Here is a 47,219-nt window from a genome sequence, read left to right as displayed (position 1 = left end):
GTTTACTAAAATTAATCCTAGTTTTAAAGTAGGTAATCCTTTTAATAATAAATAATAAATAATAATTATGGCAAAACATAAAACTACAAGATCCTGCAGGATCTTCACAGGTTGGGAATACCAAATAGCAAACTCGTTAGTAAATTTAAAATCTGATAAAACCCCATAATCACCGGTAAAAAGAAAGGAATAAACTAAAAATATAAGGGCAATACTTAAAGAAATAAATAATAACCAATTTCGTACTACAGCTTTTATAACTATTAAATAAATAATTATTAATACTGATATAGTACTAATGTAGTATTTTAAACTAACCGTTAGAATTTCCTTAGGTAAGATAGCAACATTCATGACTTCTGAGCTTAGAAAAGCTAATGGGTTATACAATAATACTAAATTTAAAATTAAAATTATTACTAAAAGATACAAGCCTATGTTTTCTTTTTTAGAGATGGGGAGGGTAGTTAAGTTTCTAAAAGCTTGTTTAAGGTTGCTTAGAGTAATACTTTTTATAATATTAATGAACCCTATTAATATCGGAGTAAAAGTTACTACTTGCTTATTCCTTTTGGCATAAATTATATTTTTAATTAGGGCGAATATATTATTAAATGTCCAATACAATAATAAACCTGCACCTAAATTATATAACAATATTAAGAATACTATTGCTATGATAAACTGCTGTCTTCTTTCTTTTAAGGTTAGCTCTATGGTGTACACATACCCTGCTAAGAGATTAAGTGCTGTCATTAGAATAGGCAATAAATTTATCTGCCAGATTAAATTATCAGGTTTAACTAAGTCCTGTAAAATCCAGAAACTCTTCCCTGCTAACTCCGCATAATAAGTTTGCGATAATAACACATAGGCTGCTATGAAAAACGGTATCTGTACTAAAAACCCTAATATACTACTTACCGCATAAATCGGATGATACTTATTCTGCCGATACAGCGTTTGTAGCATCGCATACTTTTCCTGTTCTTTAAATGACTTATTAATAATTTTTTCTAAATTTGCAAACTTGGCTTTCTGATTTCTTTCCCAATTTAGCAATTTATTTGCATAATGATAAATGGGAATAAGTAGTATATTTACAAAGAGACTTAACAGAATAATTGCTAAACCGTAACTTCCTGTTACTACATAACTGTATTTTAGCACAATTCCCATTACCATCTCTAATGGATAAATAATTATATTATATAAACTACTCATAATTTACCTTATTTCGTTAGATTTTATGGTTATTAAAGTTATTGATATTCATTTATTAAATATAACTATAGTGGTACCGATTACCATAATAATGCTTGCTACAAAACGTAATCTCATTTGTTTTTCCTTCAATAAATATGTAGCAAAAATTACTCCTAAAGGGAGACTCCACATTCTAATGGCACTCATTAAAGAAATACTCTCCCCTTGACTAACCGCCCATAAAATTAAGAAATATGAACCAAAATCCGTAAGAGCTGCTAGAATAAATTTATACCAATATTTAGTTGTATTCTCTTTAAAAGAGCTAATACTCTGCTTTATAGTGTTTTTAGTAATTACTAAATGCCCTATTAAGTAAAACACTAAGATAAAAATATAATTCCATAACATATACACTAATACAGGTACATCTTTAATTACCGCACCCCCATCAGCAATATGGTAGGTAACTGAACCAATTACTGCTAATAATACATAAACTAAATTCTCTTTATTTTTTAAAATTTCTACTTTATTAAAAATTTTAAAGCCGTTATGTAACACTAAAGCCCCGTAAACTATTATTATAATTCCTAAGAAAAAAAAGATGCTGTGACTTTCTCCTAAAAAAATCACACTAAAAATTGCTACTAAAAAGGGTGAACTTTTAATAATAGGAAAATATATGGAAAAATCCCCTTTTTTCAAAGCCATCGCAATACCATTGTAATAAATAGCATTACCGATACCGCTTAGCATACATAATAGATATACTTGCAACGGCATAATTAAATTAGCTCCGCCACTTAAGATAATAGCTATTAAAGTCAAAGGAATAAAACAGGCTATGGTAAGAATATAGGCTATTGGTCTATCGGTAATATTCTTTAAAATAATATCCCTAAAGGGGTGTAGGAAAGCTGACATTAAGGCAAAAATCATTATTTTCTCCTATTTATATTGTTAATTTGTTGTTTAACTAGAGTTTTTATTTTCTCGTAATCTGCTATGGTATCAATTTCACCCCATAATTTGCCTGCAATATCAAAGATTTTAGTAGGGAAGATTGTAAGATTTTGTAAAATGACATCTTCCCAGTAGGAATTAACTTCTTGATTTGCTATCATTCTTTCTAAAACTTCTAAATATTTTAGAGAATAGTCCTTAGAGATTTTTATTAAGTCAACGGATTCAGCCATAATAGGTACGGCTATGGTTTTAGCATAATGAGTAATGAAACCCTCTTTGCTATAGGCTACTTTCATATCAGCCTGTTTTTTTCTGGAAGTATCAACTAATAATTGTAATGCTTCCGTACTTTGTATAAGTTCTTCATAAATGCTGTGCTCTGCATAGGTATCAGCATTTAACACTAATATATCTTCATTAGTATTAAATTCTTCTCTGGCAAACCAAATACTAGCAATACTATTGGTTTGAAAATAAAAAGGATTATAATAATATTTTACAGTATCTTTTAGAATAGCTCTAACCTGCTGTTGATGTTTTCCGATTATCACGCTTATATCTTTGACTCCACAAGCATTCAAAGTATTTATAGTATACAATAATAAGGGATATTCATCTTCTGTGATACTTAGTAAAGATTTATGAGTATCTTTTGATAATTCAGCTATTCTACTACCTATTCCGGCAGATAATATTATTGTTTTCATTATATATTCCTTTTGCTTTTATTATACCTTTTTTATACAAAACTAACTAAATTTACTATGACTTATTAGGCTTGTTGTTCTAATATTTGTAAAATTTGCTTTGTGGCAACTGGTGCTGCATTAGCAAAATTATAAACATATTTTTCTCTCAATTTTTGAATATTTTCTTTTGCAGTATTATTTTCTAAAAAAGTAGAAATCTTCTGACCTAAGAGATTAAGCTCAGATTCTTGTACTACTAAACCTACCTTGTCTAACATTTCTAGATCCCACGTAGTATAAGCAAAGCTACTCATCTCAGTAATTGAGAGATCAAAATCAAATTTGATAGTAATAATGGGTTTTTCAAACACAAAAGCAAAATCATAAATAATTCCTGAAAAATCGGAAATCATAAGATCAGATTGATTCATTGCAAAAAAATTATCAGGATTGTTATCCCACTCTATGTTAGTATAAACTTGTAATTCTATTTTTAAATTATCAAGTAGAGTTTTTTCTGAGATATAACTTTGAGGGTGTGCTCTTATAATAACTTTAAAATTATTGTCTAACAATGGTTTAATTAAGCGTGAGCCATATCTTTTAATCAGAGAATTATCACCCCAGCTCGGAGCAATTAATACAACCGGCTGTGTATTAGTAAAGTTTTTAGGCAGTAAAGCAGGTGGCGACTGTTCCTTATAACTTTCATATTTACGCGTTAAGATATCATAATAAGAACAACCACTTTCTAAAAGAATTTTTTTCGGTGTTTGTCTTAAATCTTCCAAATATTTTAAAGCCTTGATTTGATGAGGTCCGCTAGTAAGAACTGAATCATAATAATCAAAGGAAAAAAGTTTATAGAGCATGATATCTCCAGGTGAATGAATCACATGACAATAATGCTTAACACCTTTAGATCTCTTAATTTGCAATACATCTAACCCTGTAGTTGTTAATAAGCAAATTTTAGCTTCTAAGAAATTAAGATGAGCATAAGCCTTGTTACCCTTACCGATATATATTACCTCTAAGTTTTTATGATGGTTTTTGAGAATTAACTCTCTCTCATCTGAAGTAAGATATAGTATCTGTTTTCCTTGTTTTTCTAATTCTGCAATAATAGGTAAAAAGGTGCTTTGATATTGCATTCCTTCTGAATAAATAGCAATTTGGGTACTTTGTTGCTTAACTTTTCTACCGATTAATCTGTAAAAAATACTAACTACTTTATAAAAAAAGCCCTTAAATAGAAAAAATACTGTGGAAATGATTCCTAAAATTGCCGAGAATAGCATACTGCCAGCACCGGGATCTAAATAAGCAAATGCCGGTAAAACACTTATAAAAAAATAAGCAAATGCCGGTAAAACACTTATAAAAAAGTGGCTATTGCTTAATTGCATTATGATTCCTTATAATAATAATCTTAAGTTCTATAAACAATTATAAATTATATAAGTTAACAATGATATATTGCAACTATAAAATATAATAACTGACTTTTAGGCAGAGAATGTGTGATTACTCCATTCCCCCTGTTTAAAGTACGGAGTACAGTTGCAACTAAGTTCCCACTAAAATCACATAGGTGTCTGAAGGGTATTGGTTTTAATAAAAATGTATTCTCTGTATTAGGCAGAAAAATTATTAAACACACATTCTCTGCCTAAAAGTCAGTTATTGTAAATGATTAACATAATCTACATAAGCTTTGTCTGCATTTTCAGAGTCAAAAATTGCATTGAGCAACATAGCTAACCGCATACCCCCCAAATATACCTGCTGAGTACTGGTAGTTTGAGCAAATTTGATATATGCATCATCTATAGTATTAGTATAAATACTGCTATCATGTTTTTTAAAAGTTAACTTAACAATGGCCTCCTTAGCAATCTCATAATTCTGCTCTACCCAATTTATTATGTTAGGATCTGTTAACAACTTATTTAATGCTTGAGTAGCTTGATATTGTTTTATAATTTGTTTTCCGTATTTTGTAGCAGTAGCTTCCTCTTTAGCTAGTGCCTCTGCTTTTAGGAAAACTGGATTTGCTAAAGGTGGAAAAGCTCCACCCATACCATCCCAAAAAGCATGAAGGTTTCTATTAGCTTTGTTGCTAAAAGGATTTTTTACAATCTTGTTTTGGTTTGTAAAAATTTTTATAGAATTACCTCCTCTGGTATTAGTATCAAATATAATCGGCTCTGCAACATGCAAGGGTTGATGTAGATCCCCCACAAAATGAATTAAAAAACGTAAAGCAATTGCCTGTTCTTCAGTTTTTTTATTACTTTTTAGCGTTTTTACGGCGGAGTAAATTCCTCCTAAAATATGATTCTCCTTCTTTAGAAAAGGCTTCACATTGCTTTGAAAGTCATTATCCTTCCCAGCAACTAGCGGAATATCAATATAATGTTGCTCTTTATAAAATGCTTTATTGGGATAATTCGCACTTTTAATAGAATCCGCCCAAACAGCAGAAGTTATTATAGAATTAGTTTTAAAACTCATCAGAGTAGTTCCTATACTGCTAACGGGTAATTTTAATAAAGCTTCTACATCAGCTTTAGTTTTACTACTAATTTTATCCTTAGCAATTGCAGCGGTAATCTCATGCCCATTATTCGACCATGCACCAGCATACTGTAGAGTATTGATACTAAGTAACAGTGTAATTAGTAAATATTTTATTTGTTTCATCTTTTTGCTAACCTTTTGTATATTAAATTAATTACTGCATAAAAGGGTGGATTTTATATGCCTTCCCAATTATTCTGCTTAATGTATTATTATAACTTATCCGCATAAGTCACATAAGCTTTGTTTACATTCTCAGGGTTAAAAATTGCATGGCACAACATAACCAAACGTCTGCACGCAAGATAACCCTGTTGTTTGGAAGTTTGTTGAACATATCTCAGATACTTATCATCAATTGTTGTATAAAGTTAGAAATTTTGAGCATTTGGATGTAAATTAATTGATTAATTACTTTTTGAGCAATTATATAAGAATCTCTTATTCAATTTAAAACTTCAGGAGAAGCTATTAAACTATTTAAACTCTGCTTATTTCGATATTTTTCTTGTAACTTAGTAGCATATTTTGTTATATCCTACTCTATCTTGAGAATAGTTTGCTGATTTGCAAAGAGAGGATTTTCAATAGCAGGATAATTTCTTCCCATGACATCCCAAAGAGTTTGCAAGCTTTTATAATCCTGTTTGATACAGAGATTCTTTATAGAAGTGTTGTCCAGAGTTAAGGATTTTACGGTAGTGATTCCTGCGGTATCAATCTTATAAATGATAAGATTAGTAACATGTAACGGTTGATGAATAACCTCTACAAAATGTATAAGGAATCTTAAAGCAATGGCTTTTTCTTCCTCGGTTACTTTAATATTTTTAAAACTTTAATATTATATAGAATAGCATTATAGATATTATCTTTTTTCCTTAACAAGTCTTTTACCTGAGTATCAAAATTATTATCTACAATATAGTGTTGTTTTTTATGCAAGTTTTACCTTTCATAGTTTTTGGTATTTTAATCAGATCAACCCAAACTGAGCAAGTTATTAAGGTAGAAGTTTTTCCATATACTCCTTCTGTCTCCATACTGCTAATGGAATATTCTAATAATTTTTTAATCAAAGCTTTACTATTAGAGCTAAGTTTCTTTTCGTTAATTGCAGTAATAAGCTCACGGATATTCATATATCAGGCAGAAGCAAATTCTTCAACCGCTAAAACTTACTAATATTATTAGAATAAGCATTGTATTATTATTTTTATAGATATATCTTCTTAATTAATACATCTTATTTAGTTATTTACCATACTCGGTTATTATTATATATTTTTAGCAAATGTTCTTTGCCTCTTACATTATTCTGCTCAGGGTAATGAGTACTGTTGCAATCCAATATAATAGTAGAGTTACTTGGAAGCTGAGTGGTTGTAATTGATAGTGTTTAGGTGTGCAACATAGATGTGCGGAACACAGAGTGTTTAAAGGTAAAACACTCCGTGTACCAGGTAGATAAGCTGTTTAAAACACAGAATCTGACTAAAAGTCAGTTGTTATTGTTGTAAAACTATTATTTTGTAACAAAGGTAATATCACTACAGTTATAAAAACCTTCTCCTGCAGGATCTGCTCTTTGCCATCTGGTATATAAAATAGCATCACCGCTTCTGTTTTTAGGCATATTTACTACAAAAGAATAATAACCTCCTACGGCTACTATATTTCCCTGAGTAGCAATTAATTCTAAGTCTTCCCAGGCAAGAGCCTGTTTTTTGGGATCCACTCCTGCTTTAGTAATATAAATTTGCCAGAAACTCGGATTATGCTCAGCAGTTGCCAAAAACTTATAAGTAATTGGTTTCCCCGACTCAATAGGTGTTTTTTGCCAATCCGTAGAAACAATATCCATCCCACGTTTTTTCGGGTCTGCAGCCGCACAGAGTTTAGAATTTGGTATAGATTTTTTAACTTCTGCTAAATCGTTATATTTCATAGTAAGAGCTGAAAACTCATTTAATTGTGTAAAAGGATAAGAGGAGTTATCAGAGTCCACAAAGGCATCTCTACAAGCTTTGTTTCTAATACCGCTACCATCAACCGGCCACCAAAAACCGCCACCCTCATTACAAAGTAATTGACGAGCTTTCGGATAAACAGCATACCCATGGCTAAAGGCTAATTCAGGTAAAGCTAATATGGCTAGAACTCCTAGAATAACTAGTTTTTTAAAATACGGTATTTGTTTGCTATTGTGATTAATATTCATAATTTTTTCCTTTTTAATAAAAATAACTGCCTTTGTGGCAAATGTTGTGTTCTTCGTGCATTATTCTGTTTAGAATACGGAATAACACACAGTATCTACCGAATAAGGCAGAGTTTATTTTTTGCTACTTTGGTAGCCCGTTATTTTTAGGTACGGAACTACGTACCTAAGGCAGAGTACTGTGTCTCTACACAGTTTCTGTCTTTGAGAGTTGTTATAGTTGTTATATTTAGTTAGTGTATTAAAAAAAAAGCTGTGCCTGCTTCATTAGCACAGCGTAGAATCATAATATTAAATTATAATTTTTTAATAATATATGCATTGTTGGATGCCTTAATAAATTTTTTATTAAAAACTTAGGCACACAGTTATAAAAACCTCTTCTGCTTGGGACAATCCTTTACTCTTTCGTATGCCAAAAAAGCGTCTTCGTTTGATTTTTGGCGGGAAAATATAGTGCGGAAGTCTTATTTTCTGCTCTTTTTATATTGATTACCTTATGATTTGGGGAAACACTTATAGTAACAGAGAGGCATGTTTCGTCTACTACTATATTTCCCTGCGTGGTATCTAAACTTACAACTACTTTTAGATTAAAACTTATGGCTAAACTCTTATTATAACTATATGTTACTCCTGTATCGGTAATTTTTTCACCCTTAGGATTGTTTTGAGTATAAAGTAAAGCATTAGAACTTTTCTTTTTACTCTACACAGATAATGTACGATGCTTGTTCCGATCTATACCAGCACCGGACTTCTGGGTGAGTTGAGTTTTTATAACTGCTATCTCATTAAAATTAACATTCATACTAAGATCTTGCTTATTATGAGCTTTTTCCTTAGTTTGCTTCCTGAAGCCAGAATCAACAGGTATTCGCCAACTAACCCTACCTTGTGTCATTCTAGTTTTAGTATAATGGTTAGGGATTTACTGTCTGCTGTAATTTTTTGTTCAACACAGTTTTTTCCGAAAATCCTAAAACTATTTCTACGTTACTCTTAGTTAAGCTTTTAAGAGTTGGTAAGGTTTCCATTTATAATCTTTCTATTTAAATTTTTATTCAATATTCTCTTTCATAAGTTATCGTGCACATGATTCTTATTCAATACTAAATGTATCATATTATATATAATTTGTCAAGATAATTTGTATATAATATAAATAGTAGTACTGCTTTTATAGTAAATTTTATCTATTGCTCACTTATTCTGCTAAGGTACGGAGTACGTATCCTGTTATAATCTGATACAATGTTAGAGCTAAAAAGATATCCAACTTTTGGCATATTACGGAAGTGGTTGCAAAGTGCAGAGCAGTGTAGTGTGCCCGAGGGTGTGGTTTGCATATAGTGGGAAGGTGCTATAGTGTCCGGAATTGCCAGAGTTTGGGCTAGTACGAAAGTGAGAAACGAAGTAAGCTGAGATGTGTCGGAATGAGGCAGAACTGAAGGTACAGTACTCCGTGTATCGAGCAGAAGAGTTGTCTATTCTGATTGAAAGTTAAATTTATTTAAGTAAACAGTAAACCTCCTACTTTTTGCGTAACCTATTAAAATAAGCCATGCGTTTTTGTAAATCTTTCTCAAAACCTAATTCAGAGGGGCTGTAGAACTCTTGTCTCTGCATTTTTTCTGGAAAAAAATGCTGCCCGGAAAAACGATGCAAACTGTCGTGATCATACTCATAACCTTTCCCGTAACCCAATTCACTCATCAAAGGAGTTGTAGCATTCATAAGATGTTTAGGAGGAAGAACATTAGAAGTTTTATCTGCCAAAGCTCTTGCTACTTTTTCTGCTAAATAAAGAGCGTTAGATTTAGGAGATAATGCTAAATATACAACTACCTCTGCTAAAGCAAGTGTTCCCTCTCTATCACCCAGTCTCTCATAAGCCTGCCAAGCAACAATACTTAGTTGTAATGCGTTAGGATCTGCCAACCCAATATCTTCAATTGCCATACGTACTAAACGCCTTGCCAGATAGTTTAAGTCTTCACCACCTTGTACCATACGATAAAACCAATAAAGAGCCGCCTGTTCATCACTGCCACGTACTGACTTATGTAAGGCACTAATTAGACTATAATGCCCTTCTTGTTTTTTGTCATACTGTGGCATTTTAGCACTCAAATAATCTAAAATTTTCTTCAAACTTAAACTTTCATAATTCTCCAGCAACAAAAGGCTCTCCATAAGGTTTATAAAATATCTTCCGTCTCCCCTGCTAAGTGCCATAATAGCCTCTTTTATCTCAGAACTAAGTAAGATTTTTCTACCTAAATGCTTTTCTATCCTTAGCAATAAAAGCTCTAAATCTACTTCATCTAATGCCTGTAATTCTAAAACCCTACATCTGGATAACAAAGCATTATTTAAATGAAAAGAAGGATTCTCAGTAGTTGCCCCAATTAGGATAATTTGTCCTAATTCTAATACTGGTAGAAATATATCCTGTTGTCTGGTATTAAATCTATGGATTTCATCCACGAAGAGTACGGTTTTATCAAAATATTTCTGTCGCTCTTTGGCTAAATCTATAGCCTGTTTTACATCCTGAGTACTACTGAAAATAGCTGAAATATTAATGAAGTTATAGTCGCATTCTAAAGTTAACAGCTTGGCAATAGTAGTTTTACCTACCCCAGGAGGTCCCCATAGAATAATTGAGAATAATTCTTTTTTCTCAATCATTTTGGCAATAATGCCCAAACCCCTGATAAGATGTTGCTGTCCGACTACATCTTCAAGACTCTGTGGACGAATTTGCTCGTATAAAGGAGCATTTTTATTATAATTTCTCTCTTTAGGTGAGATTTCTGTGTTTTTACTCATGTTTCTCTGTCCTGTATACGAAATACTCTACTCTCCGGAATCGGCGTTTCCTCATAAATCAGCTCAGTAATTTATAGCATCTTCCCAAGAGCAATCCTTTTCCTAATACCTTGCTTGCTACAATAGTGTGTACTCCTTACTGCAGGCAGGATAGTATGCTTAAACACACAAAGTCTGCCTTGAAGGTATGATAGTTATTATGTAATTATTTATTAATATTAAGCTCTATTAGATCGCCGTCTCTTTCAATAGTAATATTATATTTAGCAATACTCTTAGCTTTATTAAGTTCACGTAACATAGCAACTACGTTACCAACAGGTTCTTTGTTCACAGCTCTGATAAAATCCCCCTTCTTAATACCTATTTTAGAGGCAAAACTATTATTATTCACTTTATAAATAATCACCCCTTTAGTATTATTATTACTACTGATTTCATAAGCAACAGCCTGAGAGTTATTAGCAACACTTATCCCATCAAGCGGGGTATGAATATTAATTTCTATCATATCCCTAGGGATGTCTTCAGGAGGAGCTTCCGGAATAACTTCCAAAGTAAGATATTCTTCTGCTCTAAAAATATACACTTTTCTAACCTCATGCTCTTCACTGGAAGCAATAACTAAAGCAAGATCAGACATCGTATTTACTTCTTGATTATCTACCTTTAGGATAACATCACCTTTTTGTAGCCCGGCTTTATAAGCTGGTCCGGCTTTATAAGTACTAGCAACCAGCACCCCTTTGGGAATATCTAAGTTTAGTGCCTTTGCAATATTCACATTAACATTCGTTCCAGAAATACCAATCCAATATTTTCTTACCCTCTGCCCCTTTAAAGACCTATCCACAAATAATTTAATCACATCTGCAGGAATTGCAAAACCTATCCCATTATATGCTCCTTCTTTGGAGTAAATGGCTGCATTTATTCCTATGAGTTTAGCATCCGTATTAATTAGGGCTCCCCCTGAATTACCGGGATTTACCGCAGCATCGGTTTGAATTAAATTACCAAAACTTGAAATTAGATTATTCTTACTAGGCAGTGCTGAAACAATCCCAGCCGTAACTGTGTTCCCTATTCCGAATGGATTCCCCAAAGCTAAGACTAAATCTCCTATCTCTAAGGTTTTAGAATCCCCTACTTCAATAAAAGGGAATTTATCTTGAGAATCAATCTTGAGTAGTGATAAATCAATATCTTCATCACTAGCAATAATTCTAGCCTCATATTCACGCCCATCAAACATGATAATCTTAATAATATCCATATCTTTAATGACATGATTACTAGTAATAATTAAACCGTTAGAATTTAAAATAACCCCTGAACCAATGGAAATAGATGCCTTATTCCCGGTATTTAAAAATTGATTAAATGCCTCATAATTCGGAGTAGTATTGTTAGATTTAATGCTATAAATACTTACAACTGTATTGGCTACCATTTTTACTATCGGGGCAAAAGAAGTTTTTTTTATATCCTCTGCTCTTATCTGTTGACCCCAGAATATCGCACAAAAAAGTAATAGAAATATTCCTTTAGGATGCCCTCTAATCATACCCCTATTAATTACTTTGTTTATCATCTTGCTAATCCCTTTTCCTAAGTTTTGAAAGACACCTTGTGACGTTTACACAAACTTTCGTATACATACTTGTATTATACCACAAAACTAAAAAGAATAGGTGCTGAATTTGTTCTGCCTACATTCAGAGAAGACATAATTCTACTGTATTGAACTCTGCTATGCTACTCGTATTCTAAACTCAGGAACTGCTTTAGCACAAAGAATCTGACAAAAAGACTGCTTGTTATTATTATATTCATACTCTTAGAGAATGAATATAATAATAGGGATAATTACTTTAATTAAAGTTAACAATAATAAAATTATTATAAAATTTATTAAGCTAGTTTTTTTAGTATATTTATGTAAAGGCTTAATGAGTTTTTGATTAATAATATAAGCAACAACGGTATTAATAGCGGTTTCTAACGCTATAATCAAGATAGTTTGGTAAATTGTACTAACTTTGGTAGTCTCTGTTTGAAAAATCTCTGTTCCAAGAACTCCTACATTAAAAACCCCAGCATTAAGTAGATAAAAAATCAAGATAAAAACTAATTCAGATAAAATTATCCAAAAATTACTACTTAAATAACTGATTTCTTGTTTCTTTAGATTTAATGCATACTTCCCTATTAATAAAAATAAGGGAGTATAAATAAAAGATACTACTATTAGTAGAATAAAAATAATAAAAAATAAGTCTGCTAGCATTTATAAGCTATACTACTTTATAAGAAAATTACTGCTTAGCTGTGGGCAATTTTTTCCCTTGCTTGTTGTTCTGCAAATAAAGCTTTCTCTTTAGCTCCTTTGGCAGCAATATTTCTATCTACTAATTCAATTATTGCCATTGGAGCAGAATCTCCATATCTAAAGCCGGCTTTTAATACTCTAGAATATCCCCCAGATCTATCTTTATATCTAGTTGCCAATTCTGTAAATAATTTACCAACAATTGTATTATCTCTTAGGAGTGCATGAGCTTTCCTTCTAGTATGCAAAGTACTTTTTTTACCTAAAGTGATTAGCTTTTCTGCATAAGACCTTAATTCTTTTGCCTTAGGAAGGGTAGTTTTAATTTGTTCATTTACAAATAATGCTTTAGCTAAATTAGCCAATAAGGCTTTTCTAGCACTACTATCCCTAGATAACTTTCTGCCTTTAATTTTGTGTTTCATTTTTTAAACTCCTTTATTTCTAAAAAATTAGAAATTGTCTTCTAATTTTTTAGCTAATTCTTCAAGATTTTTCGGGGGCCAATCGGTTATCTGCATCCCTAAATGCAAACCCATTTTATTAAGTAAATCTTTAATCTCATTTAAAGATTTACGCCCAAAATTAGGCTTTCTAAGCATTTCAATTTCACTTCTTTGTACTAAATCTCCTATGAAATTAATATTGTCGGTTTTTAAACAGTTAGCAGAACGTACTGAGAACTCTAAATCATCTATTCTCTTTAACATGAACGGATGAAAAGGTAACTCCTCTTCTTTCTTTACTTGCTCTTTTGAGATAGGATCTACAAAATTCACAAATATGGAAAATTGATCCTGCAGAATTCTGGCAGCTAAACCTACAGCATTCTCAGGACTGATTGAACCATTAGTTACTACATCTAAAATTAATTTATCGTAATTGGTAACCTGCCCTACTCTGGCACTTTCAATTTTATAGGTAACTCTTAATACCGGCGAAAAAATAGAATCAATGAGAATTACATCTACGGGTTTTTCATTATTATCACCGGCTTCGGCAGCAACATAGCCCTTACCCACTGCTACATGTAAATCCATTTCAAATTCATAACCCTTGAGTACTTCACAAATTACTAAATCCTTATTAATAACGCTAATATTATGATCGCTACTTATATCAGCAGCAGTAATTACTTTAGGACCTTTTACCTTAATAGATAAGGTAGAACTGCTACCTGTTAAGGATTTAAGGTATAAATTTTTGATATTTAAAACAATATGTGTTACATCTTCTACTACTCCGGGAATTGAGGAAAACTCATGTAAAATATTTTTTATCCTAATTGAGTTTACCGCAACCCCTTGCAGAGAAGATAGTAAAACTCTTCGTAGAGAATTGCCTAAAGTAAGCCCAAAGCCTCTTTCTAAGGGGGCAACACTAAAACGAGCTTTATTTCCCTTTTCTAAGGATTGAATATCTAACTTTTCTGGTTTGATTAGGGTTAGCCAATTTTTATCTATCACGGATTCCTCACAATTTAATAACTATTACTATTTTTATTCTTTAATAAACTTTTAAATATAAAGCCTTATATTTATTAAGTTAACATTATACTCTTCTTTTCTTACTAGGTCTACAGCCATTATGAGGAATAGTAGTTACATCATGAATTGATGTAACTACCAATCCGATACTATGCAAAGCTCTCACCGCAGATTCTCTGCCAGAACCAGGACCGTTAATTAAGATTCCCACATACTTTAAACCATGTTCCATTGCTCTCTTTCCGGCATCTTCAGCAGCCATTTGTGCCGCAAAAGGTGTGGATTTTCTAGAGCCCTTAAAACCTTGTTTCCCAGCAGAAGACCAAGCAATAACATTACCCTGCATATCAGCTAAAGAAACCATTGTATTATTAAAAGTTGAACTAATATGTGCAACTCCTACCATGATATTTTTCTTCTCACTTCTTTTAATTCTCTGCTTTTTTTCAATCTTAGCCATTTTTATACCTTAATATATCTTAATTTATTTTTATTAACCCTTTGGTTGCTTTTTAGCGGTTATTATTTTGAGCAATGCAATTTTTTACCTTTTATTTCCGGTTTTTACTTTTAGCTATACAAACATTATTTTTTCTTACCCGCAATCGGACGCGACTTACCCTTTCTTGTACGAGCATTAGTATGAGTTCTCTGCCCTCTAACCGGCAAACTTTTCCTATGTCTTAACCCTCTGTAACAACCTAAATCTATTAATCTTTTAATATTACTGTGTACTACCCTACGTAGATCTCCTTCTACCATATGATCTTTATCTATAACTTCTCTAAGACGCAGGGTTTCTTCATCAGTAAGTTGTGCTACTCTAACACTTATAGGAATTTTTGCTTTCTCACAAATCTCAATAGCTGTTTTTTTACCTATACCGTAAATATAGGTTAATGCTATCTCTATTCTTTTTGCATTGGGAAGGTTAACTCCTGATATACGAGCCAAATTGCTACTCCTTGTTACTTTATAAATTATAAAACTTGTATATTATATAATAATACACTACTATATGTCAACCATACATTTCAATTTTTTAGTATTAAATTAATGGCTTTAGTGATATTTTCTATTCCTATAGTACCGTCAATCTTATAGCTAACATTTTTCTTTTCATAATATTCTATCATCGGCTTGGTTTGCTCAGAATATACTGCTAAACGATGCTTGATCGTAGCTTCATTATCATCTTCTCTCCTGATAAATTCTCCTGCCCCGCATACATCACATACCCCCTCAATCTTAGTAAGGTGAAAGTATTTATTATACACAGTATTACATTTTTTACAAGTATATCTACCTAAAATTCTTTTTATTATTATATCTGTAGCAACTTCAATCTCAATTAGTTGATATTTTTGAATATTTTTTTCCTCAAATAATCTTTCCAAACTCATTGCCTGTTGCATTGTTCTTGGGTAACCATCTAAAATAAAACCATTTTTACAATCTTCAACCGTTATTCTTTGGGAAAGTAGTTTAGTTATCAATTCATCAGGTACTAAACTACCAGTTGCTAACAAATCTTTAATATTACTCCCTAGTGTGGTACCTTGTTGTACTTCTGCTCTTAATAAATCTCCGGTGGAGAGATGCGGAATCTGATATGCTACTTTTAAAGAGACAGCCTGTGTTCCCTTGCCACTACCCGGAGCTCCGACTAAAATAATAACTATCATCTTTTACCCAACTTTGCTTTTTTCAGAATACTTTCATATTGATGTGAGATTAAATGTGATTGAATTTGAGTCATAGTATCAATGGTTACAGATACTACTATTAACAAACTAGTTCCTCCAAAATAAAAAGGTAATTCTAGTTTAGAAATTAAAACCTCAGGTAATAAACACACTACCACTAAATACACAGCCCCTATAAAAGTTAGGCGGTTTAAGATAAAATCTAAATAACTTTTGGTATCGACTCCCGGTCTGATGCCCAGTACAATTCCGCCGTGTTTTTTTAAATTCTCTGAAGTCTCCTGAGAGTTAAACACCACAGTTACATAAAAAAAAGCAAAAAAGATAATGAGCACCGCATATAGTACTAAATATAAAAGATTACCCCTACCCATATAAGTACTGATTAAATTCATAATAGGATTATCTGATTGATTTAAAAAAGTAATTAGAGTAACCGGCATTAAGAGAATTGAGCTAGCAAAAATAGGAGGGATAACTCCAGCATTATTAATTTTGAGCGGTAAGTAAGAAGTATCTCCCCCACTCATCATTTTATTACCCACTTGTCTCTTGGGATACTTAATCGCAATTTTGCGCTGGGAGGTTTCAAAGAAAACTACCCCATAAATTACTAGAACAATCATAATAAAAATACCTACAATCACAAAACCTGAAAGAGTCCCTTTTTCTCCTAATTGTAAAGTAGTAGTTAATGCTATGGGTAAATTAGAAACAATTCCTGCAAAAATTATTAAGGAAACCCCGTTTCCTATACCTTTTTCCGTAATTTTTTCCCCCATCCATAACACAAAAAAAGTCCCCGCAGTGAGGGTAATCATAGTAATTACTCTAAAAATCCAACCACCACTTACTACAGCCTTGCTTCCGTCAGCCCCAGAAATATTTTCCAAAGCAATAACTATGCCGAAGGCTTGAATCATACAGACCATAAAAGTTAAATAGCGAGTATATTGATTAATTTGTCTTCTGCCGGCTTCTCCGTCTTTTCTTAAATCAGCTAGAGTCGGTATAATAATTGTAAATAATTGCATCATAATTGAAGCGGCAATATATGGTACTATATTGAGGGCAAAGATAGTCATTCTACCTAAAGAACCTCCTGAGAACATATCAAATACTCCTAATATTCCCTGAGAATTTTGTTGTAAAAATTCGCTTAATACTAAAGGATTAATGCCGGGAATTGGAATATACGTACCTAAGCGGTAAACTATTAGCATACCTAAAGTAAAGAGTATTTTCTTTTTTAGCACTTGAGATTTTGAAAAAACATTAAAATTAAAATTAGAATTTGCTAAACTTTTAGCCATTAAACCCTCTTACCATTAAACTTTCTTATTTTACTACTGCTTTAAAAGCAACATTAGGATCAGAGATATTAACCTTTCCCCCTTGATTTTCTATGGCTTGTACTGCATTTTTTGATGCCTTACTCACCTCAATAATAACCTTAGCAGAAATGCTACCCTTAGCTAATAAGGCAATACCATCGTATCTGCCCTTGATAATTTTTTGAGTTCTTAATACCTCATAAGTAATAGTTTGTGCAATATCAATTTTACCTTTGGTAATCACCTGTTCTAAAATACTAAGATTCAAAACAAAATAATTCTTGGTAAAAGGATTAATAAACCCTCTTTTGGGAATTCTTCTATAAATAGGATTCTGCCCACCCTCAAATCCGATGCGAACTTTACCTCTGGCACGCTGCCCCTTATGCCCTCTAGTAGAAGTTTTCCCCATTCCCGATCCAATTCCTCTACCTACTCTTTTTCTAGCGTGAGTAGCACCTAGGTTATCTCTAATTTCATTTAATTTCATTTACTAATCCTTATAAATAACTATCTTACTAATTTATAACTTTTACTAGGTGAGCAATTTTATTGATCATTCCTCTAATAGCAGGAGTATCCTCTATTAGAGATATTTTATGCATTTTATTAAGCCCTAATCCTATTAGAGTTTGTTCCTGCTTTTTTGGTCTTCTAAGGATACTCTTTACTTGTTGTACTCTTAAAGTTTTATTATGTGTTTTTTCCATTTTTTCTATCTTTTTCATATCTAAATACCTTTTTTAAGTAGCTTTTATTAAATAGTTTATGTTTTAAAATACCTTTTATAACCGTTTTTTAAATATCTTTAAATTACTAAGCTTTAGAATTATTCTTTTCCTAGGTTATTTTCTCTAAGTTTATCTAGTTCTATTGCATCATTATCCATACTGCTAACGATAGCTTCCTCAACATTAAGAGTGGCATTATCATGTGCGTTTTTATGATGTTTACCTGCTATGATCTCACTAATTTTTTTACCGCGTTTATTAGCAACCACCCTAGGAGAGAAAGAGCTAGTTAAAGCTACAAGAGTTGCTCTAATCATATTATGCGGATTACTACTACCTAAGGATTTTGCCACCACATCTTGGATTCCCATAACCTCAAAAATAGCCCTCATGGCACCTCCTGCAATAACTCCGGTTCCAGCAGGAGCTGAACGTAATATTACTTTTCCCTTACTAAATTTTCCTATTATATCATGATGCAATGTTCTGCCTTCTCTCATAGGAATATGGATCATGGAAGATTTAGCAGTCTCAGTAGCCTTCCTTACGGCTTCGGGTACTTCCTTAGCTTTACCGGTACTAAAACCTATTTTACCTTTACCGTCTCCTACTACTACAATGGCTGCAAAGGAAAAACGTCTACCACCTTTTACAACTTTTGCTACCCTATTAACATAGACTAACTTTTCAATAAAGTCTATCTCTTTACTTTCTCTCTGTTTCTTTCTGGCTTTTGATGCCACAGATGCTATTGCCATACAATTTAACTCCTTAGAACTTTAATCCTTTTTCCCTAGCTTTTTCTGCTAAAGATTTAATCCGACCATGAAAAATATAACCGCTTCTATCAAACACTACTCTGTCAACTCCTGCTTTTAAGGCTTTTTCCGCAATGCTCTGCCCCACTATTGCCGCCGCCTCTTGATTGGAAGTATTTTTAACCTTAGCAACTTTTAGAATATCTTTCATAGTTTTATCTACAGTAGAAGTGGCAACAATGGTAATACCCTTAGTATCATCAATGATTTGGGCATAGATATGAAGCTTGGACCTAAATACAGCTAATCTTGGAATAGTGTTATTAACTTGTTTTAATTTATACCTACCGCGTTCTCTTCGACGCAAAAATAACTTTTTTATGGTATTTTTTATTTGCTTTTTCATCTTTATTTTTTCTTACCTTCTTTACGTAAAATAGTTTCATTTTCATATTTAATACCCTTACCTTTATAAGGTTCAGGCTTTTTATGACTTCTAATTTGTGCGGCTACCTGCCCTACTTTCTGTTTATCAATACCTTCTACATTAATATGAGTGGAATCTGTACAAGTAACTTTAATTCCCTTAGGAATTTGATATATTACTTCATGACTGAAGCCTAGATTTAGCACTAAATTATTACCCTGCACGACTGAACGATATCCGACTCCGATAATATGTAATTTATTAACAAAACCAACCGATACTCCGATTACCATATTATTAATAATTGCTCTAAGAGTTCCCCATAATTTTCTACTTTTTAAAGTTTTACTCACAGGACTCACTATTACTTGATTATTTTCTAAGACTATTTTAACATCATTACTACTATATTTAACTTGTAGTTCACCCTTTCCTCCTTTAACCTTAATCTCATCATTAGAGATTTCCACAGAGACACCGACTGCTAAGACAATGGGATTCTTACCTATTCTAGACATAACTCTTGTTTCCTTATTTTTCTACTTAATTCTTCTACTTAAAATACCGTACAAACAACCTCTCCACCAACATTTTGCTCTCTTGCCTCCGTATCAGAGAATACCCCTTTTGAGGTTGAAACAATTGAAATACCTAGACCGTTATAAACTAAAGGTAAATCATTAACTGCAAAATATACTCTTCTGCTGGGTTTGGAAATACGTTTAATTTCTTTAATTACAGGTAATTTATTCTGATATTTTAATTCAACCTTGATTAATTTAATTTTAGGACGTACTTCTACTACGCTATAGGAATTAAGATAACCTTCTTTTACTAAAACATCTAAAACTTTTAAAGCAAAATTACTATGTAATACTTCAGTATGTTCTTTTTCCGCTAGCAAAGCATTTCTAATTCTTGCTAACATATCACTAATTATATCATTCATTATTTTAATAACTCCATATTTTACCAACTACCTTTAATAAGACCGGGAATCTCACCTTTGTTACCAAGTTCTCTAAGTTTATGACGACACATTTGGAACATTTTGTAATTACCCCTTGGTCTACCTGTTAACTCACATCTTAATCTATATCTAGTAGGAGAAGAATTTCGTGGTAATTCTGCTAATTTTAATCTAGCAACAAATCTTTCTTCAGAAGATAATGACAAATCTAATACCAAAGCTTTTAATCTGTTGCGACGAGGCAGATATTGTTTAATCATTCTTTGTCTTTTTTTATTTTTTTGAATTGAGCTTACTTTGGCCACACTTATTTCTCCGTATTATTTATTTTCTTGTTGCATATCTTGTTTTATAGCACTTGGCTTTAGATTTTCTTTTAGACCTTCTTTTACAACTTCCTTAACAAAAGGCATATTAAAAGCAATTAATAAAGATCTTGCCTCCGCATTAGTTTTAGCAGTGGTACAAATTGTAATATCCATACCACGAATCTTATCTATTTTATCATAATTAATCTCGGGAAAAACAATTTGTTCTTTTAAACCCATAGAATAATTTCCATAATTATCAAAACCTTTATTAATCGGGAGAGCTCTGAAATCTCTAACTCTGGGTAGAGCTATGGTAATTAATCTATCTAAAAATTCATACATTTTATCTGCTCTCAGGGTTACTTTACAACCAATGGGAATGTTTTCTCTTAATTTAAAAGCAGCAATAGCTTTTTTAGCTAAACAAATTACCGGTTTCTGACCGGTAATTAAGGCAAGTTCTTGAATTGCCGTATCTATTTTCTTTTTATCTAAGGTTGCTTCTCCTACACCCATATTAAGTACAATTTTTTCTAATTTAGGAACTTCCATAGAATTAGTATAATTAAATTGCTTGGTTAAAGCTTGAACTATTTTTTCATTATAATATTTTTTTAATCGTGCCATTATATCTCTCGCATTACTTAACTAATTAGGATTCCTGATTTTTTTGCTATTCTTACTTTTTTATCTCTTTCTATACTAAAGCCTACTCTGGTAGGTTTTTTAGATTTAGGATCTTCTAAAGCTACATTGGAAATATGTATAGGCATTTCTTTCTGAACAATCCCTCCAGTTTTGGTTTGAGTAGGTTTTTGATGCTTTTTAACTAGATTTATACCTGTAACAATTACTCTTCTCTCTTTGGGATATACTTTAGCTATTTTACCAGTTTTACCTTTATCTTTGCCACTGACAATTACCACTGTATCATCTTTTTTTAATTTTAATTTCATCATTTATAAAACCTCCGGAGCTAAAGAAATTATTTTCATAAATTTTTTAGCTCTTAATTCACGTAATACAGGTCCGAAAATACGGGTGCCTATAGGATCACCCTGATTATTTACTAACACAGCAGAATTTCTATCAAAACGAATGGAACTACCATCACCTCTTCTAATATAAGCAACGGTTCTTACTATTACGGCTTTCAAAACATCTCCCTTTTTTACTTTAGCATTAGGCATGGCATCTTGAATGCTTACTACTATTACATCTCCAACTGAAGCGGTTCTTCTTTTACTGGCACCTAAAACCTTAATACATTTGATTACCTTGGCTCCAGAATTATCAGCAACAAATAATTTTGTTTCTACTTGTATCATTTTAATACCTTAATTACTTACTTCCCATTTTTTATGTTTTGACAAGGGTTTTGATTCTAAAATTTTTACAGGATCACCTGTCTTATATTTATTTTTCTCATCATGCACCATATACTTTTTAGATCTTTTAATAAATTTTTTATATAACGGATGTTGGATAAATCTATCAACTTTTACTACAATGGTTTTATCCATCTTATCGCTCACCACAAAACCTTCTAAGCTACGTTTCGGCATATTATTCACTAACTCCTGTTACTTTTATTGCATTTAATTCTGTTTTTATTCTGGCTATATTTTTACGGATAAATTTTAGTTTCCCCAGATTTTCAAACTGCCCTGAGGTAACTTGAAAACGAATATTAAACATTTCTTTCCTTAATTTTAAAATTAATTCTTTTAAATCTTTAACCGATTTATTTTTTATTTCTAGTTTTTTTAACATTATAACCCCTTATTCCTCAATACTACGACTAATAAAACGAGTGGAAATAGGTAATTTTGCAGTAGCTAAAGCAAAGGCTTCCTTTGCAATATTCTGACTTACTCCATCTATTTCAAAGAGTATTTTACCAGGCTTTACTCTGCAAACCCATTCTTCGACACTCCCCTTACCCTTACCTTGACGAACTTCAGCCGGTTTCTTAGATACTGGAACATCCGGGGAAACTCTTATCCATAATCTACCAACTCTTCGCATATGCCTATTAATAGCTTTTCTACAAGCCTCTATTTGCCTGGCGGTGATTCTTTCAGGAGTTAGCGCTTTTAAACCGAATTCACCGAAATTAAGGTTAGTTCCTCTTTTTGCCTTACCATGAATCCTACCTTTATGAGCTTTTCTAAATTTTGTTTTTGCCGGACTTAACATTATTTTACACCTTATTCATAAAAATCATACTAATTACTTTATCTTTAAGTATTTAATCTTTTTTGGAGTCTTTAGATCCTACAATCTCACCCTTAAAGATCCACACCTTAATACCGCAAGTGCCATATGTTGTATGAGCAGTTGCTATACCATAGTCAATATCAGCTCTAAGGGTATGCAAAGGCACTCTACCTTCTCTATACCATTCCATTCTGGCTATTTCCGCACCACCCAAACGACCGCTACAATTTATTCTAATCCCTTCTACACCCATCTTTAAAGCCTGTTGTACGGCTTTTTTCATTACCCGTCTGAAAGAGGCTCTTTTTACCAACTGATTAGCTATGTTTTCAGCCACTAATTTGGAATCTACCTCAGGCTTACGTACTTCAATAATATTTAATTTTACATCATTGGATTTACTACGACTAATTAATTTTTTACGCAAACTTTCAATATCTACACCTTTTTTCCCAATTACTACTCCCGGTCTGGCAACATGTAAATTAATTACTAAACTCTTAGCAGAACGCTCTATCATTACCTTAGATACTCCGGCATCGTATACTTCTTTTTCTAAAAAACTTCTTATGGCGATATCTTCATGTAAAAGCTCAGCATAATTTTTATCGGCATACCAACAAGAAGACCATACTTTATTAATACCTAAACGCAGACCTATCGGATTACTCTTTTGTCCCATTATATGTTTTCTCCTTGTGCATTTTCTTTGCGTTCACAAACAATCATGGTTAAATGACTATAGGGTTTTAAAATTCTTACTCCTCTACCCTTGGCTCTAGGATTCCATCTTTTCATTACTAAACCTTTACCCACATAAGCTTCAGATACATATAATTTATCTATATCTAAATTATGATTATTCTCCGCATTAGAAATTGCAGACTCTAATACTTTTTTTACATCATGTGCGATTCTCTTTCTTGAGAACAATAATTCTTTTAATGCCTTTTCACAATCAAGTCCTCTAATACTTTGGGCTACCAAATTTAATTTTCTAGGACTTACCCTTAAGTTCTTAGCTAAAGCCCTTGCCTGATTTTTAGGATCTTCTTGTTCGGAACGTACTTTTTTTACCTTGATAGTTCTAGGTTTCTCTGATGTTTTAGCCTGCATAGTTTATTTCCTTTTAGCTTTCTTGTCCGCCCCGTGACCGTAATAAGTTCTAGTAGGAGAATATTCTCCTAATTTTTGCCCTACCATATCTTCGTTTATATGTACCGGCACAAATTTTTTACCATTATATACCCCAAAGGTTATCCCGACAAATTGCGGTAAAATTGTTGAACGACGAGACCAAGTTTTAATCATTTCATTTTTCTTATCGATCTTTACCTTATCAACTTTTTTAAATAAGTAAGCGTCCACAAAAGGACCTTTCCACACTGAGCGTGTCACGTAATTTTTCTCCTATTAATTATTTACTATAACGACGTCGTATAATAAATATTGATGTACGTTTATTACTTCTAGTTCTTTTACCTTTAGTAGGTTTCCCCCAAGGACTTACCGGATGCCTTCCTCCTGAAGTTTTACCCTCACCTCCTCCGTGGGGATGATCAACAGGGTTCATTGCAACTCCTCTAACTGTAGGTCTAACTCCTAACCATCTTTTTCTACCGGCTTTACCGTAATTAGCATTCTTACTATCACTGTTTGAGACCACTCCGATTGTTGCCATACAATCTATATGAATTAATCTAATTTCACCTGAATTTAATCTTAACTGGGCAAACCCTCGGTCTTTTCCGATTAACTGTGCATAAGCTCCTGCTGATCTGGCAAGTTGTGCCCCCTTACCTTTTTTTAATTCAAGATTATGCACAATACTACCAATAGGAATATTCATTAGTGGTAGAGCATTACCGACTTTAATATCAGCATTAGTACCACTCGTAATATTATCTCCTACTTTAAGGTCTTGGGGAGCGATAATATAAGATTTTTGCCCGTCTTCATAGAGTATTAAAGAAATAAAAGCATTTCTGTTAGGATCGTACTCTATAGTTTGTACAGTTGCTGTAATACCATGTTTAATTCTTTTAAAATCTATGATTCTATATAATCTTTTATGTCCGCCACCAATATGTCTAGTAGTGATTCTGCCATGATTGTTTCTTCCGCCTGTTCTATGCAAAGCAGTGGTTAAAAATTTTTCCGGTCTCCCTTTCCAAAGAGCTGTTTTATCTACTAAGATTAAACCTCTTTGTGCTGCTGTGGTTGGATTATATTGTTTTAATGTCATCTTACTATTAAACTCCTGAGGACAGATCTATACTTTGACCTTCTTTTATTCTTACAATAGCTTTTTTATAACTTTTTCTTGTACCTTTTTTGCCTTTAAAAATCTTAGTTTTTCCCTTCTGATTAATAATATTTACGGATTCTATTTCAACCTTAAAAAGAAATTCAATAGCAACTTTAATCTCAGCTTTGTTACTATCCATGGACACTTCAAAAGCTGTTTGATTATATTGAGATACCAAAGTTGATTTCTCGGTAATTAAAGGACGACGAATAACCTCAAAAATCCTCTCTTTACTTATTATAACTTTATTTATTGTAACATCAGTCATTATAGACGCTCCACTATAGAATTTATACTATCAAGAGTAAAAACTAATTTATTATGTTTTAAAATATCATATACATTTAATCCCATGCTTGGCAAAATGTCAATACCTATTATGTTAGCAGTTGCTTTTTTAAAATTAACATTTACATCAACTGCCGTAACAAAGAGAGCATTACTAAGTTCTAAAGCCTTTAATTTGTTAAGAGCTTCTTTGGTTTTTGAAACATCAAGCAACTTATCAATAATTATTAAATCTCCAGCTTTAAATTTTGCAACAATTGCACTTCTTAAACCTAACTGTCTTACTTTTTTTGGAAGAGAGTGACTATGATCTCTAACTAGCGGTCCGTGTACCACACCACCACCACGCATTTGAGCAACCCCTAACATTCCTTGTCTGGCACGCCCAGTTCCTTTTTGTTTAAAAGGTTTTCTAGTGGTATGTTTAACCTCAGATCTACCTTTAACTTTATGATTACCGCTTCTTGCTTTGGCTAATTGCCATCTTACAACCCTTGCCATGATATCAGTTCTAACCTCAGAATTAAAGATTAATTCATCTAATTCTACATCGCCTTCGGTTTTAGCACTTTCAAAATTTAATATACTGTGTTTCATAATCCTATGACCTTTTTATTGCTTCTGGTTCAAGCTTACTTAGTTTTGAATTTTTAGTTTGAACTTTCTTTTTTGCATCTACTATAGTTAGGATGCTATTTTTATGCCCGGGTACCGCACCTTGTAATAAAATTATCCGCTTTTGTTCATCTATAGCTATAACTTTTAAATTTTGTATGGTTACAGTGGCATTACCCATATGCCCAGCCATTTTTTTACCCTTAAATACTTTAGCTGGCTCCTGACGATGCCCTGTGGAACCATGAGACCTATGAGTAAGGGAAACTCCGTGACTGGCTCTTAGTCCTCTAAAATTATGACGCTTCATTACCCCAGCAAAACCTTTTCCGATAGAAGTACCTTGAACATCAACATAATTTCCTACAGAAAAATGATTAACTCCTAATTTAGTTCCTACTTCCAGCAAGTTTTTCTCACTGTCTATGCGAAATTCCTTAATGGTTTGTAAGGGTTCAATCCCAATTTTTGCAAAAAAACCTTTTTGTGGTTTATTAACTTTTTTTAAATTAGTTTTGCCATAACCTAACTGTAGAGCCATATAACCGTGTTTTTCATGTAATTTTTGAGAAATAACTTTGCAATTTTTTACTTCTAAAATAGTTACTGGTATATGTTTACCATTTGCATCAAATAATCTTGACATACCTAATTTTTCAGCTATTAAACCTGTTCTCATTTTTTATACTACTCCTTATAGCTTAATTTTCACATCTACCCCTGCAGCTATTTCTAACTTTAGTAAAGCTTCTATAGTTTGAGGATTCGGTTCAATTATATCTAGAAATCTTTTATAAATTTGTACTTCAAATTGTTCTCTGGATTTTTTATCAATATGCGGGGATCTTAACACTATGGGTCTACTTCTACGAGTAGGTAGAGGAATCGGACCACATACCTTAGCATTTGTTCTAAGAGTAGCAGAAACAATTTCCTCCACTGCTTTGTTTAATAAATCATAACGAAATGATCGTAATTTAATTCTTATATTTTGGTTAGTAGGCATAATTAGTTTTTCCTTTTTTTCTTTCAGCTAAAAATTTTTCTATCGGTTAATTCTTTTTAATGTTTAATCTTACTGTGTTTGTCTTAAGTAAGACATTACTGTTTTTCTTTGTTTCCTCTGCCTACTTTTTCTTTGTCTCTTCTACATTGGCTAAAACTTTTGTTACTATACCCGCTCCTACTGTCCTACCTCCTTCTCTTATCGCAAACTTTAATCCCTCACTCATTGCTATCTTCGACATTAAATGCACCCCAAACTTTACATTATCTCCAGGTAATACCATCTTCAGTTCCTCTCCGAACTCCAATCCTTCTGCAGTTACATCTGTTGTCCTAAAGTAAAATTGTGGCTTGTAATTACTTAAAAATCCCGTGTGCCTCCCTCCTTCTTCCTTTGTCAATATATATACCTCACACTCAAAATGATCATGCTCCGCTATTGAACCAGGCTTTGCTAATACCTGACCCCTCTCTACTTCTTCTCTCTTAGTTCCTCTCAACAATATACCTACGTTATCTCCTGCCTGCCCTCTATCTAACAACTTCCTGAACATCTCTACCCCCGTACACGTTGTCTTCTGCTTAGCCCTTAATCCTAATATTTCTATCTCCTCTCCTACCTTGATTATTCCCTGCTCTATCCTCCCCGTTACTACTGTCCCCCTACCTGATATCGAAAAAACATCCTCCACCGGCATTAAAAACGGTTTGTCTATTTCTCTCTTCGGTTCCGGTATCCCTTTATCCACCGCTTCCATTAATTTCTTTATCGCTTCCTTCCCTATCTCATCCTTCTTTCCCTCTAATGCACATAACGCTGAACCCCTTACTATTAAAGCCTTCTCTCCGTCAAACCCATAACTACTCAATAACTCTCTTAATTCTTCTTCAACTAAATCTAACATCTCTATATCATCTACCATGTCTATCTTATTCATAAACACTACTAACTCAGGTACCCCTACTTGCTTGGCTAATACTATATGTTCCCTCGTTTGTGGCATCGCTCCATCCGTCGCTGCTACTACCAATATAGCCCCATCCATCTGTGCCGCCCCAGTTATCATATTCTTTACATAATCCGCATGACCAGGACAGTCCACATGTGCATAATGTCTTAACTTCGTTTCATACTCTACATGTGATGTGTTTATTGTAATCCCCCTCGCCTTCTCCTCAGGTGCCTTGTCTATCTCTGCAAAGGTTTTTATTTCCCCTCCGTTCTCTTCCGCCATTACCTTCGTAATCGCCGCAGTTAACGTTGTCTTCCCATGATCTACATGCCCTATCGTCCCTATGTTCAAATGTGGCTTGTTTCTCTCAAACTTCTCTTTTGCCATCTCTTTCCTTCCTTCCTTCCTACGTCTCTTCTTCTTTTTCTTTGTTTCTTTTGTTAATTTTTGTTTTTCTTATTAGGGTTACTTATTTCTTTGATACTTGATTTTTAATATCCATAGCAATATTTTCCGGAACCTGTGCATAGTGGTCGAATTCCATAGAAAACTGTGCTCTACCCTTACTTAAAGAACGTAAATGACTGATATAACCGAACATACTAGATAAAGGCACTATTGCTGATACAACTTGAGCATTACCCCTAGACTGTATACCGCTAACCTGACCTCTACGACTACTTAAGTCACCCACCACATCACCGAGATGTTCTTCAGGAGTAATTACTTCTACCTTCATCATCGGTTCTAATAATTTTGGAGTAGCCTTATTCATACCCTCTCTAAAAGCAGCTCTTGCTGCTATTTCAAAAGCCAAAACACTGGAATCTACATCATGATAAGCACCATCATAGAGTTCTGCCTGAACATCCACCACGGGGTAACCGGCTACGATTCCCGAAGACATTGCACTACTTAAGCCTTTTTCTACACCGGGAATATATTCTTTAGGAATATTGCCACCTACTACTTTATTAATAAAAACAAAACCTTTTCCTGCCTCCAGCGGAGAAAATTTAATCTTAATTCTGGCAAATTGCCCAGCTCCACCACTTTGTTTTTTATGAGTATAATCTATATCAGCAAGCTTAGTAAAGGTTTCCCGATAAGCTACCTGAGGAGATCCTATATTTGCCTCTACTTTAAATTCTCTTTTTAATCTATCTACAATAATATCTAAATGCAACTCTCCCATCCCGGCTAAAATTGTCTGACCGCTTTCACCATCTGTTTTAATTCGTAAGGATGGATCCTCAGCCCCTAATTTTTGTAATGCTGTACCCATTTTTTCCTGATCAGTTTTAGTTTTAGGTTCTACTGCAATTTGAATAACCGGTTCCGGAAAGTAAATTTTTTCTAAAATAATCGGCTTTAAGGGATCACATAGCGTATCTCCTGTAGTGGTTGCTTGAAGCGATACTAATGCTACAATGTCTCCGGCTTCTGCTTCAGTAATATCTTGACGCTCATTAGCATGCATTAAAAGCATTCTGCCCACTCGTTCTTTTTTGCCACCTTTAGAAGAATTTAATAAACTCATACCCTTGCTTAACTTACCAGAATAAACTCTACAAAAAGTTAAGGTACCTACAAAAGGGTCGTTCATAATTTTAAAAGCTAAAGCTGAGGTTGCCTCATCGGCACTTTGACGCCTAGTAATTTCGATACTCTCATCATTATAATCAATACCTTTAACATCAAGCATATCCGTTGGTGCTGGTAGATAATCCACGACTGCATCTAAAAGAGTTTGTACTCCTTTATTCTTAAAGGCGGAACCGCACAGAATAGGTACAAATTTACTTTGCAGAACTCCGCTACGAATACATTTTTTTAAGTCAACAATATCTATCTCTTTACCTTCTAAATAAGTCTCTGTTAGAGCATTATCTAATTCTACGGCTTTTTCTATTAAGGCAAGCCTGTACTTAGCTGCGGTTTCTTTTAAGTTTGCTGGAATTTCTACCTCATTAAATTTTGCACCCAACTCTTCATTTTCCCAGATTATAGCCTTATTTTCAACTAAATCTATAACTCCACTAAAATCAGATTCTTTACCGATTGGCAACTGAATAATTAAAGGAGTTGCACCTAATCTATCAATTATCATTGCCACACATTTATCAAAATCAGCACCGGTCCTATCCATTTTATTAATAAAACACATTCTAGGAACATCATATTTATCCGCCTGCCTCCACACTGTTTCAGACTGTGGCTCCACCCCTGATACTCCGTCAAACACTGCCACAGCTCCGTCTAAAACCCTTAAGGAGCGTTCTACTTCTATAGTAAAATCAACATGACCTGGTGTATCTATAATATTAATTCTGTGCTCATTCCAAAAACAGGTGGTTGCTGCAGACGTAATGGTAATACCTCGTTCCTGCTCTTGCTCCATCCAATCCATAGTGGCAGTACCCTCATGTACTTCTCCTATCTTATAGGAACGCCCCGTATAGTATAACACCCGCTCAGTAGTAGTAGTTTTCCCAGCATCAATATGTGCCATGATACCGATGTTTCTATACATATTTAAAGGAATTTTTTTATTTTCAGACATCTTCTTAGCAACTCTCTACAATTTTACCAACGATAATGTGCGAAAGCACGATTTGCTTCTGCCATTTTGTGAATTTCTTCTTTTTTTCTTACGGCAGAACCTTTGTTAGCAGCAGCATCTAATATTTCAGCACAAAATCTCTTTACCATGGTTTTTTCGGACCTCTTTCTTGAAAAATCAATAATATAGCCGATAGCCAAGGCGTTTCTTCTTTTTGCACGAACTTCAACTGGAATTTGATAGGTAGAACCTCCAACCCTACGGGCACGAACTTCTACGGAAGGCTTTACATTCTCAATTGCTTCATGCAGAATCTCTACTGAGGATTTAGTATTACTTTTACTTTGAATTAAATCTAAAGCCTCATACATAATTTTTTCAGCAACTGATTTTTTACCATCATACATCATACAATTAATAATCTTGCTAATTAGAGTATCTCCAAACTTAGCATCAGGTAATACCTCACGTTTTTGTGCGGAATGACGACGAGACATATATTATTTTCCTCTTTTCTTTTATATTTCATTTATTTGTATGTTTACTTATTCTTAGGTTTTTTAGCACCGTATAAAGAACGTCTTTTCCGCCTTTTTTCAATACCTTGGGTATCTAAACAGCCTCTCACTATATGGTAACGGCATCCCGGTAAATCTTTTACCCTACCACCCCTGATTAATACAACAGAGTGTTCTTGTAAATTATGACCTTCTCCAGGAATATAAGCCGTTACTTCAAAACCATTAGTCAACCTTATTCTAGCAACTTTTCTAAGAGCAGAGTTAGGTTTTTTTGGTGTAGTAGTATAAACTCTAATACATACTCCTCTTCTTTGAGGGCATCCCTGTAAAGCCGGAACCTTATTTCTTACAATTACACTTTCCCGTGGTTTCCTAATTAGTTGGTTAATAGTTGGCATATTTTTGCTACCCTTTTAATTTGTTTCTCTTAAATGTTTATTATAAAAAGTATTATATATTAAGGCTTATTAAGTGATACTCATAAGACTTAATATGTAATATTTATACTAAAATTACACATAGTGTACATATTACCTAAAAATAAAGTTAATTACAAGTAATATTTATACTTTTTTTTCTGTATTTTTGTCTACAGCATTTTTATTTTCAGCTTTATATTTTTTTACTATAAATCCTGTTCCTACGGGAATTAATCTACCTACGATAATATTTTCTTTTAAGCCTTCTAATTTATCATCTTTACCGATTAGAGCCGCCTCAGTAAGAATTTTAGTGGTTTCTTGGAACGAAGCCGCAGAAATAAAGGACTTAGTTTGTAAAGAAGCCCTAGTAATACTTTGTAAAATAGTAATATATTTTATAGGTTGTAAATGTTTACTTTCAAGGTCTTGATTCTCCTCTACAGCCTTGATCCTATCAATTGTTTCCCCTACAATGTAATTAGAATCCCCTGAATTAGTAATTTCTATTTTTTGTAACATCTGACGCACTATTACCTCTATGTGTTTATCACTAATAAGCACACCCTGCATTCTATAAACTTCCTGTACTTCATTAACCATATAATCAGCTAATGCTTCCATACCTTTAGTTCTTAGGATATCATGCGGATTAATTGGACCATCAGTTAATTGTTCTCCCTGCTCTATTGTATCTCCCTCATAGACTAACAATTGTTTATCTTTAGGAATGATGTATTCAAAGGCAATTTCGCTATTTTGTTTAGAGGTTACAATTAGAGTTCTTCTGGTTTTATAATCTTTCCCATATTCCACAATCCCTGTAACATCGCTCACTATGGCAGCATCTTTATATTTTCTTGCCTCAAATAATTCAATAACTCTTGGTAACCCTCCGGTTATATCTCTGGTTTTAGCATAATCTCTGGGTAGTTTAGCAATTACATCGCCAGGTTTAACCACTTGATCATTATTGACTGAAATAATTGTGCTTGGAGATAACATATAATTAGCCTCAAGAGCTTTATTAGTTTTACTTGCTTTTTTATCAGAATGTTCTACCACAATTCTAGGCTTTAAGGCAGATCCCCTGCTTTGTTGTTTCCAATCCATTACAACTTTTGAGATAATCCCAGTATCCTCATCAATCTGCTCTACTATGGATAAACCCTCAATTAAATCTGCATAATGAATTATTCCCTCGGATTCAGTAATTACCGGAATAGTAAAAGGATCCCATTCTGCAAGTTTATGGTCAAAATCTACTTTACTACCTTCCTCTACATAAACCTTACTACCGTAAGGAATCTTACTTCTAAACCTTTCCTGACCTCGTTTATCCTTAATAATAATCTCGGTATTTCTTGCCATTACAATACTAACACCCTCACTATTCATAATTAAACGACTATTTCTTAAACTAACTACCCCTTTAATAGGTGCTTCTATAGAATTTTTTTCAGCCATCTTTTGTACAGCCCCCCCGATATGGAAAGTTCTCATAGTTAGCTGAGTTCCTGGTTCCCCGATAGATTGAGCGGCAATTACCCCTACGGCTTCACCAAGACTTACCAAATAACCTCTGGCAATATCTCTACCATAGCATTTTCTACAAATTCCTATTTTCTCATTACAAGTAATAACTGAACGTACTTTTATTTTCTCCACACCACTATTATTCATAATCTGTAGTAAATTCTCATCTATATAAGTACCTGCAGAGATTACAACCTTTGAGGTTTCAAAATCTACAACATCCTCTAAAATATATCTACCTAAAGCTCTATCACCAATGGAGGCTACTATTTCTCCGCCTTCTACCACTGAAGTAATAGTAATTCCCTCCTTGGTACCACAATCCTCAGAAATTACAATACAATCTTGGGCTACATCTACTAATCTTCTAGTTAAATAACCAGCATTTGCAGTTTTTAATGCAGTATCGGCTAAACCTTTTCTGGCTCCGTGGGTTGAATTAAAATATTCTAATACCTGTAGACCTTCTTTAAAATTAGAAATAATTGGAGTTTCAATAATTTCCCCTGAAGGTTTTGCCATTAAGCCTCGCATTCCGGCTAATTGTTTCATTTGAGCAACAGAACCCCGTGCACCAGAATGTGCCATCATATAGACAGAATTTAGCGGTTTACCAGATTCTACCTTAACCATTTCCTTCATCATTTCATCGGCAACTTTGTTAGTACATAAAGACCATTCATTAACTATTTTATTATATTTCTCACTTTGGGTAATTAAACCCTCAAGAAACTGATTCTCGTAATCTCTAACCTTTTTCTCGGTATCCTGCACCAGAGTAGTTTTCTTTTTAGGAATGATTAAGTCATCTTTTCCGATAGAAATTCCGGCCTTACAAGCTGCACTAAATCCTAATCTCATAATATTATCTACAAATTCCACCGTGGCTTTTTGCCCACAACCACGATAGATAGTATCAATTAAGTTACTAATTTCTTTTTTAGTTAATAATTTATTGATTGATTCTATACTAATTTGAGAATCTTTAGGCATAATTTCAGCAAGTATTAATCTGCCTGGTGTGGTATCTAATAATTGAACCACTGCTTTACCTGTAGAATCGATTGTTATATGTCTGGCTTTAATTTTACTATGAATATTAATTACTTTATGATCGAGAGCTGTTTCTACTTCAGGTAAATTAGCAAAAATCTTACCTTCTCCTTTTTCACCGTCTATGGCAATAGATAAATAATACAAACCTAAAATAATATCTTGGGAAGGCACAATAATTGGACGTCCATTTGCCGGGCTTAAAATATTATTGGTAGACATCATTAAAACCCTAGCTTCAAGTTGTGCCTCTAAGGATAAAGGTAGATGTACTGCCATTTGGTCTCCGTCAAAATCTGCATTAAAAGCTGCACATACTAAGGGATGCAAATGAATTGCTTTGCCTTCTATGAGTTTTGGTTCAAATGCTTGAATTCCTAATCTATGTAGCGTAGGAGCTCGGTTTAATAATACCGGATGTTCTTTAATAACTTCTTCTAAAATATTCCAAATTTCCGGACGCTCTTTCTCTACCATGCGTTTGGCTACTTTAATAGTAGAGGCTATGCCGTAGAGTTGTAATTTTGAATAAATAAAAGGTTTAAAGAGTTCTATAGCCATTTGTATGGGCAATCCGCATTCATGTAATTGCAAATAAGGACCAACTGTTATCACTGAACGTCCGGAATAGTCCACTCTTTTTCCTAAAAGATTTTGTCTGAATCTGCCTTGTTTTCCTTTGAGCATATCAGAAAAAGATTTGAGAGGTCTTTTATTGCCATCGGTAATTGGATTATTTTTACGGGTATTATCAAATAACGCATCAATTGCTTCCTGTAGCATTCTTTTTTCATTACAAATAATAATATCAGGAGCCCCTAATTCTAAAAGCCTTTTAAGACGATTATTTCTATTAATTACCCGTCTATATAAATCATTTAAGTCAGAGGTAGCAAAACGTCCGCCATCTAGAGGCACTAATGGTCTTAATTCAGGTGGTATTACCGGAAGTACGTCTATTATCATCCATTCCGGACGGGTAATAGAATTCATAAAGCCTTCTACAATTTTTAATTTCTTAATAATTTTCTTCTTCTTAAGGTCTGAAGTTACTGTTTGTAACTGAACTCTTAGTGCTTTTGCCTCTTCAGTTAAATTAATATTCTGTAAGAGTTCCTTAATAGCCTCTGCTCCCATCCCAGCTTTAAAGGCAACTTCACCGAATTTATCAACCATATGATTATATTCATCATCATTAATAATTTGGTTAACTTTTAAGGAAGTAACCCCGGCGTCTATTACTATATAACTTTCAAAATATAACACCCTCTCTAATTCTTTGGAGTTTAAATCTAACAATACTCCTATTTTAGAAGGTACGGATTTTAAGAACCAAATATGAACCACCGGAGCGGCTAATTCTATATGACCCATCCGTTCTCTTCTTACTTTTTGCATGGTAACTTCTACCCCGCATTTTTCACAAATAATCCCCTTATATTTCATACGTTTATACTTACCACATAAGCATTCGTAATCTTTTACGGGACCAAAAATTTTAGCACAGAATAAACCGTCTTTTTCAGGTTTAAAAGTTCTATAATTAATGGTTTCAGGTTTTTTAACTTCTCCGAACGACCAAGACCTAATTTTTTCCGCACTGGCTACTGAAATAGATATCTTATCAAAATCTTGTACACTTTGTTCTTTATCTAACATTTTCATAATATCACTATTGTTAACCATTTATTTTACTCCTAATTTTTTAATTCTTTTTCATATCTAAATCTAAACATAAAGACCGTAATTCTTTTACTAATACATTAAAAGATTCAGGAATACCGGTTTTAAAGGTTTCATCCCCTCGAATTATAGATTCATACACTCTAGTCCTACCAGCCTGATCATCGGATTTAACCGTTAACATTTCTTGTAAAGTATATGCTGCTCCGTAAGCCTCTAATGCCCATACTTCCATTTCACCGAAACGTTGCCCTCCGAACTGAGCTTTACCTCCCAATGGCTGCTGAGTAATTAAACTATACGGACCGATAGAACGGGCATGGATTTTATCATCAACTAAATGATGCAGTTTTAACATATACATATAACCAACTGTTACTTTTCTTTCAAAAGTTTCTCCTGTTCTACCATCTACTAAATTTACCTGCCCAGAGGTATCTAATTTACATAATTCAAATAAATTATTAATATCAGATTCTTTAGCACCATCAAACACCGGTGTTGCTACTGGCAGACCTTTCTTAATATGCTCAGCTATTACTATAACTTCCTCATCAGTTAATTGTTGAATAATAGCATTTTCATTATGCCCATAGACTTTTAGTAAATATTCTCTAAGGTTATCGGGTTTAATTTTTTGAGTCCTATACTGCTCCAATAGTAACGTAATCTCTTTACCAACATTAGCACAGGCATACCCTAAATGTACTTCTAAGATTTGCCCCATGTTCATACGCGAAGGCACTCCTAAAGGATTTAAACACATATCAACCGGAGTTCCGTCTTCTAGATAAGGCATATCTTCAATAGCTAATATTTTAGAAACTACCCCTTTATTACCGTGACGTCCTGCCATTTTATCACCGGGTTGTAATTTTCTTTTTACCGCAATAAAAACCTTAACCATCTTTAACACACCTGAGGGTAAATCATCCCCTTTTTGTAAGTGAGAAATTTTTTCCTGATATTGCTCTTGTAATTTAGCAATAGCTACCTCAAAATTTGATTGCATTTCGTCTATTTTTTGCATAACTGTTTTTTCGTTAACAGTAATTTTAAAACAATCCACAATACTGAGTTTTTCTAACTTATCTTTGGCAAGCACACTACCCTTAGCTAAAGCCTTCGCGCTTATTACAACTTGTCCTTCTAATAATTCTAGTATCTGCATTTTATAGCTAGCTTCAATTATGGCATACCTATCTTCTCTATCTTTAGAAAATACTTCTAATTCTTTACGCTCAATTGCTTGACTTCTACTATCTCTCTCAATTCCTCGTCTAGAGAAAACTCTGACTCCGATTACTGTACCATATACCCCGGAAGGTACTTTTAAGGAAGTATCTCTAACATCTGAGGCTTTCTCTCCGAAAATTGCTCTTAAGAGTTTTTCCTCAGGAGTTACTACATTTTCTGCTTTAGGAGTAACTTTACCCACTAAAATATCACCAGGTTTCACCTCTGCTCCCATTATCACTACGCCGGCTTCATCTAAACTCTTAATTGAGTCTTCTCCAACATTGGGAATATCAGAGGTAATTTCCTCAGCTCCAAGTTTAGTATCTCTAGCTAAAACCTCAAATTCTTCAATATGAATAGAGGTAAAAACATCTTCTCTTACAATACGCTCGGATACTAGAATAGAATCCTCAAAATTGTACCCATTCCAAGGCATAAAAGCCACTAAAATATTCTTACCCAGTGCTAGTTCCCCTAATTCAGTGGAAGGACCGTCTGCTATGATATCACCGATTTGGATATACATACCTGACCTAACTAACGGAGTTTGATTAACACATGTATTATGGTTAGAACGTTGAAATTTTTTCAGAGAATAAATATCCACATCAATTGTATGCCCGTTCTTATCTACTACCCTGATTACTACTCGGCTTGAGTCTACATGATAAATATACCCTGCTCTTTTAGCAATCACGGCAGAACCAGAATCCTTGGCAACAATCGCCTCCATACCGGTTCCCACAAAAGGAGCCTCCGGCTTTAATAAGGGTACGGCTTGCCTTTGCATATTTGAACCCATTAGTGCCCTGTTAGCATCATCATTTTCTAAAAAAGGAATTAGGGAAGCTGCTACTGAAACCAATTGTTTCGGAGATACGTCCATATAGTTTACTTCTTCTTTAGCACATAGTATAAATTCACCGTTTTTTCTACAACTAATCTGAGTGTCAGTTAAATACTGTGAAACATCTATATTCGCGGTAGCCTGGGCAATAACATTATCTCCTTCCTGAGAGGCCGTCATATAATGAATTTCATTCAAAACCTTACCGTTTTCTACCTTATTATAAGGTGTTTCTAAAAAACCGTATTTATTTACTCTGGCATAGAGTGCCATAGAATTAATTAAGCCTATGTTTGGACCTTCCGGCGTTTCAATCGGACAAATCCTCCCATAATGAGTTAAATGCACATCCCTTACTTCAAAACTGGCTCTATCTCTGGCAAGTCCTTTCGGACCTAATGCGGAGAGTCTTCGTTTATGGGTTACTTCGGACAAAGGATTAGTTTGATCCATAAATTGTGATAATTGTGAGGTGCCAAAAAATTCTCTGATAATTGCCTGAATAAGTTTTACGTTAATAAGATCTCCTGGTACGGAATTCTCAGCATTCACCATTTTTTCTTTAACTGATTTTTCTAACCTTACTAAAACATTTCTTAATTCACCCTCAAGAAGTTCTCCGATAGAGCGAATCCTCCTATTTCCCAAATGATCAATATCATCTACTGTATTTTTACCGTCTTTAATAGAAATTAAATGTTTAATAACCGCAATAATATCATGCTTGGTTAGAATTGTATAATCCTCAGGTAAATCAAAGGCAAAGCGTTCATTAATTTTTACTCTCCCTACCTCAGAGAGATCGTACCTTACATTATTAAAAAATAAACTGTGGAATAACTCCTCTGTTACCTCATTAGTTGAGGCTTCTGCAGATTTAACAACTTTATAAATTTCTTCTAATGCTTTATCTCGGGTATCATTTTTATCTTGTAATAAAGTATTAAGAATGTACGGACCCACAGTGATATTATCAATTAGTAAAAATTCAAATTCGCTGATTTGATGTTCTACTAAGATTGCCAAAACTTCTTTGGTAATTTCAGCACCTGCCGGAATTAAGATGGCATTCTTGACATCCATTATATTATTGGCAATATTACGCCCTAAAATCTCATCTTCGGGTACTATTACTTCTGAAACATTAAGTTTTTGGATTTTTCTTAAGAAACCATGATTAATAGGCGTATCTGCCTTAATAACCAAAGTATTATCTGTAGCGTTTATTAAATTAAAAGTTAATTTCTTCCCTTTATAAAAGTCTGGAATGAATTTAATTATCCAGCCACTTTTAGTTTTTTTACAATAAGATTTCTCATAAAAAGTAGCTAAAATTTCCTCCGTAGACATACCGCTAACTAAGGGAGTGTCTAAGGTTTTATTCTCCTTTGCAGCTTTAACACGTAACCCTTCGGATCTGGCACTATCTAAAGCCCTTAGAAGAGTGGTAACCGGAAATTTTTTTCTTTTATCGATTCTAACATAAATAGTATCTTTTGAATCAAATTCAAAGTCTAACCAAGAACCCCTATGAGGAATAATACTAGCACTATATAAGAGTTTACCATTAATATTGGTTTTCCCTTTATCATGATCAAAGAATACTCCAGGAGATCTATAAATTTGTGAAACAATTACCCTCTCAGTTCCATTAATTACAAAAGAGCCATTACTAGTAATTAGAGGAATATCACAAAGATATACATCTTGCTCTTTAATATCTTTTACAGAAATTGTTCCTGTATCTTCATTAACTTCATTAGTAATTAATCTGAATTTAGATATTAAAGGCAAACCATAACTAACCCCTCTTTGCTTACATTCCTCTACATTATATTTAAGATTATCAAAATTATATTCCACAAATTCCAATACCAACTTAGCATCATTGCTATAAATTGGAAACATTGTTGCTAAAACATTCTGTAAGCCGATTTTCTGCCGTTCCTGCTTTTTAGAATCAAGTTGTAAAAACTTATCATAGGATTTTTTTTGCATTTCAATGAGGTCGGGAATTACTTCAATGGATTTAATTTTACTATAATCACGACGAATTTTGGGAATATTTGAAGAAATAAATTTCTGCATTAGATTTGTGTATCCTTACTAACTATTAAAATTTAATTTATTCTTGAACATGCCACTATGCAAAGATTTACACACTTATTTTCCCGATTGTGGCAATCTATTTAGTTTAAGTGTGTATATAATTATTGAATTTAAGCAAATAACTTAAAAATTAAAAAAGAAAAAATTATTTCATTTCTACTTTAGCACCGACTGCTTCTAAATCAGCTTTAATTTTAATAGCTTCCTCTTTTTTAATTTTTTCTTTAATCGGTTTTGGAGCAGCCTCTACTAAATCTTTAGCTTCTTTTAACCCTAAAGAAGTTATAGTTCTTACTACTTTAATAACTTCTATTTTTTTCTCTCCAAATGAAGTTAAAATAATATCAAATTCAGTTTGTTCTTCGGTTGGTACTCCACCACCTCCTGCTACCGGGGCTACTGTTGCAACTGGGGCTACTGCTGATACACCCCAATGTTCTTCTAATTTTTTTGAGAGCTCTGCTGCTTCCATTACGGTTAATTTTGAGAGTTCTTCAACTAATTTATCTAGATTTACTGACATATAATTTCTCCTGATTATGGTTAATAGTTAGTTTTATTGGTGTTATTTTTGTGAATAGGCATTAATTACTCTTGCTACTGCTGTTGCCGGTGTTTGGGTTAGTACTGCAAGTTTAGTGGCAGGAACTACAATTAAGCCTACTAATTTAGCTCTTAATTCATCAAGAGGCGGTAAACTTCCTAGAGTTGCCACATCTGAGCTACTTAGTTTTTTCCCATCATAAACTCCGCCGACAATTACTAATTTTTTATTAGTTTTAGCAAAATTACTCAGAACTTTAGGGGCTACTATAGGATTAGCCGACCACGCAATGGCGGTTGGTCCCTCTAACATATCACTAACTATCTCATTAGGAGTATCTTTTAATGCTATAGAAGCAAGACTATTTTTAGTAACTTTAATAGTAGCTTCTTCTTCTGATAGCTTTTTCCGTAGCTCATCTAATTCTGCAACACTTAGCCCTCTATAATGAACTAATACCAGTGATGATACTGTTTTAAAGGTATCTTTCAAATTAGCAACTAATTGTTCCTTTTCTAATCTTTTCACTTTTATCTCCTATTGGTTAATGGTTAATATTTTTTAATATATTAACCCTTTTAATTAAGGTTCTTATTCAAAAACCTTAACCTGCCCAGTGAGAATTAATTATTGCTCACTGTCTATTGTAGGAAATTTAAATATAAATTCAAATAAATTTATATTCCTACAGTCTCGGACAGGAATTCTTTATATTATGCTTGCTAAATTTAAACGCAAACCTGCTCCCATAGTTGAAGAAACAAATGCCACAAGTAAATATTGTCCCTTAGCACCCACAGGTTTTGCTTTATTTAATGCACTAATTAGAATTTTAATATTTTCTTCAAGATCTTTAGTTTCAAAATTAAGTTTACCCACACCCACATGAACTATTCCGGCTTTTTCTACTTTAAATTCAATCTGACCAGCTTTTACGGCTTTTACGGCTTCTATTACATTCATAGTAACCGTACCCAATTTCGGATTAGGCATTAAACCTTTAGGACCTAAGATTTTTGCTACTCTACCAATTAAAGCCATCATATCAGGGGTAGCAATACATCGATCAAAATTAATTCTTCCTTCCTCAATCTGAGAAATCAGGTCATCCGATCCTACAATATCAGCCCCAGCCACGGTTGCCTCAGCTGCTTTAGCATCTTTGGCAAATACTGCTACCACTATTTTTTTACCTGTACCTTTAGGTAAGTTAACTACTCCTCTAACCATTTGGTCTGAATGTCTAGGATCCACGCCTAACTGTATAGCTATCTCTAGGGTTTCTACAAACTTTACTTTACTGGTTTCTTTTAAAATATCTATAGCTTCAGCCAAAGTATAACTTTTAGTTTTATCTATTTTAGCAACTATTGCTTTTGATCTTTTTGTAACTTTTACCATCTATTAATCCTCTACAACCTCTAAGCCCATAGAAACAGCTGAACCTCTAATCATTAACATGGCACTATCTATATTATTAGTATTTAAATCTACTAATTTATCTTCTGCTATTTTTCTAATCTGACTATTTTTTATTTTACCTACAATAACCTTACCTGTGGTAGCAGAACCTTTTTGGAGGGCAACTGCTTTTTTAATATAATATGTAACGGGAGGGCTTTTAGTTATAAAGCTAAAACTTCTATCTTCAAAAACTGTAATAGTTACCGGAATTGGTGTTCCTTCCTCAAGACTTTGTGTATAAGCATTAAATGCCTTACAAAATTCCATAATATTAATACCTGCAGGACCTAAAGTAGAACCTAACCCCGCAGGATTAGCCTTCCCAGCGTCTATTTGTGATTTAATGTATGATTTTACTTTTTTTGCCATTTATTTTGTACCTTAATGCTTTAATATACTTTAATTTGTAGTGCAAGTTATTTCGTAACCCTTAGAGAATTACATATTTATTTTTTTGTGTCAATAAATAAATTATGTTTCTTTTTTTACCTGATCAACTTCTAAATCTACCGGTGTTTCTCTGCTTAAAACCATTACTGAGAGTTTTAATCTGCCTTTTTCGTGGTCTATCTCTGATACCAAACCTTTAAATCCGAGAAACGGACCATCTGAGATAAAAACTTCTTCACCGATATGAAAATCTATTTTACCATGTTTTTTCTCTCCAGGTTTATTAAAATTATGCACTTTAGCAATAAAGAATTCTAAATCCGTATCACTAACAGATTGCGGTTTAGGATTCCCTGAGGTTAGAAATCCTGATACCTTCTGTATATTTTTAATTAAATCTATGAGTTCATCCGTTAAATTAGCGTGCAGTAATACGTAACCTGGCAAACATTTTTTCTGTACTTCAATTTTTTTACCCCTTCTAATTTGTATTTCATCTTGGGTAGGAACTAAAATTTCCTGAATTTTATCTTGTAGATTTTTTTTTAAGAGCAAATCGTTAATTTCATTAATAACCAAATTCTCTGAGCCAGCATAAACTTGCAATACATACCATTTGTAATTACTATCTTGCTTAGTAGTATTTGTAGTAGAATTAATGTCAGTCATCTAACCTCCCAAACCCAGAAAAAATGTTACTGCCGTAGAGAGTAACCAATCTACCAGAAAAAAATATATTGCAGTTATAACAACCATTACAAATACCATTCCTGTAGACATTAATGCTTGCTTTTTATCTGGCCATGTTATTTTGCTAAATTCCTGCCTAACTTGTTTTAAAAACTTAATAGGGGTTACTTTTGACATTGTAATTCTTTATATTCCTTTAATTTATTTTGATTAAAGTATAGAATAACTGGCAGGAGAGGAGGGATTCGAACCCTCAACCCTCGGTTTTGGAGACCGATACTCTACCAATTGAGCTACACTCCTAGTACTTAAATATCTTTAAGTTAGTTAATTCTTTTTAATGTTTAATCTTACTGTGTTTGTCTTAAGTAAGACATTACTGTTTTTCTTTGTTTCCTCTGCCTACTTTTTCTTTGTCTCTTCTACATTGGCTAAAACTTTTGTTACTATACCCGCTCCTACTGTCCTACCTCCTTCTCTTATCGCAAACTTTAATCCCTCACTCATTGCTATCTTCGACATTAAATGCACCCCAAACTTTACATTATCTCCAGGTAATACCATCTTCAGTTCCTCTCCGAACTCCAATCCTTCTGCAGTTACATCTGTTGTCCTAAAGTAAAATTGTGGCTTGTAATTACTTAAAAATCCCGTGTGCCTCCCTCCTTCTTCCTTTGTCAATATATATACCTCACACTCAAAATGATCATGCTCCGCTATTGAACCAGGCTTTGCTAATACCTGACCCCTCTCTACTTCTTCTCTCTTAGTTCCTCTCAACAATATACCTACGTTATCTCCTGCCTGCCCTCTATCTAACAACTTCCTGAACATCTCTACCCCCGTACACGTTGTCTTCTGCTTAGCCCTTAATCCTAATATTTCTATCTCCTCTCCTACCTTGATTATTCCCTGCTCTATCCTCCCCGTTACTACTGTCCCCCTACCTGATATCGAAAAAACATCCTCCACCGGCATTAAAAACGGTTTGTCTATTTCTCTCTTCGGTTCCGGTATCCCTTTATCCACCGCTTCCATTAATTTCTTTATCGCTTCCTTCCCTATCTCATCCTTCTTTCCCTCTAATGCACATAACGCTGAACCCCTTACTATTAAAGCCTTCTCTCCGTCAAACCCATAACTACTCAATAACTCTCTTAATTCTTCTTCAACTAAATCTAACATCTCTATATCATCTACCATGTCTATCTTATTCATAAACACTACTAACTCAGGTACCCCTACTTGCTTGGCTAATACTATATGTTCCCTCGTTTGTGGCATCGCTCCATCCGTCGCTGCTACTACCAATATAGCCCCATCCATCTGTGCCGCCCCAGTTATCATATTCTTTACATAATCCGCATGACCAGGACAGTCCACATGTGCATAATGTCTTAACTTCGTTTCATACTCTACATGTGATGTGTTTATTGTAATCCCCCTCGCCTTCTCCTCAGGTGCCTTGTCTATCTCTGCAAAGGTTTTTATTTCCCCTCCGTTCTCTTCCGCCATTACCTTCGTAATCGCCGCAGTTAACGTTGTCTTCCCATGATCTACATGCCCTATCGTCCCTATGTTCAAATGTGGCTTGTTTCTCTCAAACTTCTCTTTTGCCATCTCTTTCCTTCCTTCCTTCCTACGTCTCTTCTTCTTTTTCTTTGTTTCTTTTGTTAATTTTTGTATCAATATTGTAACAAAAATCAATAGTTATTCAATACCTATTTTCAAGCATGGAGCGGGTGAAGGGAATCGAACCCTCATCTTAAGCTTGGAAGGCTTCGGCTTTACCACTAAGCTACACCCGCTTACATATGGTGGAGGCGGTAGGATTCGAACCTACGTAGACATACGCCAACTGATTTACAGTCAGTCTCCTTTAGCCACTCGGACACACCTCCATATGGTATAGTAAACCTTTACTATACCATCTTGAGACCAGTAATAACGAATTATCTCTTAATCATACTTTCATATAATAATAAAAACAATCTAAAATTACAACTTTTTTTTTATGAAAAAATGAGATATATTGCTTTTAATGAAAAAATTGCCTTGTAAAAAGAATCGCCCTAATAAAAGTCATGCTACTAGCTTTTGGATTTTTGGTAAACATGCAGTTATAGCTGCTTTGTTAAATCCTAAGAGAAAAATTCATAAAATTTATCTCTTAAGGGATAATCACGAAGATTTCATCTCTACTATTAAAAACCCAAACTTACATAAATTAGCCAATATCGTTACCAAAAATGATTTTAATAATGTTTTACCTAAAGATTCCCTACATCAAGGCTATGCCCTTTTAAGCGAACCCTTAATCCAACCCTTGTTAGAAGATATTCTCTTAGAATGCCGAACTTTAGAAACAAGTATATTGATAATTTTAGACCAAGCCAATGATACCGGTAATATCGGGGCTGTTTTAAGGAGTGCTTTAGCTTTTAGTGTTGCTGCACTTATTCTACCTAAAGATAATTCTCCTCAGGAAAACGGGGTTATGAGCAAAGCCGCCTGCGGTGCCTTGGAACACCTTCCTTTAGTGTATACAACTAATTTGATTACTACCATTAACTTTTTAAAGAAACAGGATTTTTGGATTTTTGCCATGGACGGAAGTGCAAAAGAAAATATTACTAAGGTTACTTTTCCTAAAAAAACTGCTATAATTATAGGGAGTGAAGGCAAAGGAATTAGACCTTTAATTTTAAAAAATTCAGATATAATTATGAAGATAGAGATTAATGTTGCCATGGAGAGTTTGAATATGTCTACTGCCTGTGCAATTGCTCTGTTTGAGATAAGTAAAGCAATAAGAAAGTGAGAAGTTCGAGTGGTAAAGTCTTGAGGATTAAATTTATAGAAATAAGTAAGAACAGTCTTCTGAACTTAGAAACATGCTAAAGACACAACAATCTGCCTTTAATGCAAAAATTATTTTTTTTTTAGGAATAGGCGTTGTTATAGTTATAGCTCTGTGTTGCCAACTTATTACTTCAACAAGCTATTTACAGATTTTAAATTTTAGTCCTCTCATGCTAGGTTTACTTGTAGGGATATTATATGCTAATATTTTGGGTTATAAAATTAAAGAATATAATTTTAATAGTGGTATTAAAAGCTGTACCAGATTACCTTTACAGTTGGGGATTATTTTGTTTGGCTTTGAGGTTACTTTTAATAATATTTTAGATATCGGAGCCCAGGCTATTACAGCCTGTATTCTAGTTGCAGTAAGTACTTATATTTTAGGCATGCTTTTAACTAAGTTTTTAAAAATAGATAAAGAAGTTGGAATGCTAACTGCATTGGGTAGCGGAATTTGCGGAAATGTTGCTATTTTAGCAGTAGAACCAATTTTAAAATCTAAACCCTACAAAACCACCATTGCTTTAATAAATACTGCAACTTGCGGTGCTATTACTATGTTTTTGTTTAGTTTTTTATATAATAGCAATTTTTTGCAACAAGACTTAAAATTCTACGGTATCTATTACGGAGCTACAATTCATGGAGTATCGCACGCAACAGCACTAGATGATGTGTTAAGTTCTCATGTAGTTACGGTTGTAAAAATGATAAAAGTAATTCTGATGACTATATTTATTCTCCTATTACCGTTTTTTATAGCAAAAACTCCCACAAAATCTAGTAGTATAAAGGCTACTTTGAAACATCTTCCTCTCTTTCCCTTTTTTTTTATTATGATATCTATTCTTAATTCTTCCGTTGTTATTCCTCCGATGCTGATTGGTATTATTAGGGTTATAGGATCGTTTTTATTCACCATGGTAATGATTGCTATAGGAATGGAGGCAAATATCTACAAAATTAAAGCATCTGGCTTTAAACCCCTACTCCTAACTGGAATTCTCTGTTGTTGGTTAGTATTTGCAGGGTACTTTATTACTATTTTTAGTATTAAACTTTTTTAGTTAAATTAATAACTAACTTCTTTAAATTCTAATTAGAATGTATTCTCTATCTAAGAAACTCTGCTTTTATAACCCTGTAGTAATGTTGTGTGTGTAATTAAAATTTTAACCATACTATTTTCTACCGAACATTATATAGGATTTATATTATTTATTGACAACTATGTAGTATTAGTTTAGACTTATATGTTATTCATTAATAATTAAGGGTTATATCTATATAATTTATTCCTTTATATAAAGATTTAATAAACCACGTGTAAATTTAATAAATGCTTATA

Annotated in this window: 52 protein-coding genes and 3 tRNA genes; 2 read left to right on the top strand and 53 right to left on the bottom strand. The window is 33.4% G+C overall.

All coding sequences use genetic code 11. From position 1 onward, the window contains the following. The 53 genes from ACQCX0_RS01925 to ACQCX0_RS01665 all read right to left on the bottom strand — a co-directional run. A partial coding sequence (locus ACQCX0_RS01925) for a YidC/Oxa1 family membrane protein insertase (RefSeq protein ID WP_462562464.1) occupies positions 1 to 1,224 on the bottom strand: 1,224 nt, incomplete at its 3' end. A gap of 48 nt (positions 1,225 to 1,272) precedes the next feature. Beyond that, on the bottom strand, positions 1,273 to 2,148 hold the full coding sequence (locus tag ACQCX0_RS01920; protein WP_462562462.1) for an EamA family transporter: 876 nt from the start codon (positions 2,146 to 2,148) through the stop codon (positions 1,273 to 1,275). Then, positions 2,148 to 2,882 (bottom strand): phosphocholine cytidylyltransferase family protein, encoded by a 735-nt coding sequence (locus ACQCX0_RS01915; protein WP_462562461.1) that lies wholly within the window; start codon positions 2,880 to 2,882, stop codon positions 2,148 to 2,150. The genes ACQCX0_RS01920 and ACQCX0_RS01915 overlap by 1 nt, the downstream gene beginning before the upstream one ends. A 65-nt stretch (positions 2,883 to 2,947) precedes the next feature. Next, positions 2,948 to 4,273: a CDP-glycerol glycerophosphotransferase family protein gene (locus ACQCX0_RS01910; RefSeq protein ID WP_462562460.1), complete on the bottom strand. Its 1,326-nt coding sequence runs from the start codon at positions 4,271 to 4,273 to the stop codon at positions 2,948 to 2,950. 274 nt (positions 4,274 to 4,547) lie between these two features. Beyond that, on the bottom strand, positions 4,548 to 5,570 hold the full coding sequence (locus tag ACQCX0_RS01905; RefSeq protein WP_462562459.1) for a S1/P1 nuclease: 1,023 nt from the start codon (positions 5,568 to 5,570) through the stop codon (positions 4,548 to 4,550). 1,402 nt (positions 5,571 to 6,972) lie between these two features. Beyond that, positions 6,973 to 7,668: a lytic polysaccharide monooxygenase auxiliary activity family 9 protein gene (locus tag ACQCX0_RS01900; RefSeq protein ID WP_462562458.1), complete on the bottom strand. Its 696-nt coding sequence runs from the start codon at positions 7,666 to 7,668 to the stop codon at positions 6,973 to 6,975. A 709-nt stretch (positions 7,669 to 8,377) separates the two neighbouring features. Continuing rightward, positions 8,378 to 8,572, bottom strand: a complete 195-nt coding sequence (locus ACQCX0_RS01895; RefSeq protein WP_462562457.1) for a hypothetical protein — start codon at positions 8,570 to 8,572, stop codon at positions 8,378 to 8,380. A 629-nt stretch (positions 8,573 to 9,201) separates the two neighbouring features. Further along, positions 9,202 to 10,503 carry a replication-associated recombination protein A gene (locus ACQCX0_RS01890; protein ID WP_462562456.1) on the bottom strand — a complete coding sequence of 434 codons (1,302 nt, stop codon included), beginning with the start codon at positions 10,501 to 10,503 and terminating at the stop codon, positions 9,202 to 9,204. Positions 10,504 to 10,708: 205 nt separating this feature from the next. After that, complete coding sequence (locus ACQCX0_RS01885; RefSeq protein WP_462562454.1) at positions 10,709 to 12,097, bottom strand: trypsin-like peptidase domain-containing protein; 1,389 nt, start codon at positions 12,095 to 12,097, stop codon at positions 10,709 to 10,711. A 246-nt stretch (positions 12,098 to 12,343) separates the two neighbouring features. Continuing rightward, positions 12,344 to 12,793 (bottom strand): hypothetical protein, encoded by a 450-nt coding sequence (locus ACQCX0_RS01880; RefSeq protein WP_462562452.1) that lies wholly within the window; start codon positions 12,791 to 12,793, stop codon positions 12,344 to 12,346. A gap of 35 nt (positions 12,794 to 12,828) precedes the next feature. After that, positions 12,829 to 13,260 (bottom strand): 50S ribosomal protein L17, encoded by a 432-nt coding sequence (gene rplQ, locus ACQCX0_RS01875; RefSeq protein ID WP_462562451.1) that lies wholly within the window; start codon positions 13,258 to 13,260, stop codon positions 12,829 to 12,831. A 27-nt stretch (positions 13,261 to 13,287) separates the two neighbouring features. After that, positions 13,288 to 14,301 (bottom strand): DNA-directed RNA polymerase subunit alpha, encoded by a 1,014-nt coding sequence (locus tag ACQCX0_RS01870; RefSeq protein ID WP_462562450.1) that lies wholly within the window; start codon positions 14,299 to 14,301, stop codon positions 13,288 to 13,290. Between the two features lie 85 nt (positions 14,302 to 14,386). Beyond that, positions 14,387 to 14,782 carry a 30S ribosomal protein S11 gene (gene rpsK, locus ACQCX0_RS01865; protein ID WP_462562449.1) on the bottom strand — a complete coding sequence of 132 codons (396 nt, stop codon included), beginning with the start codon at positions 14,780 to 14,782 and terminating at the stop codon, positions 14,387 to 14,389. Positions 14,783 to 14,907: 125 nt separating this feature from the next. Beyond that, positions 14,908 to 15,276 (bottom strand): 30S ribosomal protein S13, encoded by a 369-nt coding sequence (gene rpsM / locus ACQCX0_RS01860; RefSeq protein ID WP_462562448.1) that lies wholly within the window; start codon positions 15,274 to 15,276, stop codon positions 14,908 to 14,910. An 80-nt stretch (positions 15,277 to 15,356) separates the two neighbouring features. Next, positions 15,357 to 16,007 (bottom strand): adenylate kinase, encoded by a 651-nt coding sequence (locus ACQCX0_RS01855; protein WP_462562447.1) that lies wholly within the window; start codon positions 16,005 to 16,007, stop codon positions 15,357 to 15,359. Then, the gene (secY, locus tag ACQCX0_RS01850) at positions 16,004 to 17,341 is read right to left on the bottom strand and encodes a preprotein translocase subunit SecY (RefSeq protein WP_462562446.1); all 1,338 of its coding nucleotides are present in this window, start codon (positions 17,339 to 17,341) and stop codon (positions 16,004 to 16,006) included. The genes ACQCX0_RS01855 and secY overlap by 4 nt, the downstream gene beginning before the upstream one ends. A gap of 25 nt (positions 17,342 to 17,366) precedes the next feature. Then, on the bottom strand, positions 17,367 to 17,852 hold the full coding sequence (gene rplO, locus ACQCX0_RS01845; protein WP_462562445.1) for a 50S ribosomal protein L15: 486 nt from the start codon (positions 17,850 to 17,852) through the stop codon (positions 17,367 to 17,369). Between the two features lie 28 nt (positions 17,853 to 17,880). Further along, positions 17,881 to 18,090 (bottom strand): 50S ribosomal protein L30, encoded by a 210-nt coding sequence (gene rpmD, locus ACQCX0_RS01840; protein ID WP_462562443.1) that lies wholly within the window; start codon positions 18,088 to 18,090, stop codon positions 17,881 to 17,883. A 101-nt stretch (positions 18,091 to 18,191) separates the two neighbouring features. Next, entirely contained in the window at positions 18,192 to 18,851 is a 660-nt protein-coding gene (rpsE, locus tag ACQCX0_RS01835; protein WP_462562442.1) for a 30S ribosomal protein S5, read from the bottom strand. A gap of 13 nt (positions 18,852 to 18,864) precedes the next feature. Beyond that, positions 18,865 to 19,257: a 50S ribosomal protein L18 gene (rplR, locus tag ACQCX0_RS01830; RefSeq protein ID WP_462562441.1), complete on the bottom strand. Its 393-nt coding sequence runs from the start codon at positions 19,255 to 19,257 to the stop codon at positions 18,865 to 18,867. A gap of 2 nt (positions 19,258 to 19,259) precedes the next feature. Then, positions 19,260 to 19,796 (bottom strand): 50S ribosomal protein L6, encoded by a 537-nt coding sequence (rplF, locus tag ACQCX0_RS01825; RefSeq protein ID WP_462562440.1) that lies wholly within the window; start codon positions 19,794 to 19,796, stop codon positions 19,260 to 19,262. A 38-nt stretch (positions 19,797 to 19,834) separates the two neighbouring features. Next, positions 19,835 to 20,227, bottom strand: a complete 393-nt coding sequence (rpsH, locus tag ACQCX0_RS01820) for a 30S ribosomal protein S8 (RefSeq protein WP_462562438.1) — start codon at positions 20,225 to 20,227, stop codon at positions 19,835 to 19,837. Positions 20,228 to 20,247: 20 nt separating this feature from the next. Next, entirely contained in the window at positions 20,248 to 20,553 is a 306-nt protein-coding gene (gene rpsN / locus ACQCX0_RS01815) for a 30S ribosomal protein S14 (RefSeq protein ID WP_462562437.1), read from the bottom strand. A gap of 15 nt (positions 20,554 to 20,568) precedes the next feature. Continuing rightward, entirely contained in the window at positions 20,569 to 21,186 is a 618-nt protein-coding gene (rplE, locus tag ACQCX0_RS01810; protein ID WP_462562436.1) for a 50S ribosomal protein L5, read from the bottom strand. 17 nt (positions 21,187 to 21,203) lie between these two features. Further along, positions 21,204 to 21,518, bottom strand: a complete 315-nt coding sequence (gene rplX / locus ACQCX0_RS01805) for a 50S ribosomal protein L24 (protein ID WP_462562435.1) — start codon at positions 21,516 to 21,518, stop codon at positions 21,204 to 21,206. Then, entirely contained in the window at positions 21,519 to 21,887 is a 369-nt protein-coding gene (gene rplN, locus ACQCX0_RS01800; RefSeq protein WP_462562434.1) for a 50S ribosomal protein L14, read from the bottom strand. A 9-nt stretch (positions 21,888 to 21,896) separates the two neighbouring features. Continuing rightward, positions 21,897 to 22,124: a 30S ribosomal protein S17 gene (rpsQ, locus tag ACQCX0_RS01795; protein ID WP_462562433.1), complete on the bottom strand. Its 228-nt coding sequence runs from the start codon at positions 22,122 to 22,124 to the stop codon at positions 21,897 to 21,899. 1 nt (position 22,125) lies between these two features. Beyond that, positions 22,126 to 22,332 (bottom strand): 50S ribosomal protein L29, encoded by a 207-nt coding sequence (gene rpmC, locus ACQCX0_RS01790; RefSeq protein ID WP_462562432.1) that lies wholly within the window; start codon positions 22,330 to 22,332, stop codon positions 22,126 to 22,128. 9 nt (positions 22,333 to 22,341) lie between these two features. Beyond that, on the bottom strand, positions 22,342 to 22,758 hold the full coding sequence (gene rplP / locus ACQCX0_RS01785; protein ID WP_462562431.1) for a 50S ribosomal protein L16: 417 nt from the start codon (positions 22,756 to 22,758) through the stop codon (positions 22,342 to 22,344). Positions 22,759 to 22,810: 52 nt separating this feature from the next. Then, complete coding sequence (gene rpsC, locus ACQCX0_RS01780; protein WP_462562429.1) at positions 22,811 to 23,461, bottom strand: 30S ribosomal protein S3; 651 nt, start codon at positions 23,459 to 23,461, stop codon at positions 22,811 to 22,813. Continuing rightward, a complete protein-coding gene (rplV, locus tag ACQCX0_RS01775) occupies positions 23,461 to 23,895 on the bottom strand; it encodes a 50S ribosomal protein L22 (protein WP_462562428.1) in 435 nt (144 codons plus the stop codon). The genes rpsC and rplV overlap by 1 nt, the downstream gene beginning before the upstream one ends. 3 nt (positions 23,896 to 23,898) lie before the next feature. After that, complete coding sequence (gene rpsS, locus ACQCX0_RS01770; protein ID WP_462562427.1) at positions 23,899 to 24,177, bottom strand: 30S ribosomal protein S19; 279 nt, start codon at positions 24,175 to 24,177, stop codon at positions 23,899 to 23,901. A 19-nt stretch (positions 24,178 to 24,196) separates the two neighbouring features. Continuing rightward, positions 24,197 to 25,024, bottom strand: coding sequence for a 50S ribosomal protein L2 (rplB, locus tag ACQCX0_RS01765; protein ID WP_462562426.1), 828 nt, complete (start codon positions 25,022 to 25,024; stop codon positions 24,197 to 24,199). Between the two features lie 7 nt (positions 25,025 to 25,031). Continuing rightward, on the bottom strand, positions 25,032 to 25,355 hold the full coding sequence (locus ACQCX0_RS01760) for a 50S ribosomal protein L23 (protein ID WP_462562425.1): 324 nt from the start codon (positions 25,353 to 25,355) through the stop codon (positions 25,032 to 25,034). Continuing rightward, the gene (gene rplD / locus ACQCX0_RS01755; RefSeq protein ID WP_462562424.1) at positions 25,355 to 25,972 is read right to left on the bottom strand and encodes a 50S ribosomal protein L4; all 618 of its coding nucleotides are present in this window, start codon (positions 25,970 to 25,972) and stop codon (positions 25,355 to 25,357) included. The genes ACQCX0_RS01760 and rplD overlap by 1 nt, the downstream gene beginning before the upstream one ends. Before the next feature lie 4 nt (positions 25,973 to 25,976). After that, a complete protein-coding gene (gene rplC, locus ACQCX0_RS01750; RefSeq protein WP_462562423.1) occupies positions 25,977 to 26,669 on the bottom strand; it encodes a 50S ribosomal protein L3 in 693 nt (230 codons plus the stop codon). 15 nt (positions 26,670 to 26,684) lie between these two features. Next, positions 26,685 to 26,996 carry a 30S ribosomal protein S10 gene (gene rpsJ / locus ACQCX0_RS01745; RefSeq protein ID WP_462562421.1) on the bottom strand — a complete coding sequence of 104 codons (312 nt, stop codon included), beginning with the start codon at positions 26,994 to 26,996 and terminating at the stop codon, positions 26,685 to 26,687. Positions 26,997 to 27,117: 121 nt separating this feature from the next. Further along, on the bottom strand, positions 27,118 to 28,335 hold the full coding sequence (gene tuf / locus ACQCX0_RS01740) for an elongation factor Tu (protein WP_462562420.1): 1,218 nt from the start codon (positions 28,333 to 28,335) through the stop codon (positions 27,118 to 27,120). 82 nt (positions 28,336 to 28,417) lie between these two features. Further along, on the bottom strand, positions 28,418 to 30,511 hold the full coding sequence (gene fusA / locus ACQCX0_RS01735) for an elongation factor G (RefSeq protein WP_462562419.1): 2,094 nt from the start codon (positions 30,509 to 30,511) through the stop codon (positions 28,418 to 28,420). Between the two features lie 23 nt (positions 30,512 to 30,534). Further along, on the bottom strand, positions 30,535 to 31,008 hold the full coding sequence (gene rpsG, locus ACQCX0_RS01730; protein ID WP_462562418.1) for a 30S ribosomal protein S7: 474 nt from the start codon (positions 31,006 to 31,008) through the stop codon (positions 30,535 to 30,537). 44 nt (positions 31,009 to 31,052) lie between these two features. Further along, a complete protein-coding gene (gene rpsL / locus ACQCX0_RS01725) occupies positions 31,053 to 31,430 on the bottom strand; it encodes a 30S ribosomal protein S12 (RefSeq protein ID WP_462562417.1) in 378 nt (125 codons plus the stop codon). A gap of 165 nt (positions 31,431 to 31,595) precedes the next feature. Continuing rightward, positions 31,596 to 35,726, bottom strand: a complete 4,131-nt coding sequence (gene rpoC, locus ACQCX0_RS01720; protein WP_462562416.1) for a DNA-directed RNA polymerase subunit beta' — start codon at positions 35,724 to 35,726, stop codon at positions 31,596 to 31,598. A gap of 19 nt (positions 35,727 to 35,745) precedes the next feature. Further along, positions 35,746 to 39,897, bottom strand: a complete 4,152-nt coding sequence (rpoB, locus tag ACQCX0_RS01715; protein ID WP_462562415.1) for a DNA-directed RNA polymerase subunit beta — start codon at positions 39,895 to 39,897, stop codon at positions 35,746 to 35,748. A 166-nt stretch (positions 39,898 to 40,063) separates the two neighbouring features. Then, entirely contained in the window at positions 40,064 to 40,441 is a 378-nt protein-coding gene (rplL, locus tag ACQCX0_RS01710) for a 50S ribosomal protein L7/L12 (RefSeq protein ID WP_462562414.1), read from the bottom strand. Between the two features lie 42 nt (positions 40,442 to 40,483). Then, positions 40,484 to 40,990, bottom strand: a complete 507-nt coding sequence (gene rplJ, locus ACQCX0_RS01705; RefSeq protein WP_462562413.1) for a 50S ribosomal protein L10 — start codon at positions 40,988 to 40,990, stop codon at positions 40,484 to 40,486. Between the two features lie 180 nt (positions 40,991 to 41,170). Then, positions 41,171 to 41,863: a 50S ribosomal protein L1 gene (rplA, locus tag ACQCX0_RS01700; protein ID WP_462562412.1), complete on the bottom strand. Its 693-nt coding sequence runs from the start codon at positions 41,861 to 41,863 to the stop codon at positions 41,171 to 41,173. Positions 41,864 to 41,866: 3 nt separating this feature from the next. Next, on the bottom strand, positions 41,867 to 42,295 hold the full coding sequence (gene rplK / locus ACQCX0_RS01695; RefSeq protein WP_462562411.1) for a 50S ribosomal protein L11: 429 nt from the start codon (positions 42,293 to 42,295) through the stop codon (positions 41,867 to 41,869). A 102-nt stretch (positions 42,296 to 42,397) separates the two neighbouring features. Continuing rightward, the gene (gene nusG, locus ACQCX0_RS01690) at positions 42,398 to 42,985 is read right to left on the bottom strand and encodes a transcription termination/antitermination protein NusG (protein WP_462562410.1); all 588 of its coding nucleotides are present in this window, start codon (positions 42,983 to 42,985) and stop codon (positions 42,398 to 42,400) included. Next, entirely contained in the window at positions 42,986 to 43,183 is a 198-nt protein-coding gene (gene secE / locus ACQCX0_RS01685; protein ID WP_462562409.1) for a preprotein translocase subunit SecE, read from the bottom strand. A gap of 50 nt (positions 43,184 to 43,233) precedes the next feature. Continuing rightward, positions 43,234 to 43,309 (bottom strand) — tRNA-Trp (locus tag ACQCX0_RS01680). Positions 43,310 to 43,408: 99 nt separating this feature from the next. Beyond that, positions 43,409 to 44,626, bottom strand: a complete 1,218-nt coding sequence (tuf, locus tag ACQCX0_RS01675) for an elongation factor Tu (protein WP_462562420.1) — start codon at positions 44,624 to 44,626, stop codon at positions 43,409 to 43,411. A 114-nt stretch (positions 44,627 to 44,740) separates the two neighbouring features. Next, positions 44,741 to 44,814 (bottom strand) — tRNA-Gly (locus ACQCX0_RS01670). 7 nt (positions 44,815 to 44,821) lie between these two features. Beyond that, a tRNA-Tyr gene (locus tag ACQCX0_RS01665) sits at positions 44,822 to 44,907 on the bottom strand. 140 nt (positions 44,908 to 45,047) lie between these two features. Here ACQCX0_RS01665 and rlmB point away from each other — a divergent pair. Both rlmB and ACQCX0_RS01655 read left to right on the top strand, forming a co-directional pair. Next, positions 45,048 to 45,827 carry a 23S rRNA (guanosine(2251)-2'-O)-methyltransferase RlmB gene (gene rlmB, locus ACQCX0_RS01660; RefSeq protein ID WP_462562407.1) on the top strand — a complete coding sequence of 260 codons (780 nt, stop codon included), beginning with the start codon at positions 45,048 to 45,050 and terminating at the stop codon, positions 45,825 to 45,827. A gap of 73 nt (positions 45,828 to 45,900) precedes the next feature. Further along, the gene (locus ACQCX0_RS01655) at positions 45,901 to 46,938 is read left to right on the top strand and encodes a YeiH family protein (RefSeq protein WP_462562405.1); all 1,038 of its coding nucleotides are present in this window, start codon (positions 45,901 to 45,903) and stop codon (positions 46,936 to 46,938) included. The last annotated feature ends 281 nt before the right edge of the window (positions 46,939 to 47,219 follow it).

Source organism: Candidatus Hepatincolaceae symbiont of Strigamia maritima, assembly GCF_055505085.1.
This window is presented reverse-complemented; position numbering and strand designations above follow the sequence as displayed.

Excerpts from the sequence above, each read along its gene's own strand:
- ACQCX0_RS01885 (WP_462562454.1), bottom strand. The coding sequence starts at position 12,097 with ATGATAAACAAAGTAATTAATAGGGGTATGATTAGAGGGCATCCTAAA.
- rpsC (WP_462562429.1), bottom strand. The coding sequence starts at position 23,461 with ATGGGACAAAAGAGTAATCCGATAGGTCTGCGTTTAGGTATTAATAAA.
- ACQCX0_RS01920 (WP_462562462.1), bottom strand. The coding sequence starts at position 2,148 with ATGATTTTTGCCTTAATGTCAGCTTTCCTACACCCCTTTAGGGATATT.
- ACQCX0_RS01890 (WP_462562456.1), bottom strand. The coding sequence starts at position 10,503 with ATGAGTAAAAACACAGAAATCTCACCTAAAGAGAGAAATTATAATAAA.
- rpsQ (WP_462562433.1), bottom strand. The coding sequence starts at position 22,124 with ATGCCGAAACGTAGCTTAGAAGGTTTTGTGGTGAGCGATAAGATGGAT.
- nusG (WP_462562410.1), bottom strand. The coding sequence starts at position 42,985 with ATGACTGACATTAATTCTACTACAAATACTACTAAGCAAGATAGTAAT.
- rpsL (WP_462562417.1), bottom strand. The coding sequence starts at position 31,430 with ATGCCAACTATTAACCAACTAATTAGGAAACCACGGGAAAGTGTAATT.
- rplB (WP_462562426.1), bottom strand. The coding sequence starts at position 25,024 with ATGACATTAAAACAATATAATCCAACCACAGCAGCACAAAGAGGTTTA.
- rplV (WP_462562428.1), bottom strand. The coding sequence starts at position 23,895 with ATGCAGGCTAAAACATCAGAGAAACCTAGAACTATCAAGGTAAAAAAA.
- rplE (WP_462562436.1), bottom strand. The coding sequence starts at position 21,186 with ATGGCACGATTAAAAAAATATTATAATGAAAAAATAGTTCAAGCTTTA.
- ACQCX0_RS01655 (WP_462562405.1), top strand. The coding sequence starts at position 45,901 with ATGCTAAAGACACAACAATCTGCCTTTAATGCAAAAATTATTTTTTTT.
- rlmB (WP_462562407.1), top strand. The coding sequence starts at position 45,048 with ATGAAAAAATTGCCTTGTAAAAAGAATCGCCCTAATAAAAGTCATGCT.
- ACQCX0_RS01905 (WP_462562459.1), bottom strand. The coding sequence starts at position 5,570 with ATGAAACAAATAAAATATTTACTAATTACACTGTTACTTAGTATCAAT.
- ACQCX0_RS01760 (WP_462562425.1), bottom strand. The coding sequence starts at position 25,355 with ATGACTGATGTTACAATAAATAAAGTTATAATAAGTAAAGAGAGGATT.
- secE (WP_462562409.1), bottom strand. The coding sequence starts at position 43,183 with ATGTCAAAAGTAACCCCTATTAAGTTTTTAAAACAAGTTAGGCAGGAA.
- rplR (WP_462562441.1), bottom strand. The coding sequence starts at position 19,257 with ATGAAAAAGCAAATAAAAAATACCATAAAAAAGTTATTTTTGCGTCGA.
- rpsH (WP_462562438.1), bottom strand. The coding sequence starts at position 20,227 with ATGAATGATATAATTAGTGATATGTTAGCAAGAATTAGAAATGCTTTG.
- ACQCX0_RS01895 (WP_462562457.1), bottom strand. The coding sequence starts at position 8,572 with ATGACACAAGGTAGGGTTAGTTGGCGAATACCTGTTGATTCTGGCTTC.
- rplC (WP_462562423.1), bottom strand. The coding sequence starts at position 26,669 with ATGAGAACAGGTTTAATAGCTGAAAAATTAGGTATGTCAAGATTATTT.
- rpoB (WP_462562415.1), bottom strand. The coding sequence starts at position 39,897 with ATGCAGAAATTTATTTCTTCAAATATTCCCAAAATTCGTCGTGATTAT.
- ACQCX0_RS01880 (WP_462562452.1), bottom strand. The coding sequence starts at position 12,793 with ATGCTAGCAGACTTATTTTTTATTATTTTTATTCTACTAATAGTAGTA.
- rplP (WP_462562431.1), bottom strand. The coding sequence starts at position 22,758 with ATGTTAAGTCCGGCAAAAACAAAATTTAGAAAAGCTCATAAAGGTAGG.
- rpmD (WP_462562443.1), bottom strand. The coding sequence starts at position 18,090 with ATGAAAAAGATAGAAAAAATGGAAAAAACACATAATAAAACTTTAAGA.
- rpsJ (WP_462562421.1), bottom strand. The coding sequence starts at position 26,996 with ATGCCTACTAACCAAAATATAAGAATTAAATTACGATCATTTCGTTAT.
- ACQCX0_RS01900 (WP_462562458.1), bottom strand. The coding sequence starts at position 7,668 with ATGAATATTAATCACAATAGCAAACAAATACCGTATTTTAAAAAACTA.
- secY (WP_462562446.1), bottom strand. The coding sequence starts at position 17,341 with ATGGCTAAAAGTTTAGCAAATTCTAATTTTAATTTTAATGTTTTTTCA.
- rplK (WP_462562411.1), bottom strand. The coding sequence starts at position 42,295 with ATGGCAAAAAAAGTAAAATCATACATTAAATCACAAATAGACGCTGGG.
- rplF (WP_462562440.1), bottom strand. The coding sequence starts at position 19,796 with ATGTCTAGAATAGGTAAGAATCCCATTGTCTTAGCAGTCGGTGTCTCT.
- ACQCX0_RS01915 (WP_462562461.1), bottom strand. The coding sequence starts at position 2,882 with ATGAAAACAATAATATTATCTGCCGGAATAGGTAGTAGAATAGCTGAA.
- tuf (WP_462562420.1), bottom strand. The coding sequence starts at position 44,626 with ATGGCAAAAGAGAAGTTTGAGAGAAACAAGCCACATTTGAACATAGGG.
- tuf (WP_462562420.1), bottom strand. The coding sequence starts at position 28,335 with ATGGCAAAAGAGAAGTTTGAGAGAAACAAGCCACATTTGAACATAGGG.
- rplL (WP_462562414.1), bottom strand. The coding sequence starts at position 40,441 with ATGTCAGTAAATCTAGATAAATTAGTTGAAGAACTCTCAAAATTAACC.
- rpoC (WP_462562416.1), bottom strand. The coding sequence starts at position 35,726 with ATGGTTAACAATAGTGATATTATGAAAATGTTAGATAAAGAACAAAGT.
- rpsG (WP_462562418.1), bottom strand. The coding sequence starts at position 31,008 with ATGTCTCGTCGTCATTCCGCACAAAAACGTGAGGTATTACCTGATGCT.
- rpmC (WP_462562432.1), bottom strand. The coding sequence starts at position 22,332 with ATGTTAAAAAAACTAGAAATAAAAAATAAATCGGTTAAAGATTTAAAA.
- rplQ (WP_462562451.1), bottom strand. The coding sequence starts at position 13,260 with ATGAAACACAAAATTAAAGGCAGAAAGTTATCTAGGGATAGTAGTGCT.
- rplN (WP_462562434.1), bottom strand. The coding sequence starts at position 21,887 with ATGATACAAGTAGAAACAAAATTATTTGTTGCTGATAATTCTGGAGCC.
- ACQCX0_RS01910 (WP_462562460.1), bottom strand. The coding sequence starts at position 4,273 with ATGCAATTAAGCAATAGCCACTTTTTTATAAGTGTTTTACCGGCATTT.
- fusA (WP_462562419.1), bottom strand. The coding sequence starts at position 30,511 with ATGTCTGAAAATAAAAAAATTCCTTTAAATATGTATAGAAACATCGGT.
- rpsE (WP_462562442.1), bottom strand. The coding sequence starts at position 18,851 with ATGGCAATAGCATCTGTGGCATCAAAAGCCAGAAAGAAACAGAGAGAA.
- rplD (WP_462562424.1), bottom strand. The coding sequence starts at position 25,972 with ATGAAACACAGTATATTAAATTTTGAAAGTGCTAAAACCGAAGGCGAT.
- rplA (WP_462562412.1), bottom strand. The coding sequence starts at position 41,863 with ATGGTAAAAGTTACAAAAAGATCAAAAGCAATAGTTGCTAAAATAGAT.
- rplO (WP_462562445.1), bottom strand. The coding sequence starts at position 17,852 with ATGAAATTAAATGAAATTAGAGATAACCTAGGTGCTACTCACGCTAGA.
- rplX (WP_462562435.1), bottom strand. The coding sequence starts at position 21,518 with ATGATGAAATTAAAATTAAAAAAAGATGATACAGTGGTAATTGTCAGT.
- ACQCX0_RS01855 (WP_462562447.1), bottom strand. The coding sequence starts at position 16,007 with ATGATAGTTATTATTTTAGTCGGAGCTCCGGGTAGTGGCAAGGGAACA.
- rpsK (WP_462562449.1), bottom strand. The coding sequence starts at position 14,782 with ATGGCTAAGATTGAAAAAAAGCAGAGAATTAAAAGAAGTGAGAAGAAA.